We start from the raw sequence: 56,288 nt of genomic DNA, 5'->3' as shown, positions 1-56,288 counted from the left end.
TCTGCCGGGAGCGGATTTGAACGTTGCGAAGCAACGGCCCGCAGGGTGGCGGGCAGGACGCCCGCCATAAACTGCCAGGCATCAAACAAGTGAAGAAGCCCATCCTGACGGATGGGCTTTTTTGCGTCTGTGTTTTTGGGAAGTGCTTGCTCGCTGCCGGAATGGTAGGCCTGATAAGCGCAAAGTCATCAGGCACAATTTTGCAGATTACCGGTTGGTTAACGTCCCAGCCACTGTGCAACAAACCCTGCAATTTGTTGTACGTCGTTGATATCTAAAAGTGGGACATCCACTTCGAGTGGAACATCACTGGCAACCGCAACAACATACTCATCAATCGTCAATTCTTGTGCACTATGCCCGCAATTTTCACGAAAAAGTAGGATCTTGGCGACAGGTTCGTGTTTAAAACCCTCAACCAGTACCAAATCCAGTGTTGTAGCATCCATTCGGCTCACCAGATAGGCTAAATCTAACTCAGGTTCTGCCGGCGTTTCCGTCATTAACGCCCAGCGTTGTTGGCTGGCAACCAGTGTTTGCGCTGCGCCAGCTTTACGTAACTCATAGCTATCCTTGCCGGGTTTATCGACGTCCATGTTGTGGTGGGTATGCTTAATTAATCCTGGACGAATGCCTTTGGCGCACAGTTCCGGGATCAGTTTTTTGAGCAGTGTGGTTTTTCCTGTGCCGCTCCATGCGGCAATACCGAGCAATGGGATCATGATTTATCCTGCCATCTGGCCAATTCTTCAGGTGTGTTCACATTCACAAACGCATCTTTATGATCGCTAAAATCGATGGCGTGTCCGCCGGCCTGGCGCATAAAGACCATCACCCGTCGTTCACCTGCCTGAAGATACTCCTGCAGTAACGGCTGCATTGCTCTGTGCATCAGTGCAATTGTCGGGTGATCCCGCTCCCCATCATGTACCCACACCACTGGCGCATTTTGGCGCTGTTCTGCCAGTCTTGCGACCAGGTTGTGGGGAATATAGGGCATATCGCAGGGGCAGAATAAAAACCAGTCACCTGCCAGTTGTAAAAATACCGACAGCATTCCGGCCAGCGGGCCAGGGAAATCAGGTAATGAATCAGGGATAACTTTCAGACCACTTTGCTGATAAATATCCTGATGGCGATTGGCATTAACCACGACGGTCTCGACCTGTAAGGCGAGCGCATCGGCGACGTGCCGCCATAAAGGTTTGCCGTCTAGCTCAAGCAGTCCTTTATCTGCCCCCCCCATCCGCCTGGCCTTACCGCCCGCCAGGACAACCCCTGTAATTGCACTATCCAGAATCACTGATATCGCCTCTTTTAATGTGGGATTGACCCTGCTAACGTATCTGTATTAAGCGTAAGGAGCACAACCATGAAATGTAAACGTCTGAATGAAGTTATTGAACTCCTCCAGCCAGCCTGGCAGAAAGAACCCGATCTTAACCTGATGCAATTTTTACAGAAACTGGCGAAAGAGTCAGGTTTTGACGGAGAACTGGCGGATTTAACTGATGACATTCTGATCTATCACCTGAAAATGCGTGACTCAGCGAAGGATGCGGTGATCCCAGGTATTCAGAAAGATTATGAAGAAGACTTTAAAACCGCATTGCTGCGCGCTCGTGGCGTAATTAAAGAGTAAAAGCTTGTAATCGCCGCCACCGAAAGTGCTGCGAAATGATATCCTGAATCATTCGTAGTAATTTCCGGATGATGGGATGAATAACAACGCTTTTACTTTCCAAACGCTACACCCGGATACCATCATGGATGCGCTGTTTGAGCAGGGGATCCGGGTGGATTCCGGGCTTACCCCGCTCAACAGCTATGAAAACCGTGTCTACCAATTCCAGGACGAAGACCGTCGACGCTTTGTCGTAAAGTTTTACCGCCCTGAGCGTTGGTCCGTCGATCAAATACAGGAAGAACATCAGTTTGCACTGGAACTGGTGCGTGATGACGTGCCGGTTGCGGCGCCGATGGTGTTTGATGGCCAGACGTTACTGGGGCATCAAGGGTTCCACTATGCGATATTCCCCAGCGTAGGAGGTCGGCAGTTTGAAGCCGACAATATCGATCAAATGGAGTCGGTTGGCCGCTATCTCGGGCGTCTGCATCAAACCGGGCGAAAACAGCCCTTTGCTTTTCGACCGACCATTGGCCTCGACGAGTATCTGATTGAACCGCGTAAACTTTTCGACAGTGCACCGATTATTCCATCAGGGCAAAAAGCGGCATTTCTGAAAGCAACGGATGCACTTATCACCGTGGTTACCGAAAGCTGGCATACGCGTTTTGACACTCTGCGCCTGCACGGTGACTGTCATGCCGGAAATATTCTGTGGCGCGATGGTCCGATGTTTGTCGATTTAGATGATGCCCGCAATGGCCCGGCCATTCAGGATTTATGGATGCTGCTTAATGGTGATAAAGCCGAGCAGCGCATGCAGCTTGAAACCATTATCGAAGCTTATGAAGAGTTTACTGAGTTCGACGTCGCTGAATTAGGACTCATAGAACCTTTACGCGCCATGCGTTTAGTTTATTATCTAGCCTGGCTGATTCGACGTTGGGATGATCCTGCGTTTCCAAAAAACTTCCCGTGGTTAACCGGAGAAGATTACTGGCACCGTCAGACGGCGACCTTTATTGAGCAGGCAAAAATTCTGCAACAACCCCCCTTACAATTAACGCCAATGTATTAATCGGAGAGACATGGACATGAAAAAAATATGGCTGGCGCTGGCTGGTATGGTTTTAGCTTTTAGCGCATCGGCAGCGCAGTTCCAGGATGGTAAGCAGTACATCACACTGGAAAAGCCTATTGCGGGTGAACCGCAGGTGTTGGAGTTCTTCTCCTTCTACTGCCCGCATTGCTACCAGTTTGAAGAAGTGCTTCACGTGTCTGATAACGTGAAGAAAAAACTGCCTGAAGGCACCAAGATGACCAAATACCACGTTGAGTTTTTGGGACCTCTGGGCAAAGATCTGACTCAGGCGTGGGCGGTTGCGCTGGCGCTGGGCGTAGAAGATAAGGTCACAGTACCGTTGTTTGAAGCGGTGCAGAAAACTCAGACCGTCCAGTCTACCGCTGATATCCGTAAAGTATTTGTTGATGCGGGTATTAAAGGTGAAGACTATGATGCGGCATGGAACAGCTTCGTGGTGAAATCACTGGTCGCGCAGCAGGAAAAAGCGGCTGCCGATCTGCAACTGCAGGGGGTTCCGGCGATGTTTGTGAATGGCAAATATCAGGTGAATCCGCAAGGCATGGATACCAGCAGCATGGATATCTTTGTACAGCAGTACGCCGATACCGTGAAATATCTGGTAGGCCAGAAGTAAACGAAAAAGCCGGTCAGAGACCGGCTTTTTTAGTTGAGGCTTTAATCGCATCTATTTGCGCATCTTTCTCGGCCCAGAGCGTATTCAGCCACAGCTGGAACCGACGCTTAAACCCTTTATCGTTGACGTAATCACCGTGTAATTCCTCTTTCACCGGCTCCAGATTCACCCGTACTACAATGCGCGTTAACGTACCGCTCAGCATGTCGTAGAAAGGATGGCTGCTGTTTTGCGGATAACACAGCGTGACGTTCAGCAACTTATCGAATTGCGATCCTAAGACATTCAGCGCCATCGCAATACCGGCAGCCTTAGGTGGCAGCAGGTTTTTATAGGGAGATCGGGTCTGCTGGCATTTCTCGTGGGTGAACCGTGAGCCTTCGACAAAATTCACGATCGTTGTTGGATGCACACGAAACTTCTCACAAGAAAGACGTGTTGTTTCCACATCTTTACCACGTCGTTCAGGGTGACGGAGCAAATAACCGCGCGAATAGCGTTTCATAAATGGCATATCCAGCGCCCAACATGCCAGACCAATAAAAGGCACCCAGGCTAACTGCTGCTTAAGAAAGTATTTATTCATCGGGATATGCTTACGAAACAAAACGCAAAGCACAACGATGTCGGCCCAGCTGTAGTGATTACAGATGAGCAGATACCAATTTTTCTTGCTCAGACCTTCCAGCCCCTCAACATCCCACTCCAGTCGTGGATTAAGGTGTAGCAATAGCGCCAGACCTTCACACCAGCAGTACATCATGAAATTACAAAAGAGGGATACCTTGCGCCAGACGAAAGGAATAGGCAAAAGCAGTTTTACAACTCCGGCCAAGATGATTGGCACGGAACATAAAATCGTGACCAATATGGTCAATGCGATACTCAGCAGCAGCGTTATCGCGGCGAGTATTCTCGCCATAATTAAATTATTCAAAAGGTTAGCCATAAATAGTGCGCTAAAAGGGCGCAAGGGGCTAATTTTATCAGAAAACGAACCAAATGATGGATCTTCGCTGAATAGAAAAAAATGGAATATCTATCCACATCCAGCTATAAGCTGAAAAGATGATATAAAATTCTGTGTCATGAAATAACATAATGAAAAATATGCAGAATTATTATGATTCATAAATTATCTTGCTGTATTTAAAGGGCTGAAAATTATTTATTCACAAACTTATCCACAGATCACATTGCGAACAACGCAGAAGATCTGCAAAAGTTTTTCGACAAATGCGGCGAAAAACTCATGTTTTCATCCTGTCTGTGGCATCCTTTACCCATAATCTGATAAACAGGCATGGACATTATGGTTCAGATCCCAGAAAACCCACTTATCCTTGTAGATGGCTCATCTTACCTGTATCGCGCATACCATGCGTTCCCACCGCTGACCAACAGCGCAGGAGAGCCTACGGGCGCGATGTACGGTGTCCTCAACATGCTGCGTAGCTTGATTTTGCAATATAAGCCGACGCATGCGGCGGTGGTATTCGACGCCAAGGGTAAAACCTTCCGTGATGAATTATTCGAGCACTACAAATCGCATCGTCCGCCGATGCCAGACGATCTACGCGCGCAGATTGAACCGCTGCACGCGATGGTAAAAGCCATGGGGTTACCCCTGCTGGCTGTTTCAGGCGTAGAAGCGGACGACGTTATCGGTACGCTGGCGCGTGAAGCAGAGCAAATTGGCCGTCCGGTGCTGATCAGTACCGGTGATAAAGACATGGCTCAGCTGGTGACGCCGAATATCACCCTCATCAACACCATGACCAATACGATCCTCGGCCCGGATGAGGTGGTAAATAAGTATGGCGTGCCGCCGGAACTGATTATCGACTTCCTGGCGCTGATGGGCGACTCTTCTGATAACATTCCTGGCGTGCCGGGCGTGGGTGAAAAGACGGCTCAGGCGTTACTCCAGGGGCTGGGCGGGCTGGATACGCTCTATGCTGAATCAGAAAAAATAGCGGGCCTGACGTTCCGTGGCGCAAAAACCATGGCTGGCAAGCTCGAGCAGAATAAAGAGGTGGCTTACCTCTCTTATAAGCTGGCAACCATCAAAACGGATGTCGAGCTGGAATTAACCTGCGAGCAGCTGGAAGTACGACAACCTGCAGCGGACGAGCTGTTAAATCTGTTCAAACAATATGAGTTCAAACGTTGGGTCACCGACGTTGAAGCCGGGAAATGGCTGCAGGCAAAAGGCACAAAACCTGCGGCAAAACCACAGGAAACCATCGTTATTGATGAAACGCCTGAGGAGCCCGCCACGGTTCTCTCATACGATAACTATGTGACGATTCTGGACGAGACGACGCTGGAAGCGTGGATTGCGAAGCTGGAAAAAGCGCCGGTCTTTGCTTTTGATACCGAAACCGACAGCCTGGACAATATCTCCGCGAATCTGGTGGGGCTCTCTTTCGCTATTGAACCGGGTGTGGCGGCGTATGTTCCTGTCGCGCATGACTACCTGGATTCCCCTGACCAAATTTCCCGTGATCGGGCACTGACGCTGCTGAAGCCGCTACTGGAAGACGAAAAAGCGCATAAAGTTGGGCAAAACCTGAAGTATGACCGTGGCATCCTGGCGAACTACGGTATCGAACTGCGCGGTATCGTCTTTGATACCATGCTCGAATCCTACATTCTTAACAGCGTTGCTGGGCGACACGATATGGACAGCCTGTCTGACCGCTGGCTGAAACATAAAACGATCACCTTCGAAGAGATCGCCGGGAAAGGTAAAAACCAACTGACCTTTAACCAGATTGCGCTGGAAGAAGCTGGTCGTTATGCCGCGGAGGACGCCGACGTCACGCTACAGCTGCATCTGAAAATGTGGCCAGAGCTGCAAAAACATAAAGGACCGCTAAACGTCTTCGAGAATATCGATATGCCGTTGGTCCCGGTCCTGTCCCGCATCGAGCGCAACGGTGTAAAAATCGACCCTGCCGTGTTGCACAAGCATTCAGCAGAGCTGACGCTGCGTTTGAACGAGCTGGAGCAAAAAGCGCACGAGATTGCCGGGGAAGCCTTTAACCTCTCTTCCACTAAACAGCTGCAAACCATTCTGTTTGAAAAGCAGGGCATCAAGCCGTTGAAGAAAACGCCGGGCGGCGCGCCGTCAACGTCAGAAGAGGTGCTGGAAGAGTTAGCGCTGGATTATCCGCTGCCGAAGGTGATTCTGGAATATCGTGGGCTGGCAAAATTGAAGTCTACTTATACAGATAAACTTCCGCTGATGATCAACCCTAAAACTGGCCGTGTGCATACCTCTTATCATCAGGCCGTTACGGCGACCGGGCGTTTGTCTTCTACCGATCCTAACCTGCAAAATATTCCGGTGCGTAATGAGGAAGGACGTCGTATTCGCCAGGCATTTATTGCACCAGAAGATTATGTCATTGTCTCGGCGGACTACTCGCAGATTGAGCTACGCATTATGGCGCACCTCTCGCGTGATAAGGGGCTGCTTACCGCCTTTGCCGAAGGAAAGGACATTCACCGCGCCACGGCTGCAGAGGTCTTTGGCTTACCTCTTGATTCCGTGACCAGTGAACAGCGCCGCAGCGCGAAGGCCATCAACTTTGGTCTGATCTACGGCATGAGCGCCTTCGGTCTTGCACGCCAGCTCAATATTCCACGCAAAGAAGCGCAGAAGTACATGGATCTCTATTTCGAACGCTACCCGGGCGTACTGGAATATATGGAACGCACGCGTGCACAGGCAAAAGAGCAAGGGTACGTTGAAACGCTGGAAGGACGTCGCCTCTATTTACCGGATATCAAATCCAGTAATGGTGCGCGTCGTGCAGGTGCGGAACGTGCGGCGATTAACGCCCCGATGCAAGGCACCGCTGCGGACATTATTAAGCGCGCTATGATTGCCGTAGACGGCTGGCTGCAAACCGAACAGCCTCGCGTACGTATGATCATGCAGGTACATGATGAACTGGTGTTTGAAGTGCACAAAGATGATCTCGATAGCGTCTCGAAAAAAATCCATCAGCTGATGGAGAACGGAACGCGAATTGATGTGCCGTTGCTGGTGGAAGTCGGAAGCGGTGAAAACTGGGATCAAGCGCACTAAGGGTTTGCTGAATAACACGCTCTTTTCGTAACTAAGCAACATAAGTTAGCGCTTTTTGTGATGACCATTAAAATTTCCTATGCCGGGAGTGAAAAAAAATTACAAAAAGTGCTTTCTGCGCTGCTCAAAAAAGAGTAAAGTTATTCTCGTAGGGTACAGAGGTAAGATGTTCTATCTTTCAGACCTTTTACTTCACGTAATCGGATTTGGCTGAATATTTTAGCCGCCCCAGTCAGTAATGACTGGGGCGTTTTTTATTGTGCGAAAGAAAGGTTTCGCACATGCTGTAGGCCGGATAAGACGCGCAGCGGCGCCATCCGGCATATCGGTAGGTTATTCCCCGTCCTGCATCTCTTCAATAGGCGCCAGTTCGCTAAACCAGGTATCCAGTTTCTGACGCAGTTTATCCACACCCAGCTTTTTCAGCGATGAGAATGCTTCTACCTGTACATCGCCATTAAACGCCAGCACTGCTTCACGCACCATATTCAACTGTGCTTTGCGTGCGCCGCTGGCCAGTTTGTCCGCTTTGGTCAGTAATACCAGCACCTGGACGTTGCTCTCTACGGCCCACAAAATCATCTGCTGATCGAGATCTTTCAGTGGATGGCGAATATCCATCAGTACGACCAAGCCTTGCAGGCTTTGACGTTTCTCCAGATATTCTGCCAGCGCGCGCTGCCATTTGCGCTTCATCTCTTCCGGAACTTCTGCATACCCGTACCCCGGCAAGTCAACCAGACGTTTACCGTCAACCACTTCAAACAAGTTGATGAGCTGAGTACGGCCCGGCGTTTTAGATGTACGTGCCAGACCCTTTTGATTTGTCAGGGTATTTAGTGCGCTGGATTTGCCTGCGTTGGAACGGCCAGCAAAAGCCACTTCAATTCCTGTATCGGAAGGTAAATGGCGAATATCAGGCGCACTCATCACAAAATGCGTCTGTTGATAATTCAAGTTAGTCAACGTGGTCGTCTCCATCAATCAAGGCTTTGCAGCGATTATACCTGAACACCAGCAAAAGGCGGATTTTTCGACGCACGGGTTATGTAAGTTAAAAGCGCGGGCTTTGTGAGACATTGCCGATAGTATTTATGCGAGATGAGAGAGTGCATAACAATATAAATTAAATAAATCATATAATTACCATTAAGAAATATTCTGAAAAACTGAAACTGTTAAGTCGGTTACTTGTGCGTGTTACCCAAAAGAGTAAAGTAGCGTCCATAGCAAGGGAGCTAACAGGATAAACGACTCAGGATGAGGGTCAGGAGCGCCAGGAGGCGAAGACGCAGGATTGTCAGGAAGACAAACGTCCGGAGACGTTAGTAAAAGGAAATGGAAACAACACGGAATGTTTCTGGCTAAGGGAAAAACAGGGTGTGTTGATAGCCGACAGGGATTGTAGGGCCCGTTAAGGGTTGAGAGTCAGGAAAAAAGGCGACAGATTACTCTGTCGCCTTTTTTCTTTATTTCTGCTAGATTCCGGCGCAATTATATACTGAATAAAAACAGCCAAAGACGAATCATGATGAAAACAACTTCTACACCTCGCGGGAAAGGTCCTGCAAAGGCGCGTCGTAAGACACGCGAAGAAATTAACCTGGAAGCTCGCGACCGTAAGCGTCAGAAAAAACACCGTGGTCTTGCGGCGGGCAGCCGTGCGACTGGCAGCGACGGTGCATCAGGTGGCGGAAACCAAAACAAACACAAAGATCCTCGTATTGGCAGTAAAACTCCCATTGCATTGGGTGTGACTGAAAAAGTCACCAAACAGCACAAACCGAAGAGTGAGAAACCTATGCTTTCACCACAGGCTGAGTTGGATTTACTGGAAACGGATGAGCGCCTGGATGCGCTGCTGGAACGTCTTGAAGCGGGAGAGATCCTGAGTGCTGAAGATCAGTCCTGGGTGGATGCCAAGCTGGATCGCATCGATGAGCTGATGCAGAAACTGGGGCTCTCTTACGATGATGACGAAGAAATTGACGAAGAAGAAGAAAAGCAGGAAGACATGATGCGCCTGCTGAAGGGCGGTAACTAACGGTTTTGTACCGTGGGTCTTCCCGTCCTGCTTATAACCCTTCCGGTTATATGTTATCTGGTGTGGTTATTCGTTAAACTACAGCGATTGTCGCGGCGCCAAAATTGGCTGCGCAACCGGCTTATCACTCGCAGTGGGGGTAAGCCGGTACGCCGTACCCGCCAGAAACGCCATCGGAAGGAGTGAGCATGTCTGAGCAGCTAATCGACTGGGACCTGGCCCTGATCCAGAAATATAACTATTCCGGGCCACGATACACCTCGTATCCGACCGCGCTGGAGTTTTCTGCAGACTACGGTGCTGAAGCATTTCTGCAAGCCGTAGCGCGTTACCCTGAACGTCCACTCTCTTTGTACGTCCATATCCCGTTCTGCCATAAATTGTGCTATTTCTGCGGCTGCAACAAAATTGTGACCCGCCAGCAGCATAAGGCCGATCAATATCTGGACGTTTTAGAACAAGAGATTATTCATCGCGCGCCGCTGTTTGCTGGCCGTCATGTTAGCCAGTTGCATTGGGGCGGCGGCACGCCAACCTATCTGAATAAAGCGCAGATTAGCCGCTTAATGACGCTGCTGCGTGATAACTTCGATTTTAACGCGGATGCAGAAATCTCGATCGAAGTTGATCCGCGTGAAATCGAACTCGATGTGCTCGATCATTTACGTGCTGAAGGCTTTAACCGCCTGAGCATGGGGGTGCAGGACTTCAATAAAGAAGTTCAGCGCCTGGTAAACCGTGAGCAGGACGAGGAGTTTATCTTTGCACTGATTAATCGTGCGCGTGAGATTGGCTTTACCTCGACCAACATTGACCTCATCTATGGTCTGCCAAAACAGACGCCGGAAAGCTTTGCCTTTACCCTGAAGCGGGTGGCTGAGCTCAATCCCGACCGCCTGAGTGTCTTTAACTATGCGCACCTGCCAACGTTGTTTGCCGCGCAGCGTAAAATCAAAGATGCTGACCTGCCTAGCCCACAACAGAAGCTGGATATTTTGCAGGAGACCATCTCCTCGCTGACCGAAACAGGTTATCAGTTCATTGGGATGGATCACTTTGCCCGTCCGGATGACGAGCTGGCGATTGCCCAGCGCGAGGGTGTTCTGCACCGTAATTTCCAGGGTTATACCACCCAGGGCGATACCGACCTGCTGGGCATGGGCGTTTCCGCCATCAGTATGATTGGCGACAACTACGCGCAGAACCAAAAAGAGCTGAAGCACTATTATCAGCAGGTGGATGAGCAGGGGAATGCGCTGTGGCGCGGTATTGCACTGACCCAAGATGACTGTATTCGCCGGGATGTGATTAAACTACTGATCTGCAACTTCCGCCTCGACTACGCCGTCGTAGAACAGCAATGGGATCTGAACTTTGCTGACTATTTTGCTGAAGACTTGAAGCTGTTGGCTCCGCTGGCGAAAGATGGGCTGGTGGATGTGAATGAGAAGGGGATTCAGGTGACGCCAAAAGGTCGTCTGCTGATCCGCAATATTTGCATGTGCTTTGATGCGTACCTGCGCCAGAAAGCACGGATGCAGCAGTTCTCGCGGGTCATCTAATGACGTTGCCCGGTGGCACTTCGCTTACCGGGCCTACGACATCTCAATATGTAGGTCGGGTAAGCGAAGCGCCACCCGACAAACCCGCTAGCTAAACAGCCCAACCAGCGCCGCACACAGCACCGCGGCAACCGCAGTTTGCGGCGTATGGCTTTCAACCGAGCCGCTCGACAGCAGATTAATAATTGATTCCAGCATGATGACTTCCCCCGTTTTCCGGGCACGATCATACTTAACTCATCGGAACAGTAAAGCGCAAAATAGCAGCGCTTTGCGCTCAATTATCAATCTTTACACAGCGAAAATCCCTTACTCCATGCCAAGCTCTTTTAACTTACGCGTCAGGGTATTACGCCCCCATCCGAGTAAGCGCGCCGCTTCCTGTTTATGGCCCTGAGTATGGCGCAGCGCGGTGGTTAACAGCGTGCGTTCCATTTCAGGCTGCGCTTCAGAGAGTAAGTTTTGATGACCGGAACGTAGCGCCCGGTCAGCCCATTGTGCCAGCAGTGTTGCCCAGCTGTCAGGCTGCATATGTGAGGGCGCGTCCGGAACGCTTGCTTCAAATAGCTCAGCCGGCAGGTCCTGAATCAGCACTTCCTGCCCGGCGGCCATCACGGTTAACCAGCGGCAAGTGTTCTCTAGTTGACGAACGTTACCCGGCCAGGCCAGACGCGTCAGTGCGGCCTCGGTTTCAGGGTGTAACTGCTTGGCTTCCACACCCAGCTCGTGAGCGGCTTCCTGCAGGAAATGACGCGCCAGGCGAGGGATGTCTTCCCGTCGCTCGCGCAGCGGTGGTAAATGAACGCGAATGACGTTCAGTCGGTGGAACAAGTCCTCGCGGAACTTGCCTTCCTGTACCCGCAGTTCCAGATTCTGGTGCGTAGCAGCGATAATGCGCACGTCCACCTTCACCGGCGCATAGCCGCCGACGCGGTAAAACTGTCCGTCGGCCAATACACGCAGCAATCGCGTTTGCACGTCCAGCGGCATATCGCCAATCTCATCGAGAAACAGCGTGCCGCCATCCGCCTGCTCGAAGCGTCCCTGACGAATGGTATTGGCGCCGGTAAAGGCGCCTTTTTCGTGGCCAAACAGTTCAGATTCGATTAAATCCTTCGGAATTGCCGCCATGTTAAGGGCGATAAATGGCGATTTGGCACGCGGGCTGTGACGGTGGAGAGCATGAGCGACCAACTCTTTACCGGTCCCGGACTCACCGTTGATCAAGACGCTAATTGAAGAGCGGGAAAGCCGGCCAATTATGCGAAAGACATCCTGCATTGCTGGGGCTTCACCGATGATGTCGGTGGTGGGACCGTTGATCTGAACATTACGCGGCTGCTGCTGTTCCTGATAATGGCTTATGGCGCGTTCGACCAGCGCCACAGCTTCGTCAATATCAAACGGCTTGGGCAGGTAATCGAACGCCCCTTGCTGGTAGGCGCTGACGGCGGCGTCCAGATCGGAGTGCGCGGTCATGATGATGACCGGAAGCATCGGATGACGCTGTTTAATTTGTTTTAACAGCGTCAGGCCGTCCATCCCCGGCATGCGGATATCCGACAACAGCACGTCCGGCGTTTTACTGGCGAGCGCGTCCAGTACCTCTTTACCGCTTTCAAATGTGGTGCAGTTGAGTCCTGCCCCTGCGAGCGCACGTTCAAGCACCCAACGGATGGAACTATCGTCATCAACGACCCAGACTATTCCTCGTTGCATAAACGTCACCTCTATTTCCTGATAGGCAGGTAAACCGAGAACTCGGTATGACCCGGCCAACTGGTAAATTCAATTTTGCCGGAATGTTGATCAATCAAATTACGGGCGATAGATAATCCCAGCCCGGTTCCCCCCTCGCGACCGCTGACCATTGGGTAGAACAGCGTATCCTGTAAATGTGGAGGAATACCCGGACCGTTGTCCTCAACGTCAATACGCGCCGCCAGGCGGTAACGCATGCCGTGCAATGTGAGCTGAAACGCGGTGCGGGTACGCAGAATAATCTCGCCACCTTCCGGTCCCAGCGCTTGTAACGCATTACGCACGATATTCAGCAGAACCTGTTCTATCTGGTCAGGATCGTGCAGTATTTCTGGCAGACTCGGGTCGTAATCGCGGATCAACGTGACGTTCTCCGGGAGTTCCATCGACACCAGTGCCACAACGCGTTCTGCCACCTTGTGAATACTTTCCGTGATGTGCATACCGGGTTGCTGCGGCCCCAGCAGGCGGTCGACCAGGTTACGCAGGCGGTCTGCCTGCTCAATAATGACTTGGGTATATTCCTTGAGGGCTGGATCCGGTAGCGCTTTACTGAGCAGTTGTGCTGCACCGCGTAATCCACCCAACGGGTTTTTAATTTCATGCGCCAGACCACGTACCAGATCGCGGGCGGCTATTTGCTGGGCATGCTGGAGCTGCTCCTGACTCAGACGGCGCTGGTTATCCATGGGCGCCATCTCCAGCAGAATAAGGCCATCAGGCAGCCTCTGGGCGGTCACAGAGAGGATATGCGAGTGGCTATCTATCACCAGCGTCACTTCGTTGTCCGTAAAGCCCTGACCCGCTTCCAGGCTCTCTCGCATCAGCCCGATGTTTAATGAGAAATAACTCAGCAGTTCAGAAAGCGGCGTGCCAAACAGTTTGCGGGAACTTTGGGCAAGCAGCTGCTGTGCCGCGGGGTTGGCGTAATGCACCGCCAGCTCATCGTCGACAAGTAAAATGCTGTTAATTAACGAATTGAGGATCTGCCCAGCATCGGGCAGCGTGCCGGTTGCCATTCAGCAGTCTCCTGAAAAAGGTTGCACCAATTTAGTGCATTATAGCTTTCACGTAGAAAAAGCGCGAAGGATCAGTTCGTTGGCGGAGAAAAAAGCCCATCGTGTGATGGGCTGAAAGTTTCCACGGCAACTCAATTCCAGGTTATCGCGCCAGCGCGTGACGCGACCTTATCTGGAAAGTACAACTCAAACGATTAAACGCTGTAGTACAACTCAAACTCTACCGGGTGCGGGGTCATGCGCACGCGGTCATCTTCTTCGCGACGCAGCGTAATGTACGCATCGATCGCTTCATTGGTGAACACGCCGCCTGCAGTCAGGAACTCGCGGTCCAGATCCAGTTCGTTCAGTGCTTCTTCCAGAGAGCCAGCAACCTGTGGGATCTCTTTTGCTTCTTCCGGTGGCAGGTCGTACAGGTTTTTGTCCATTGCTTCGCCCGGGTGGATCTTGTTCTTGATACCATCAAGACCAGCCATCAGCAGTGCTGCAAAGCACAGGTACGGGTTAGCCGCCGGGTCCGGGAAGCGTACTTCAATACGGCGTGCTTTCGGAGAGGCAACGACTGGGATACGGATAGAGGCAGAACGGTTACGGGCAGAGTACGCCAGCATAACCGGTGCTTCGTAACCCGGGACCAGACGCTTGTAGGAGTTGGTGGTCGGGTTCGCCAGGGCGTTGATCGCTTTAGCGTGTTTGATTACACCACCGATGTAGAACAGCGCCTGCTCGGACAGACCTGCATACTTGTCACCGGAGAACAGGTTTACGCCGTTCTTGGACAGAGACATGTGGCAGTGCATACCGGAACCGTTATCGCCGAACATCGGTTTTGGCATAAAGGTCGCCGTTTTACCGAAGCGGTGCGCGACGTTGTGAACGACGTATTTGTAGATCTGAATTTCGTCCGCTTTTTTGGTCATAGTGTTAAAGCGGGTAGCGATTTCGTTCTGGCCCGCAGTCGCCACTTCGTGGTGATGCGCTTCAACGACAAGGCCCATCTCTTCCATGACCAGACACATGGTAGAACGGATGTCCTGGGAAGAATCGACCGGAGGAACCGGGAAGTAACCGCCTTTCACGCCAGGGCGATGACCTTTGTTACCACCTTCATATTTGGTGGAGGAGTTCCATGCGCCTTCGATATCATCGATAGCGACGTGGGAACCGGAAATAGAGCTGCCGAAACGGATGTCGTCGAACAGGAAGAATTCTGGCTCTGGCCCGAACAGCACGGTGTCTGCGATGCCGGTAGCACGCAGATATTCTTCAGCGCGTTTTGCGATGGAGCGCGGGTCGCGGTCGTAACCCTGCAGTGTGCCTGGTTCCAGGATATCGCAACGGATGATCAGAGTAGACTCTTCAAAGAACGGGTCAATGAGTGCAGTAGAAGCATCTGGCATCAGAACCATGTCTGATTCGTTAATGCCTTTCCAGCCACCGATTGAGGAGCCGTCAAACATTTTGCCTTCTTCAAAGAATTCGGCATTTACCTGATGAGCAGGAATCGTGACGTGCTGTTCTTTACCTTTAGTGTCAGTGAAGCGCAAATCAACAAACTTCACTTCGTGTTCGTTCAGCATCGTCAAAACGTGTTCAGCGGACATACTTACTCTCCCGGATTGGTCATTGTCGTCGTGGTAACGAGGTCTTCAATTCTGCAAAAATTGGCCGTGTCGCCGTAAAAAATATAAAGCGAAATCTGTGCCAACTTTTAAATTGCCCCCAAAAGGCGTTATCATGCGCATCATCGTGCAAAGGGGTTGCACCATGAAGGTTGTATTGCACCATTATAGTGCCTCTTTGTGAACATTAAGCACTATAATGGTGCAATTGACATGAGATTACCCCTTTTAACGCTCCGTGAATGTGATCACAAAGAAACTCTGCAATACTTGTTTGCGGAGGATGTTTGTGATCCTGTTTTGTACTGCGATTAATCCGTGTACAATAACGCGCTATTTCTAAAATGCCTGAGGCAAAGTTGTGATCGAAAATTTGCGTAACATCGCCATCATCGCGCACGTAGACCATGGTAAAACCACCCTGGTAGACAAGCTGCTCCAACAATCCGGTACATTCGACTCTCGTGCCGAAACCCAAGAGCGCGTGATGGACTCCAACGATTTGGAGAAAGAGCGTGGGATTACCATCCTCGCTAAAAACACCGCTATCAAGTGGAATGACTACCGTATCAACATCGTTGATACCCCGGGACACGCCGACTTCGGTGGTGAAGTTGAACGTGTAATGTCCATGGTAGACTCCGTGCTGCTGGTGGTTGATGCAATGGACGGTCCGATGCCGCAGACGCGCTTCGTGACCAAAAAAGCCTTTGCTCATGGCCTGAAGCCAATTGTTGTTATCAACAAAGTTGACCGTCCTGGCGCGCGTCCTGACTGGGTTGTTGACCAGGTATTCGACCTGTTCGTTAACCTCGACGCGACCGACGAACAGCTGGACTTCCCGATCGTTTACGCTTCAGCGCTGAACGGTATCGCAGGTCTGGATCACGAAGATATGGCGGAAGACATGACCCCGCTGTATCAGACCATCGTTGACCGTGTACCGGCTCCGAACGTTGACCTTGATGGCCCGCTGCAGATGCAAATCTCTCAGCTGGACTACAACAACTACGTGGGTGTTATCGGCATCGGTCGCATCAAGCGCGGTAAAGTTAAACCGAACCAGCAGATCACTATCATTGATAGCGAAGGCAAAACTCGCAACGGTAAAGTCGGTAAAGTTCTGACCCATCTGGGTCTTGAGCGTATCGAGAGCGACGTTGCAGAAGCGGGCGACATCATCGCGATCACTGGTCTGGGCGAACTGAACATCTCCGACACCATCTGCGATCCGCAGAATGTTGAAGCGCTGCCGGCGCTGTCTGTTGATGAGCCGACCGTGACCATGTTCTTCAACGTAAACACCTCTCCGTTCTGCGGTAAAGAAGGTAAGTACGTTACTTCTCGTCAGATCCTTGACCGCCTGAAAAAAGAACTGGTACACAACGTTGCACTGCGTGTTGAAGAGACTCCGGATGCAGACGCATTCCGCGTGTCTGGTCGTGGTGAACTGCACCTGTCCGTTCTGATTGAAAACATGCGTCGTGAAGGTTTCGAGATGGCGGTTTCCCGTCCGAAAGTTATCTTCCGCGAAATCGATGGCCGTAAACAAGAGCCATTCGAAAACGTAACGCTGGACGTCGAAGAGCAGCACCAGGGTTCTGTTATGCAGGCACTGGGCGAGCGTAAAGGCGACCTGAAAAACATGAATCCAGATGGTAAAGGCCGCGTACGTCTCGACTACGTGATCCCAAGCCGTGGTCTGATCGGCTTCCGTTCAGAATTCATGACCATGACCTCCGGTACCGGTCTGCTGTACTCCACCTTCAGCCATTACGACGATGTTCGTCCGGGCGAAGTGGGTCAGCGTCAGAACGGCGTGCTGATCTCTAATGGTCAGGGTAAAGCTGTTGCGTTTGCACTGTACAGCCTGCAGGACCGCGGTAAGCTGTTCCTGGGTCACGGCGCAGAAGTTTATGAAGGCCAGATCATCGGTATTCACAGTCGTTCTAACGACCTGACTGTAAACTGCCTGACCGGTAAGAAACTGACCAACATGCGTGCTTCCGGTACTGATGAAGCCACCACGCTGGTTCCAGCTCAGAAAATGACTCTGGAACAGGCTCTGGAATTCATCGATGACGACGAACTGGTAGAAGTAACACCAACGTCTATCCGTATTCGTAAACGTCACCTGACTGAAAACGATCGTAAACGTGCGATGCGTGGTCCGAAAGAAGACTAATTAACGCACTTTAATGACAAGACCCTGCCTTAAGAGGTGGGGTTTTTTTTTGCCCGCAATCCCTGGTTCCCGGCGGGATTACGTTGATTCCCTGCCTCAAGAAATACTCTCCCCTCAAGATGTCTGGCTTAAGAGAGCTTGGTCACAAATTTTTCTAAAGCTCAACGCGGGTGTTTGCTTTCTTTTTCATCGTCAGCGTATGATTAAACCATCTGGTTTAAACCAAGCGAATTAAACAATGACGAGTAATCAGTCGACCGTTGAGAATGCGAAAGAGAAGTTAGATCGTTGGTTAAAAGATGGGATCACCACTCCGGGCGGAAAACTGCCCTCGGAAAGGGAGTTGGGAGAGTTGCTGGGGATCAAGCGCATGACGTTACGTCAGGCGCTATTAAACCTGGAGTCTGAATCCAAAATCTTTCGTAAGGATCGCAAAGGGTGGTTCGTTACCCAGGCACGCTTTAACTACAGCCCGGAATTGTCAGCAAGCTTTCAGCGCGCCGCGCTCGAGCAGGGTAGAGAGCCTTCCTGGGGATTTATCGAGAAAAGCCGGGTTTCTCAGTACCCGGACGTTGCCGCGCCGTTGGTGTCAGCAACACCGTCTGATGAACTGTATCGGATAACGGGCTGGGGAGCGCTGGAAGGGCATAAAGTTTTCTATCATGAAACGTTTATCAACCCGAAGGTCGCACCGGGATTTATTGAGCAGCTTGAAAGTCAGTCATTTTCTTCGGTATGGGAAAATGAATATAAAAAAGAAACGGTAATCAAAAAACTGGCTTTTAAACCTGTCAGAATGGCCGGCGACATTAGCAAGTTTATTGGCGGTTCGACTGGAATGCCCGCCATTCTTATTGAAAAACACCGGGCTGACAGCGATGGCAATATCGTACAAATAGATATTGAGTATTGGCGATTTGAAGCAGTTGATCTCTTCATTAACTTGTAGGTACGTTTATGGTCACTAAAGACAATGCACATAAAATTCTGGCGCGGGTAGATAATCTTCCTCTTTATCTTCACGCTTATGCTTATCATTTGAATATGCGCGTTGAACGCATATTACCGAATGATTTATTAGATATTGCCAGTGAAAATAATCTGCGTGGGGTGAAAATCCACGTCCTTGATGGTGAACGCTATTCTCTTGAAAATATGAATGATGAAGCACTGTCAGCATTTGGCGACAAAGCGCGTCAGCTACAGCTTGATCTGCATATCGAGACCAGTTCTTCTGATAAAAAAGCTATTGACCAGGCTGTCGCTATCGCATTAAAAACAGGCGCCTCTTCGGTGAGGTTTTACCCGCGCTACGAAGGTAATCTTCAAGAGGTGCTTGCAATCATTACGCAGGATATCAAATATTTGCGCGATTGCTATCAGGATAGCGGACTGACCTTTACCTTAGAGCAGCATGAGGATTTAAAGAGTCATGAATTGGTATCGTTAGTTCAGAACAGTGATATGGAGTCGCTCTCTTTACTGTTTGATTTTGCTAATATGATCAATGCCAATGAGCATCCGTTGACGGCGTTAGACACAATGTCTCCGCATATTACCCAGGTGCATATTAAAGATGCATTAATTGTAAATGAGAATGCGGGACTGGGCCATAAAGCCTGTACTTCGGGTCAAGGGGATATGCCGTTTAAAGATCTGCTGACCAAACTTATTTGCTTAGGTGATGAGAAGCCGCAGGTAACGGCTTACGGGCTGGAAGAAGAAGTGGATTATTACGCCCCGGCATTTCGTTTCGACAATGAAGGAGATAACCCCTGGATCCCATGGCGCCAGATGAGCGAAACACCGCTACCGGAGCCAGAACTTCTCGAAGAACGTTTGATTAAAGAAAAAAATGATGCCATCCAACAAATACAATTTGTGCGTAGCGTGCTACAACAAATTAAAAATGAGGCGCATCACATTCTAACTCATTATTAATATCTAACGCCTTTATTTAGAATTCATAGTCCATTCCTGATGAATGGGCGTATTTTTATATTTAAAACAAATGATTAAATAAATCATTTAGGGGATGCTATGCTCACAAAAAAGAAATGGGCGCTTTTTAGCCTGTTAACGCTGTGTGGCGGTACAATTTACAAATTACCCTCACTGAAAGATGCGTTCTATATTCCGATGCAGGAATACTTCCATTTGACTAACGGTCAGATTGGTAACGCGATGTCAGTGAACTCATTTGTAACTACCATAGGTTTTTTCTTATCTATTTATTTTGCAGACAAACTTCCACGTAAATACACTATGTCTCTTTCCCTTATTGCTACGGGGCTGCTGGGGGTTTATTTGACCACCATGCCTGGCTATTGGGGGATCCTCTTTGTCTGGGCGTTATTTGGTGTTACCTGCGACATGATGAACTGGCCGGTGTTATTAAAATCCGTTAGCCGACTCGGCAACAGCGAACAACAAGGGCGTCTGTTCGGCTTTTTTGAAACGGGCCGCGGTATTGTGGATACGGTTGTCGCATTTTCTGCACTGGCCGTCTTTGCCTGGTTTGGCAGTGGTCTGTTGGGGTTCAAGGCCGGTATCTGGTTTTACTCTGCAATTGTCATTATGGTCGGGATCATCATCTTCTTTGTTCTGAACGATAAAGAGGAAATCCCCGCCGCAAAAATCCATGATGCTGAAGATGCGCCGAAAAATCCAAGCATGTCGTCAGTTCTGAAAGATAAGACTATTTGGTTAATCGCGTTTAACGTCTTCTTTGTTTATGCCGTGTATTGTGGATTGACGTTCTTTATCCCATTCCTGAAAAACATTTATATGCTGCCCGTCGCGCTGGTGGGGGCTTATGGGATTATTAACCAATATTGCCTGAAAATGGTTGGTGGCCCGATTGGTGGACTGATCTCAGATAAAATCCTGAAATCACCGAGTAAATATTTATGCTACACATTTATGCTCAGCACAGTGGCACTGTTGCTGCTGATCGTTCTGCCGCATGAAAGTATGCCCGTTTATTTAGGTATGGTGTGTACGCTGGGCTTCGGCGCCATCGTATTTACTCAGCGCGCTGTATTCTTTGCCCCGATTGGTGAGGCCAAAATCGCAGAGAATCAAACGGGTGCGGCAATGGCGCTGGGTAGCTTTATCGGTTATGCCCCGGCGATGTTCTGCTTCAGTATGTACGGATATATTCTGGATTTGAACCCAGGGCTCATCGGCTACAAAATTGTGTTTGGTATTATGGCCTGCTTCGCTTTCTGTGGGGCGATTGCATCTGTTCTGCTGGTTAAGCGAATCAGTGAAAGAAAGAAAATGCTGCAAGCGGAACAGGCGTGATGCGCGTTTACGTCAGGTAGTATGAAAAAGCCGCTGATTGTCAGCGGCTTTTTTATCAATACGATCAGGATGCTTCCTGATCGGCAATGACCAATTCAATGTTCTCTACATCAAGCAATTGCTTGAAAGCATTGGGCGGCGGGGCATCGGTAAAAAATGCCCTGATTTTACGCATATTACCGATGGACACCGCGGCCGATGCGGTAAATTTGGTGTGATCGGCAACCAGTAGTGTATTACGCGTATGCTTGATCATTGTCTTGGCGACAAGTGCCTCGTTAACATCAAATTCTAGCAGTGTACCGTCTTCTTCAATGGCGCCAATACTGGTGATCAAATAGTCAGCCCGGAACCCTTCAATAAAGTTCACCGCCCCTGGTCCAACGATTCCGCCATTATGTGCGCGTAGCGTTCCACCAGGTACCATGACTTCAATATCTTGATTCTTATACAGGATCTGCGCGACGCGAAGACTGTTTGTGATAATGCGTAAGTCCCGACGATTTAACAAAGCGCGGGCGACGGCTTCCACTGTTGTACCGATGGTAATAAAAACAGTACACCGTTCCGGGAGATAATCGGCAACCGCCTCCGCTATTGCTTCTTTTTCCTGGGTAAGTGACAACTCTCGCTGCTCGAAGGCGGTATTCATGACGCTGGATACGCGTCCGGCCCCCCCATGATGGCGGGTGATCAGACCTTGCTCACTAAGCTTACGAATATCCCTGCGCACCGTTTGCGTGGAAACGTCCAGCAATTGCGCCAGTTCTTCGATATTCATATAGCCGCGTTCTGTAATGTAATGAACAAGTTGATCGTGTCGCGGATTACCGGTGACTTCAATGATGCTCATGAATACTCCTGGACTTCTTCCCCGTAAATACTGGCTATTTTACGCATAAAGTGACAAAAATGATTCGGTTTGCGCACGATTAGGAATTCCGGCACGCCCACCTGGCTGTGTACATTTCATCGCGGCCACTGCGCTTGCGAAGCGAATCGCTTTCTCGGTTGGCATTTTCTCCGCCAGGGCAACTGCCATGGCACCATGGAAAACGTCACCGGCCCCAGTTGTATCGACCACATTGACAGAAAATGCGCCCTGTTGACACAAATCTCCTTCGTCAATCCATTGTGATCCCTCACCACCCAACGTAACGTAGACTTTACCGTCAGTTTGTTCGGCGGCTAGTTTCAGAGCCTGCTCTGCATCATCCAGGCCGGTCATCCGCTTAAGCCCTGGAGTCGAAAAAACCGCATGATCGGCAAGCGCCACTAATGGCGTAATGTCCTGAGGTGTCATATCGGCATCCAGCAGCGTCATGACACCGGCGGCACGTGCCAGTTGGAAGGATTTGAATGTTCCTTCATGCCAGCGTACATCGGCCAAAACCATGTCATAGCGAGTAAAATCAATCGACTCCAGCCACTGTGCATCCGTATCCAGGTCAGGGCTCGGGTAGTTGACGATGATTCGCTCCCCGTGCTGATCGACCAGAATGGCAGACTGCGATGAACGCGCGTTGGGATATTGACGGCAGAATTCAGTATTCACTCCCCAACTGCGAAGTTCATTCAGTAATGTGTTACCACAGCTATCGTCACCCACGCGGCCGATAAAATCGACGTCGATACCGAGTCGGGCAATTGCCACTGCCGCCGTTGCCGCTGGGCCACCCCCTGTCTCCATATACTGATTTGACTGATATTTCCCCCCGCCATCAGGCAGGCTGTTCAGAGAGTAGATTCGGTCCTGAACGGTGATTCCAACGCATGCAATTTTGGTCATATTTGTTTTGTCCTGTGTGATCTTGTCTTCTTTTGTTCATTTTAATGACATAAATGATCAAATTAGTGACGCGTGTCTTGTTTTTAGTCATAAATTACAAATATGCTCAAAAACAGACGAAAATGAGTTTTTAATTGTAATTATTTTGTCAACCTGAGACAGGAGACCGTTCATGACAACCGTTGCATTTTTGGGATTGGGCCAGATGGGTAGCCCAATGGCTAACAACCTGTTGCAACACGGATATGTATTACGCGTGTTTGACGTAAACCCGAAGGCCGTTACGGAGTTAGTACAAAAAGGTGCGATTGCCGCCCAAACTCCCGCAGAAGCCGCAAAAGACGCCGAATTTATTATCACCATGCTGCCAAATGGCGACATCGTTCGGCAAGTGCTGCTGGGCAAAGATGGTGTGAGCGAAACCCTGTCCCCTGATGCGCTGGTGATTGATATGTCCACCATTCATCCATTGCAAACTGATGCCTTGCTCAATGAGATGCAAGAAAAGGGTATCAGCATGATGGATGCGCCAGTGGGTAGGACCTCCGTTAATGCCATTGATGGAACTCTGCTGATTCTCGCAGGGGGGACACCTGAGCAAGTTGAGCGTGCGCGTCCTGTTTTGATGTGTATGGGCAATGAATTAGTGGAAGCCGGTGGTCCTGGAATGGGGATCCGCGTGAAGCTCATCAACAACTACATGAGTATTGCGCTGAATGCCTTATCTGCGGAGGCCGCTGTGCTTTGTGAGTCCCTGGGGCTAAGCCTGGATGTGGCCATTAAGGTCATGAGCGGTACTGCCGCAGGCAAGGGACACTTTACGACAACCTGGCCAGGAAAAGTGCTGAAGGGCGATTTGTCCCCGGCCTTTATGGTGGACCTGGCGTTGAAAGACCTGCGCATCGCCGTTGATGTCGCGAATCAGACCGGTGCCCCGCTCAATATGGGAGTGGCGGCAGAAACGTATTACACCCGTGCTAGTGAAAACGGCCGAGGTCGCCAGGACTGGAGCGCGTTGTTATCTCAGGTTCGTCAGTTGGCTGGCCGACCAGATTCTCTTTAAATTATAAATGTTCACAGGAGTTACTATGTCTTCCCACAATACCCCCTACACGCTGAAAGATATTTCTCGCCCAGGCGGTGGATTTGCCATGCTAGCCGTCGATCAGCGTGAGGCGATGCGCCTGATGTTCGTGGCTTCTGGGCATCCAAAACCGGTTGCTGACAGCGTATTAACGGACTTTAAAGTCGCAGCAACCCAGATTCTTTCACCTTATGCTTCCGCTGTGCTTGCGGATAAACAATTTTGCCTCGACCAGATTGTGGCACAAGGTGCGGTTGCTGAATCTTGTGGTCTGATTGTGGCGGCTGATCATTTTGTCCCAGGCAACGGCATCCCGGTTGATAGTGTGGAAATCGATAGGGCAATTGACCCGCATAAAGCCCGTGAGATGGGTGCAAAAGCAATGAAGCTGCTGGTCCTTTGGCGTGAAGATGAACCAGCAGAAGCACGTCTGGCTATGGTGGAGGAGTTTGTCCAACGTTGTCGTAGCGTCGGGTTGGTGAGCATCATCGAGCCGGTTGTTCGTCCTCCTCGCCGTGGTTGGGAGTTTGATCGTGAAAGTGCCATTCTCGCTGCTGCTGCTGAACTTGGCGGTACTGATGCCGATCTCTATAAAGTCGAAATGCCATTAGGTGGTAAGGGTGATGAACAGACCCTGCTTACCGCATGTCAAAAGCTTCATGAACACATGAAAATGCCATGGGTCATTCTTTCCTCTGGGGTTGATGCCGATATCTTTGGCCGTGCTGTCCGCATCGCCATGAAAGGTGGTGCTTCCGGGTTCCTGGCTGGCCGTGCTGTGTGGGCGTCGGTCGTGGGGGCTCAGGATCCGCAAACGATGCTGCGTGATGTGTCTGTTCCGCGTCTACAACGCCTCGCTGAAATTGTTGATGAAGGTATTTCTCAGCGTTAATCACCTATTGTTAGCGAATCTGGAGCAGAACCATGGAAAAAATTACCCAAGTTCTCTTTTCTGATATTGGGAAAGTGACGACCCAGTATATTGAGCTGCCGCACCAGGAACTAAAACCGCAGGAAGTCCGCATCGCACCGGTATTCTACGGAATTTGCGGCTCTGACCTGCATGTACTGAAAGGGGGTCATCCATTTGCCAAACCTCCGGTTGTGCCAGGGCATGAAATTGCGGCACGCGTAACGGAAGTGGGCAGTGAGGTGACGAATGTCAAAGCGGGCGATCATGTCGTTGTCGATCCGATCATGGCCTGCATGGAATGCCGTGCCTGTAAGGCCGGTCGCTTCAATCTGTGTGAGCCACCCCAAGTAGCTGGTTTCCGCGCGCCAGGATTTGCCCGCTCGCAGCATATTGTCCCGGCGCGAAACTGCCATGTTGCACCTGCCTCGCTACCGCTGAAAGCACTGGCTTTTGCCGAGCCGGCAGCCTGCGCGCGTCACTGTGTAAGCAGAATGCCGAAAGCCTCACTGGAGAGCGTGTTAGTGATTGGTGCAGGAACCATTGGCTTATCCATTGTTCAGGCTTTGCGCATTATGGGTGCGGGAAAAATCACCGTTATCGAACCTGATGCCGCCAAGCGTGCATTGTCATTAAAGCTTGGCGCGGCTGACGTTTTGGCTCCGGGTGAACTGGATCCGCAGGCTCGCTTTACGGGCGCGATAGATGTTGTTGCTGCTCAAGCCACGCTGAATGATGCCTTTACCCACGTCTATGCCGGGGGAACGGTGATGTGCATGGGTGTTCCGAGTGGTCCTCGTGAAATTCCACTGCCTATGATGCAGCGTTTTGAACGCGATCTGCTGAATTCAGGCATGTATATCCCTGAGGATTTTGATGCGGTAATTGAGTGGCTGGCAGATGGGCGGTTTGACACCAGTGAACTGGTGACCGATCTCTTCCCGGTTGAGGATGCAGCAAAAGCATTTGAACGTGCGCAGCAAAATGACTCGATAAAAGTCATGCTGCAATTTGCTGAGGCTTGATGGCATTACCCTCTGTCTGGCGCTGCTTCACGGCAGCGCCACCCTACAACAATGAAAAAAGGATACTGCGATGAGTCACATCACCAGTCCTGCACCTTATTCAATCGGTCGTCCCCAGGACGTGATTGATATTGTTAATAAACATTCAGCAGTAAACACCAGCGTTGGCATCATTTTTATCGCGCTGGGCGGAATCCTTATCGATGCTTATCAGGCGGCAATGGTTGGGTTTGGTAATAAATATATCGCCATGCAATTCGGTATCTCACCGGGGCTTGCGGCAACGGTTAATGCCTCTGTTTTAGTGGCGGCTTTGATTGGTGGGCTGCTGGCGAACCGCGTGATTAATCGCTTTGGTCAAAAGCGCGCATTTATCATCGGGATGGGTTTGTGCACGATTGGTGCTGCAGCCGTTGCGATAGCGCCCAACATCTGGTGGGTGCTGGTTTGTCGGGTGATTATGGGATTCGGTCTGGGCATTGATTTCCCGTTGGCAACGAATGCTGTTGCCGAACTGCGTGGTTCAACGTCCAAGAAAACCGGTTCGTCAGTCAACCTCTGGCAAATGGCCTGGTATGTATCAACTACTGTTGTTTATCTTGTGCTGCTCCCGCTACTGCTGTCGGGCATCGCTGAAGAGCAATTATGGCGTTACGGGATATTCGTAGGTGCGATTTTCGCGGTCATTATCATGATCCTGCGATACTTTTTTATTGGTGAGTCCGCCATGTGGGCGGCGCGAGTCGGACGTTATGATGAGGCGTGCGGCATCCTGGCCAAGCGCTATGGTGTTCACGCTCGCGTTGCGGCGCCTTCACAACGTGGAGATGGCTCTGCGGAAAAAACAGAGAGTAAGTTTCATGGCGGGTACGGCATCTTATTTAATTCCCGTTATCGCAAACGGACCATCCTCGGCTGCGTCGTGGCCACTATGCAGGCCTGGCAATACAACGCCGTGGGCGTTTATTTGCCGCTGACGCTGGCGGGGATTCTTAGCGGAGGATTAACCGGAGCGCTCACTGGTTCAGCGGTCGTGAATGCGCTGTGTGGTATCACCGGTGGGTTAATCGGCTCGCTTATCCTCCAGCGTTTAGGTACCCGCCTCCAGTCGATGTATGGCTTTGCTATTGTGACGATTGCGCTACTGGCATTAGGTGCTTTGGCAACGACAAACCCATGGCTTTCATTAGGTCTGTTAGGTGCCATTATTTTCTTCCATTCGGCAGGCCCTGGTGGCTTAGGGATGACCATCGCCACGTTGTCTTACCCACCTACGATTCGCCCTACAGGGGTTGGATTCGCCCGCGCCATTATGCGTACCGGCGCGATAGCTGGGCTTATTTTCTGGCCGATGTTGTGGGGTGCGTTAAAGACGGAAGCATTCTATTGGTTAGCGATCGTTCCTTTCCTCGGATTCCTGACGTGCGTATTGATTAAGTGGGAACCCCTTGGTGCCAATGTTGACGCTGAAGATGCTGAGGTTCTGGCTGAACTGGAGAAATAGTCAGTAAGCGCGTCGGTATAGATCGGCGCGCTTTATTTATTCATCAATGGTTTTATTCTGCGGATTTCTCACCGACCCGGAGAGGAAAGTTATGGCTGAAAGTGAACAGGTACCAAAAGAAGGACTATCCGGCAAAGCCATGAGACGCGTTGTCATGGGGAGTTTCGCCGGTGCGTTAATGGAATGGTACGATTTTTTTATTTTTGGAACAGCTGCAGGGTTGGTCTTTGCCCCGCTATTTTTCCCTGACAGCGATCCGTTTATTGGTTTAATCGCCGCCTTCGCGACCTTCGGTGTCGGCTTTTTATCGCGTCCGCTGGGGGGCATTGTGTTTGGCCACTTTGGCGATAAAGTTGGCCGCAAGATAACGTTGATTTGGACATTAGGTATTGTCGGTACCTCAACGTTCTTAATTGGTTTTATACCTACCTACCAGGACATTGGGATCTGGGCACCGATTATATTGATGGTTCTGCGCCTGATTCAGGGATTCGGTCTGGGTGGGGAATATGGTGGGGCGGCGTTGATGACTATTGAATCTGCGCCCGAAGCGAAGCGCGGATTTTTAGGATCGCTCCCGCAAACGGCGGCTTCGGTTGGGATTATGCTGGCGACAGGCGTGTTCGCGCTGTGTAATCACTTCCTGACTCAGGAGGAATTTCTTTCCTGGGGATGGCGCATTCCCTTTTGGCTCTCTGCTGTCATGTTGATTGTTGGATTATTCATTCGACTTCATACCGAAGAGACGTTGGATTTCCAACAACAGCAACCGGCCAGACCACATGAAAAATCAACGCCCCCGCTGATTGAACTCTTCCGTAAACATCCACGTAATATTTTGCTGGCGCTAGGTGCCAGGCTGGCGGAGAGCGTTTCGTCCAATATTATTAATGCCTTTGGGATTGTCTATATTTCCAGTCAGCTTGCGTTATCAAGGGACATTCCGCTAACCGGTATGCTTATCGCATCGGCGATTGGCATTGTTTGTTGTCCCCTGATTGGCTGGATTTCCGACCGCGTAGGGCAGCGGAAAATGTACTTGTTTGGGGCCGGTTTTTGCATCCTGTTTGCCTTTCCTTTCTTCATGTTGCTGGACACAAAAAGCACGCTCATTATCTGGTGCAGTATGATCCTGGGTTATAACCTCGGCCCAACGATGATGTTTGCCGTACAGCCCACGTTGTTTACTCGCATGTTTGGTACTCGGGTCCGCTACACGGGCCTTTCATTTGCCTACCAGTTCTCTGCGATTTTGGGTGGGTTAAGCCCGCTTATTGCTTCCAGCCTGTTGGCCTTAGGCGGTGGTAAGCCGTGGTATGTCGCACTGTTCCTGTTTGTTATCTCAATACTTTCATTTATTTGCGTCTGGCTTATCGAGCCCCATTCAGACAATAAAAATGACGCTAACGCGAATTAACTTCTTACCGAAATATCAGAGAACCATTACATGAACACTGAATTTAATACTGAACATCGACAAGCATTACAGCGTGCGTTTGATGCCCCTTGGCCGGGTCCTGTTGGTCAATCTGTTCTGCTTGAAAAAGGAAATATTCGTCTGCAGCTTTTCCCGCAAGACGGTGCCAGAATCACGTCATTACAGGCGTTTGGTTTTGAAGTATTGCGACAATGGGAACCGCAGCGAAGAGCATTTCAATACGGCTGCTTCCCCATGGTGCCTTGGGCGGGACGCCTTGGGTATGCGACGCTGAACGTGGGGGAGAATCAGTATGCTTTGCCTGCTAATAAGCCGCCTCATGCTCTGCACGGCATGGCTTGTTACTCATCGTGGGAGATCGTTGAGCAAAAGGCGGATGCCTTGACGCTGCGTATGCCGTTGGAATCCCCATGGCCCTGGCAGGGCGAAGTGCTGCAAACGCTGACCCTTGAAGAGGATACGCTCATTCTACGCCTTGAAATTCATTCAGGTGCAGGTTCATTCCCGGCATCAGCGGGCTGGCATCCTTGGTTTGCTAAACGCCTCGGCTTGCAGCATGAGGATGCAGAACTGCAGGTGTTATTCAATGCTGACTGGCAGGAGGAGGCTGGGAGCAATGAACTTCCGACAGGCAACAAAATTCCTCCACAATCGGGTCCGTGGGATGACTGCTTCGGTTTTTCTTCCGGTCTGAATGTCAGATTACAATGGCCAGGTAAGCTGAGTATGGTGATGACATCGGCGGCACAAAGCCTGGTCGTCTTTGATAAACAACCTGACGCGACATGTGTTAATCCACTCACTCAGGCACCTAATGCCATTAACCTGACGCCGCAGTTTGTCAGCGCTGGTTTACCGCTGGTGATTGAGTCTCGCTGGCAATTTAACGATGAAGGCGAATAATCGCGACTGGCACGCATAGTCAAACTTCTCCTTTCCCGCTACAGTTATTCATCCATGGCGAGTAAGGAGAAGGACATGCTCTATATCTTTGATTTGGGTAATGTGATTGTCGATATCGACTTCAATCGCGTGTTAGGCACATGGAGCGATCTGAGCCGTGTCCCGCTGGCTTCGCTAAAGCAAAGTTTCACCATGGGGGAGGCTTTTCGCCAACATGAGCGGGGTGAAATAACCGATGAGGCGTTTGCCGAGGCGCTGTGTCACGACATGGCGCTGCCGTTGAGTTACGAACAGTTTTCCCATGGCTGGCAGGCCGTTTTTGTTGCGCTACGCCCCGACGTCATCGACATCATGCATAAACTGCGTGAGCAGGGGCATCGTGTCGTGGTGCTGTCGAATACCAACCGCCTGCATACGACATTTTGGCCGGATGAGTACCCAGAAGTTCGCCAGGCTGCGGACCATATCTATCTTTCCCAGGAACTCGGCATGCGTAAACCCGAAGCGCGGATTTACCAGCATGTTCTGCAGTCCGAAGGTTTTTCTGCCGCAGATACGGTCTTTTTTGATGATAACGCCGATAATATTGAAGGGGCTAACCAGTTAGGGATCACCAGCATCCTGGTCGTTGATAAAACGACCATACCTGACTATTTCGCGACGGTGTTATGCTAAAAAACGTGCATCAAAAAGCCAGGCACCATACGCGTCCTGTACGGGCCTGGCTGAAGTTATTATGGCAACGCATTGATGAGGACAACATGACGACACTGGCGGGCAACCTGGCTTACGTCTCGTTGCTTTCGTTAGTGCCGCTTATCGCCGTTGTTTTTGCGCTTTTCGCCGCATTTCCCATGTTTTCCGACGTCAGCATTCAGCTGCGACATTTTATATTCGCTAATTTTATTCCGGCCACCGGCGATGTTATTCAGCGCTATATCGAACAGTTTGTCGCGAACTCGAACAAAATGACCGCCGTCGGCGCATGTGGGCTGATTGTGACGGCTCTGTTGCTGATGTATGCCATCGACAGCGCACTGAATACCATTTGGCGCAGCAAACGCACCCGGCCCAAAGTGTATTCGTTTGCGGTGTACTGGATGATTTTAACGCTGGGCCCGTTGTTGGCGGGTGCTAGTCTGGCGATCAGCTCTTATCTTTTGTCCCTGCGCTGGGCCAGCGATCTCAATACCGTTATTGATAACGTCCTGAGGGTATTGCCGCTGGTGCTCTCCTGGCTCTCATTCTGGCTGCTGTACAGCATTGTACCTACCACACGCGTACCCAATCGTGATGCGGTGATCGGCGCTTTTGTCGCCGCGGTGCTGTTCGAAGCTGGGAAGAAAGGATTTGCACTCTATATCACGATGTTTCCGTCTTATCAGTTGATCTACGGCGTGCTGGCGGTGATCCCCATTTTATTCGTCTGGGTATACTGGACGTGGTGTATCGTCTTGCTAGGCGCGGAAATAACTGTCACTCTCGGTGAATACCGCAAACTCAAACAAGCCGCAGAACAAGAAGAAGCAGAATAAATATGATTGCATTGATTCAGCGCGTAACCCGTGCCAGCGTCACCGTGGAGGATGAGGTGACGGGTGAAATTGGCCCAGGACTTTTAGTTTTATTAGGTGTCGAAAGGGATGATGACGAACAGAAAGCGAACCGCCTTTGCGAGCGCGTGCTCGGCTATCGAATTTTTAGCGATGCCGAAGGTAAGATGAACCTGAATGTACAACAGGCGGGTGGCAGCGTGCTGGTGGTCTCACAGTTTACGCTGGCGGCAGATACCGAACGGGGCATGCGCCCGGGCTTCTCAAAGGGCGCTGCGCCCGATCGTGCAGAAGCGTTATATGAATACTTTGTTGAGCGCTGTCGCCAACAGGAGATGAATACGCAAACCGGACGATTCGCTGCGGATATGCAGGTTTCACTGGTTAATGATGGCCCCGTGACGTTCTGGTTACAGGTATGAACCAGCTTCCGGCGTGGTCGCGGGTAACAAGAGAGAATACAACTATGTATCACCTTCGAGTGCCGCAAACAGAAGAAGAATTGGCGCGTTACTACCAGTTTCGCTGGGAGATGTTGCGTAAACCGCTGCATCAGCCAAAAGGCTCCGAGCGGGATGCCTGGGATGCGATGGCGCACCACCAGATGGTGGTGGATGAAGAGGGCAATCTGGTCGCGGTAGGGCGTTTGTATATCAATGCGGATAACGAAGCCTCCATACGCTTTATGGCTGTAGACCCGTCCGTGCAGGAGAAGGGCTTAGGCACGCTGATGGCGATGACCCTGGAATCTGTGGCGCGTCAGGAAGGGGTCAAGCGCGTAACCTGTAGCGCCCGTGAAGATGCGGTCGAATTTTTTGCCAAGCTGGGTTTTGTGAGCCAGGGTGAAATCACCACGCCGCAAACCACGCCGGTACGCCACTTTTTGATGATCAAGCCCATTGCCACGCTGGATGATATTCTTCATCGCGGTGACTGGTGTGGACAGCTTCAGCAAGCCTGGTACGAACATATTCCGCTGAGCGAGAAAATGGGCGTGCGTATTCAGCAGTATACCGGGCAAAAATTCATTACCACGATGCCCGAAACCGGCAATCAAAACCCGCACCATACCCTGTTTGCCGGGAGCCTGTTTTCTCTGGCTACGTTAACCGGTTGGGGGCTGATCTGGCTAATGCTGCGCGAGCGCCATTTGGGCGGAACGATTATCCTCGCCGATGCACATATCCGCTACAGCAGACCGATCACCGGCAAGCCGACGGCCATTGCCGATCTGGGTTCGCTGAGTGGCGATCTTGACCGTCTGGCGAGAGGCCGTAAGGCGCGTGTCCAGATGCAGGTAGAGGTCTTTGGCGATGATGCGGCAGGTGTGGTGTTTGAAGGCACCTACATTGTGCTACCCGCAAAACCATTTGGTGCCTACGAAGAAGGTGGAAACGAAGAGGAGTAGGGGCAAATCCCTGTTTTTCATTCTACCCCGTTCGCTATTGCTAACGATTCCAGACGAGTTATTCAGGCATTAAGCGTCTAAAGGACAACCCGGCAGCGTGAAATGCTCACCGGGTTGTGAGTCGACTTACTCCCCTTCACCCGGGAACAGGAACGGGTTGATGGAGCTGCGGGCAAAGCCCTCTTGCTCCATGTGCGCGTCCAGCATCAGTGAGGCGAGGTCGTCGGCAACGGCTTCGACATTGGGGTCTTTTTCCTGATACAGAATCTTCAGGTAAGTCCCGCAGTCGCCGCAGCTTTCAGCTTTAATCGCAGACTGTTCGTTATCCAGTGACCAGTAGTTCAAATCACGGCTTTGCTCGCAGTTGCTGCACTTCACGCGCACCACGTGCCACTCGGTTTCACACAGGTTGCAGTGCAGATAGCGCAGCCCCTGAGTGGTACCGATTTGCACCATGCTGGAGACCGGCATCGAACCGCACACCGGGCAGAACTGGCGCTGTTCACCGTATTCCGCTCGTGCTTTGCCGGGGATCAGGCTGGCCATTTGTGCCCAGTAGAGCGACAGCGCGGCCCAGATGAACGGCGCTTTATCACTGCTGACCGACACAAAATCAGAAGCAAACAGCGCGCTGGCCATCAGTTCCAGCTCTTGCTCGGAGGCTTTTTCCAGATTCTCGATCACCGCTAACGCAGGGCCGCTCATTTCTGGTTTCAGCTCAGCAATTAACGATTGCAGCAGTTTTTGCCAGTGCTTATCGCGTGGCAGAACGTGGATATCCAGCGGCGGTTTGCCCTGATCGTTCGCTTCTTTGATGCGCGCGGTCAGGTCCATCTGCAGCGGATGGTCGTACAGCACCACTTCCTGCGCATGAGCGATCAGCGCAGCAAAGCGCAGATAATCACCCAACGGGTTGTTTTCGGCCAGCTCGCGCAGACGCTCAGCACGGCGGTTATACAAATTTTTGAGTCTGGGGAACAATAACGGCGGAATCATATCCGCCGTGCGTTTCTCGCTCGAACCCAGCTCATCTTGCGGGATTATGCGAATACTCATTCAGATGACTTTTCCTGTTTCTGGCGGACTTCACGGTACCAGCGTGGGTGATGTTTCTTCGCCCATGAGCTGGTGACCCATCCTTCCACCATCGCGGTAATGGTGCCTTTCACCCAAAGGGCGGCGTAAATGTGCACCATGATAACCACAATTAACGCTACTGCGGCAAATGAATGCAGCATTAACGCGAATCGGATCACCGGGATTGAGAAAGCAGGCGCAAAATACGGGCGCCAGATGATCACTCCGCTCACCAGCAACAGGACCAGGAAGATAATCGCCGCCCAGAATACGCATTTCTGGCCGAAGTTATAACGTCCCGTGTCACCTACTTCCTCGTTGACGACGATCTTACGAATATTCTTCGCCCAAAAGATATCATCCCGATTGATTAGATTGTGGTGCCAGTAACGGAAAAACATGATGATAAACGAGGCAAACATAATCACGCCGACAAACGGGTGCAGAATTCGCGCCAGCTGCGGGGTGCCCATGATTTGCATCAGCCAGTTGAAGGATGGGAAGAAAAAGCCCAGCCCGCTTATCGCCGCCAACATGAAGCAGAAGGCGGTGACCCAGTGGTTGATGCGTTCCGGCGCTGTATAGCGCACGATGGTGTCACGTCGTTTCATTTGCGCACCTCGTCTTTTTCTTCATGCAGATTGTCTTCTTCCTCTTCCGCACGGTTCGGACCTACGCCGACGTAGTGGAAGATGCTGGCCGCAAATGTCGCTGCAAAGCCGACCGCTGCGAGGGGTTTCCAGATGCCTTTCCAGAACTTCACGGTGGCGCTGATTTCCGGGTTTTCCGGCAGGCCATGGTACAGATTCGGCTTGTCGGCATGATGCAGTACGTACATAACGTGCGTACCGCCAACGCCTATCGGATCGTACAGTCCGGCGTTATCGTAGCCACGGGTCTTCAGCTCTGCCACGCGCTCGCCTGCCAGCGTTTTCATCGACTCTTTGGTGCCGAAATGAATCGCGCCGGTTGGGCAGGTTTTCACGCAGGCCGGTTCTTGTCCTACCACAACACGGTCAACGCACAGCGTACATTTATAGACGCGATTGTCTTCCGGGTTGAGGCGCGGCACGTCGAACGGACAGCCTGCAATGCAGTAGCCGCAGCCAATGCACTGCTCGGACTGGAAGTCGACAATGCCGTTGGCATACTGAATGATTGCCCCTTCCGCCGGACACGCCTTCAGGCAGCCCGGATCGGCACAGTGCATGCAGCCATCCTTGCGGATCAGCCACTCCAGTTTGTCGTCTTGTTCCACTTCCGAGAAGCGCATCACCGTCCAGGATTTGGCGGTCAAATCGGCGGGGTTGTCGTACACCCCAACGTTGCTGCCGATTTCATCGCGGATATCGTTCCACTCTGAGCAGGCCACCTGACAGGCTTTACAACCGATGCAGGTGGTGACGTCGATGAGCTTGGCCACTTCCTCCTGGTGATCCCGCGCCTGAGGCGCGGGGGTGAAACCGTTAGTGGCGGATCGACGAATGATGTCTTGCGATTGATAAGCCATAGGTCGTCTCCGTTACACCTTTTCCACGTTCACGAGGAAGGACTTAAATTCCGGCGTCTGCGTGTTCGCATCACCGACGAATGGCGTTAACGTGTTAGCGATAAAGCCTTTTTTCGCCACACCTTCGTAGCCCCAGTGGATCGGAATACCGATGGTGTCGATATCCTGACCGTTGGCCTTCAGCGTGCGAATACGTTTGGTCACCACCGCTTTGGCTTTGATGTAGCCGCGGTTAGAAGAGACCTTAACGGTATCGCCGTGGGAGATGCCGAGCTTGTTCGCCAGCTTCTCGCCAATTTCCACAAACTGTTCCGGCTGAGCGATGGCGTTTAGCAGCGCGTGCTTGGTCCAGTAGTGGAAGTGCTCGGTCAGACGGTAGGTCGTCCCGACGTACGGGAACTTATCCGCTTTGCCCAGTGCTTCTTCATCGCCTTTAAAGATACGGGCAGCCGGGTTAGAGATAACGTTCGGGTGCAGCGGGTTGGTGCCCAGCGGTGTTTCAAACGGCTCGTAGTGTTCCGGGAACGGCCCTTCCGCCATCTTATCGATAGCAAACAGGCGTCCCATCCCTTCGGGCTGCATGATAAACGGCCCGACGTTGCTGCCCGGTGCGGCGGCGCTGTAGTCCGGAATATCCATCCCGCTCCATTTCGCCCCATCCCATTTCAGGATCTGACGTTTTGGATCCCACGGATTCCCCTGCGGGTCAGCGGAGGCGCGGTTATACAGAATACGGCGGTTGAGCGGCCATGCCCATGCCCAGCCCAGCGTATTGCCCAGGCCCGACGGGTCGGCGTTATCACGACGCGCCATCTGGTTGCCTTCCGGTGTCCAGCTACCGGCAAATATCCAGCAGCCGCTGGAGGTAGTGCCGTCATCGCGCAGTTGGGCAAATGAACTAAGCTGTTGGCCTTTCTTGACGATCACCGCACCGGTGGCCGGGTCGGTGATATCAGCCAGGGCTTTACCGTTGCTCTCCATCGCTACTTCTTCTGAAGCAGGTTCATGCGGCGTGGAGTAGTTCCAGGTCATGCTCAGCACCTGTTCCGGGTTCGCTCCCCCCTGTTCGGCGTACATCTTGCGCATGCGCAGGAAGATACCTGCGAGGATTTCACCGTCGGTGGCGGCAATCCCTGGGGCATCCGCGCCTTTCCAGTGCCACTGCAGCCAGCGTCCGGAGTTAACGATTGAGCCGTTTTCTTCGGCGAAGCAGGTGGACGGCAGACGGAACACTTCGGTCTGGATTTTTGACGGATCCACATCGTTCGACTCACCGTGGTTTTGCCAGAAGGTGGACGTTTCGGTGTTGAGTGGGTCGATAGTCACCAGGAACTTCAGTTTTGACAGTGAAGCCACGACCTTGTTTTTGTTCGGGAATGAGGCGACCGGGTTGAAGCCCTGGCAGATGTAGCCATTCACTTTGCCCTGGTTCATCATCTCGAAGTACTGCAGCACGTCGTACCCTTTATCCCACTTCGGCAGCCAGTCGAAGCCCCAGCTATTTTCCGCTGTCGCTTTATCACCAAAGAAGGCCTTCATCATCGAGACGAAGAATTTCGGGTAGTTGCCCCAGTAGTTTACCTGACCTTCCAGCAACGGTTTTGGCGTGTTGGCCGCAAGGTAAGTTTGCAGGTCGGTTTGCTTTTCGCTTGGCAGCGTCATGTAACCAGGCAGGCTCTGCGACAGCAGGCCTAAGTCAGTCAGACCCTGAATATTGGAGTGACCGCGCAGGGCGTTAACGCCACCGCCTGCCATCCCCATATTGCCGAGCAGCAGCTGGATCATCGCCATGGTGCGAATGTTCTGCGCGCCCACGGAGTGCTGCGTCCAGCCCAGCGCGTACAGGAACGACGCGGTTTTGTCTTTGGCGCTGGTTTCAGCGATGTATTCGCAGACTTTCAGGAAATCAGCCTTCGGCGTACCGCAAATGTTTTCGACAACATCCGGCGTGTAGCGGGAAACGTGCTGTTTCAGCAGATTCCACACGCAGCGCGGGTGTTGCAGCGTAACATCGCGTTTGGCGAAGCCTTTTTCATCCAGCTCGTAGTTCCAACTGGTTTTATCGTACTTGCGTTTGTCCGCGTCATAGCCGGTGAACAGGCCATCTTCAAAGCCATAATCTTCACGCACAATCAGGCTGGCGTTGGTGTAGGCTTCGGTATATTCGCGGTTGAATTTTTCGTTATTCAGCAGGTACAGCAAGACGCCTGACAAGAAGGCAATGTCAGTACCGGAACGAATGGGTGCATAGAAATCTGCCACCGCTGCGGTTCGCGTAAAGCGAGGATCGACCACAATCAGCTTCGCGCCGTTGTGAATTTTGGCTTCCATCGCCCAGCGGAATCCGACCGGGTGAGCTTCAGCGGCGTTACCGCCCATCACCACAACGAGGTTGGCATTTTTAATGTCGACCCAGTGGTTGGTCATCGCACCGCGACCAAATGTTGGAGCAAGACTTGCTACCGTTGGTCCGTGTCAGACGCGCGCCTGGTTGTCGACCGCGAGCATACCCAGCGCGCGGGAGAATTTTTGCGTTAAATAGCCGGTTTCATTACTGGAGGCGGAAGCACACAGCATCCCGGTGGAAAGCCAGCGGTTAACGGTGACGCCTTCGGCGTTCTGCGCAACGTAGTTAGCGTCGCGGTCTTCTTTCATCAGCTTCGCGATGCGGTCAAATGCCTCATCCCAGCTAATTTGTTGCCACTTATCGGAGCCTGGTGCACGATATTCCGGGAATTTCAGCCGGCTTTCGGAGTGGATGAAATCCACCAGACCAGCCCCTTTCGGGCACAGTGCGCCACGGTTCACCGGATGGTCCGGATCGCCCTCGATATGGAAGATGGATGCTTTGGCGTTTTTCGCACCGTCACCGAGACTGTACATTAACAGTCCACAGCCAACGGAACAGTAAGTGCAGGTGTTACGGGTTTCGCGGGTACGCAGCAGTTTATATTGCCGTGTTTCCGCTAGCGCTACGCCGGGTGCAAAACCCAGTGCCGCTGCCGTGGTGCCTGCCATACCGCCAGCGCAGATCTTAAAGAACTGCCTTCTGCTGACCTGCATGGTTCGCTCCTTGTTTCGACATTGTCACGTTCCCTTCGCGTAGGTGTATCGCGATCGCGAGGGAAGTGGTTGTTATTTTTCTTTGCGGACGGGACCGCAAAGGTCCAGAATTGGGTGAATTTCCCTCCGTCCAGGAGGGATTTGTAAAGAATACCACAATGTTGGTATGTGTGTTCCAATATGGTTAAAAGAAAGTGAATAAGATTATTCAAGAAAACATCGAAAATGTGACGGCTTTGACGGGATCGCGCCAGTTGACCCTCTGGAAACGCGAGGATTTGCAACATCCTCAGCCGGATGTCGTCGCTGAAGAAGTGCCCGTTGCGTTGGTGTACAACGGGATTTCGCACGTGGTGATGATGGCGTCACCGAAAGATCTTGAGCATTTTGCGATGGGCTTTTCACTTTCTGAAGGCATTATTGAGTCCCCGCAGGATATCTACGGCATGGAAGTGGTGCCTTCTTGTAACGGATTAGAAGTTCAGGTTGAGCTGTCCAGCCGTCGTTTTATGGGATTGAAAGAGCGCCGTCGAGCTTTGGCCGGTCGTACCGGTTGTGGCGTTTGCGGCGTGGAACAGCTCAATGACATTGGCAAGCCGGTTCAGCCTTTGGCGTTTACCCAGACGTTTAACCTGGCGGACCTCGATCGCGCGTTAAAGCATCTGCACGACTTCCAGCCCGTGGGGCAACTGACGGGCTGTACGCACGCAGCGGCCTGGGTCCAGCCGTCGGGGAACCTGGCGGGAGGGCATGAAGATGTGGGCCGTCACGTGGCGCTGGATAAACTGCTCGGGCGGCGTGCAATTGAAGGCGAAACATGGCGGCAGGGAGCCGTTTTAGTCTCCAGTCGCGCCAGCTATGAGATGGTGCAAAAGTCGGCGATGTGCGGCGTGGAGATTCTGTTTGCTGTCTCTGCCGCGACGACACTGGCCGTAGAAGTAGCCGAACGCTGTAACCTGACGCTGGTGGGTTTTTGTAAACCGGGCAGGGCAACGATTTATACGCATCCGGAACGTCTGGTGGCGGAGTAACGCCACCAGGCTGCCACAATGCTGCCTGAGAATGCCAGCTCCATCATGACAGCAACGGGCGAGCCGACGATGGCATTGTTCAGTAGCCAGCACAGGCTGCCGCACAATGTGTATCCACGTAATTTTCCACCCTGTGTCTGAAACGACGCATAGGTCATCAGCAGGCTTCCTGCGAGCGGCAGCAGGCCCCACATTCCCTGCCAGAGATAAGCACTACACAGCAGTGACCCCATCATAAATCCCCACATGGCCCAGCGGCGTTGCGTCACGATGGCTATCGCATAACGACAGGCGGCGATGAGCATTAATCCTGCGGCGGCGGGTTGATGCAAAAGATAAAAATGAATGGCCAGCAGGCTGGTTGAGCTGGTCAACAGCACTAACGTCATCGCCCGACGCCGGAAATGAAAGGCTGAAATATCCAGCACAAAGCTGATGCAGGCCAGCAGCTGAGAGAGAAAAAATGCGTTCATCATGCGCGCCATCTTGTGAAGAGTGGCGGGACAATAATCTATGCGAAAAGCGAATGCGTTAACCTTTGTTAAGGCGCTGGCGAATGCGGGACAGGCTAACGGGCGTAATGCCAATGTAGTGGGCGAGGTCCCGCTGAGTGAGCTGCAATTCCCAACTGGGAAAGTGTGTCTGAACATACTGGTAGCGTTGTTCTGGCGTATTAAGCAGCAGCATTTGTTCTTTTTTCTCTTTGTAGATCAACTGCTGGACCAGGAGCTGTGTCTTGATGTCCTGATATTCCGGCGCATCCAGCAATGCAAGCGAGATTTCACTGATTTCGCCCGGGGTGATCATTTGCAGGCTGTAATCTGCCGAGGTGTGGGTTAGCCAGTTCAGGTACAGAAAACAATATTCACCCGGGAAGTAAAACTCTTTCACCCGTTCTGAACCGTTGGGTGAGTGATACACCGCACGGGCAACGCCATGATGTAAATAATAAATTTTGCTTTGCCTTTCACCCTGACGCAGTAACCAACTGCCCGCAGAGAGTGGTTTTTTTCGCGAGCCTGACAGCAATTTTTGATCGTATTCGGCTGACATGTTATCTCTCAAATAATTTGAATAAGACAGGCAAATCCTTCCGCTTTTAGTTGTGCGGTGTGAGGGCTATTATTTATCACATCAAGGCACGGTGCCTTACTCAAACAACTAAATTAAAGGGTTTACATCATGAAAAACATCAAAACTTTTGTCGCAGTTATCGCTCTTGCTACCTCTTTCGGTTCTTTCGCTGCTCAGTCTGTTACCGCTACCGGGTCAACTCTGGAAAGCACTGAAGCAAAAATTGCCGCTCAGGCGGAACGTGCTGGCGCAAGCGATTATAAAATCACTCAGGCCTACAGCGGTAACCGTGTGCATATGACCGCTGAATTGCTGAAATAAAATACCTCAGTACTGTCGAAAGAGCGCCCTTGAGGCGCTTTTTTAGTTTATTCCCGCCATCCTTAACAACGCCGTCACCACAGCAGCGGCGATAATCACCATAATCAACGGCACTTTGCGCCAGGCGAGGAACACTGCAAACCCCACGCCGAGAACGCGCGCCATACCAGCAAAGTGCTCACCTTCGTAAAAGGTGGTCGCCAGGGCGACGGAGAACAGTAATACCGTCGCGGCATCGGAAAGCAGCGCCTGCGAGCGCGTGGAAAATGCCAGACGGCTCCCCAACTTTGCTCCACCTAAACGCATCAAATAGGTTCCCAGAGAGAGTACGGCGATACCGACGATAAACAGCGTCATGTTGCCCATTATTTTTTCCTCGCCAGTAAGCCAAACAGTGAAAGCAGTACCGGCAGGCCCACCGGCGCAAACGGGACGGCGGCGAGCGACAGCGCAGCACCGCTGCAGGCGCGAACCAGCGTGGTACGGTTTTTAAATGCCGGGACCACTAAGGCCAGCAGAATGGCAGGGAAAACGGCATCCAGGCCGATGGTTTCTGGGGCGGGCAGTAGCTTGCCAACCATCGCCCCAAGCAGCGTGCCCAGCGGCCAGACAATGGCTACGCCCAGTCCGCACAGCCAGTAGGCGGCTTTGCGCTGCTCCGGCATTTTTTGCGACAGGCCAAACACCACGCTTTCATCGTTCATGATATGGCAGCCGAGGAAACTGGCGGCCCGCGTTCCCACCAGATCGCGTACCGTCACGCCAAACGGCACGTGGCGTGCGTTGACCAGTAAACCGGCAGCAGCAGCGGCAAGCGGATTACCACCGCTGGCAACAATCCCGATAAACATAAACTCAGACGCACCCGCCAGCACTGTAATCGAGAGCACAAACGGCACCCACAGCGGGAAGCCGTAAGCCATCGCCAGCGAGCCGTATGACATGCCGACTACGCCGACAGCCAGACAGACTAAAAATATTGCTTTTATCGTGTCGCCTTTGAGACTGGAAAAATAATGTTTCATCCTGCTTTAGCCATATCGAACGAATTTCCATTATAATGAACGCAACAAGATTGCTTTACAAGTCGAACGATTCGTTCGATATAAAGAACATGGAGTCATGTATGACCCAACCCATCAGTATGATTGCGAAAAGCCTGGTGCGTGAACGTCAGCGTACCGGTCTGTCGCTGGCAGAAATCGCCCGCCGCGCGGGCATTGCAAAATCGACGCTCTCGCAGTTGGAGGCGGGCAATGGCAATCCTAGCCTGGAAACGCTGTGGTCGCTGTGTGTGGCGCTGGATATTCCCTTTGCGCGATTGCTGGAGCCTGTGGTGCAAAAAACCCAGGTGATACGCCGGGGTGAAGGGACCAAAGTGGTGGCGGAGCAGGCCCATTATCAGGCTATTTTACTGGCGGCCTGTCCACCGGGCGCACGGCGAGATATCTATCTGTTGTTGACGCAACCGGGTGCTGACCGCATCTCACACCCGCATCCGCCGGGGTCTGTTGAGCATATTATTGTGACGCAGGGGAAGGCGCTGGTGGGACTGACCGACGCGCCGGAAGAGTTAGGCGAAGGGGATTACATTTGTTATCCCGCGGACCAGGCACATATCTTTAAAGCGCTGGAGCCGGATACCCAGGCGATTCTGGTTTCTGAGCAGAACTAACTGTTATGTTGCGTTGTGCCGGATGCGGCGCGTTAGCGCCTTATCCGGCCAACAATACTACTGCAGATAAAACACTTCTTTTAGCTCCGCACTCACCGGGCTGTTGTCCGGATTAGTGGGCATCACGTCACGCATATGCTTCCACCAACGCTGACACACGTCGGTGCTGGCGACGGCATTCCAGCGTTCTTCGGATTCAATCTCAACGGTGGCAAACAACAGGCTGCGCTCCTGGTCGAGATAAATCGCGTAGTGATGCGCGCCGTGGGCTTTCAGTACGGCTTCCAGCTCCGGCCAGATGGGATTATGCCGACGCTGATACTCAACGTGCGCGTCGGCATTCACCTGCATCACAAAGGCTTTGCGGATCATAACGCCTCCAGATACAGCGCGCGGACGTCTTCGCGGCTGGCGGTGCGCGGATTGCATGGTGCGCACGGATCGGCGAGTGCTTTGTCCAGCCACCCCTCAATGTCCTCTTTGGTCACGCCTAGCTGGCTGAAGCCTGCCGGAATGCCCACGCGCTTGCTCAGGGCACGGATCGCGTTGATGGCTTCCATGCTTGCTACTTCATCGCTCATCCCACGGGTATCAACCCCCATGGCCTGTGCTATGCGGGCAAAGCGTGCCACGGCGTTTGGACGGTTAAAGTTTTCGATAATCGGCAGCAGGATAGCGTTGCAGACGCCGTGCGGCAGATTGTGCGTCGCGCCCGGCTGGTGTGCCAGCGCATGCACCAGACCCAGACCTGCACTGTTGAACGCCATCCCCGCCAGATACTGACCAAATGCCATTTGCTCACGGGCTTCGAGGTTGTGACCCTCGTCGACGGCTTTAGGCAGCCACTGGTTGATCAGGCGAATAGCTTCCAGGGCATTGGCGTCGGTTAACGGGTGCGCGCCAACAGAAACATAGGCTTCCACCGCGTGGGTCAGGGCGTCCATACCGGTAGCGGCGGTGACTGAGGCAGGAATTTCCAGCATCACGCTGGCGTCATCGACGGCGATATCCGGAATAATGTTCGGATCGATGATGACTTCTTTCACCTTGCGTGCGGAATCAATGATCACCGCATTGCTGGTCATTTCTGCGGCCGTACCCGCGGTGGTGTTAATGGCAACCAGCGGTACGCCGGCATTTTTAACTTTGCCCACGCCGGAATAGGCGGTAGACGGGCCAGGGTTGGCGGTCAGGATTTTCACCGCTTTAGCGGTATCGATCGGGCTGCCGCCGCCGAAAGCGATGATGTAATCACATTCAGCGTCCTGGTATGCGGCAAAACCTTGCTGGACCAGTTCTTCCGTTGGGTTCGGGAATACGTCGTCGAACAGATGATACGACATTTTATGCGCATCAAGGGCGGTAAACAGGCTGTCCAGCAGGCCCAGTTTGACCAGTTGACCGTCGGTTACGATCAGCGCCTTACCCCATTGCTTGTTCGCCACGAGGTTGACCATATCACCAATCGCACCAGCGCCGTGCAGACTGATTTTTGGCAGTGCCAACATAAAGCTCATAAGTATTCTCCTGAATAATAAATCCCTGGTGCCCGATGGCGCTTCGCTTATCGGGCCTACGGTTAAATAGGGACCGTCATGTAGGCCGGATAAGGCAAAGCCGCATCCGGCGTTGAATGAGGGAGGTATCAGTACAGCTCTAATGCGCTGGCCAGTGGGGTCACGCCAAAACGTTTGCCGAGAGCAATGAGCTCTTCACGCGTGATGGTTTGCTTCATACCGCCCATCGAATAGATTTTGACCAAAACTTCGGCCGATTTCTCTGCGGTATCTATCAAACCGAACGCTTCGTCGAGCGTCGGGCCGCTGCCAAATACGCCGTGGAACGGCCACAACACCAGAGAATGCTGCTGCATTGAAACTGCCGTCGCTTCACCGATTTCGTCGGTACCCGGCACCATCCACGGCAGAATGCCTACGCCGTCCGGGAACACCACCAGACATTCGGTGCTGCCTTCCCACAGTTTGCGGGTGATCAGCGCAGTGCTGTTTTCCAGCACATAGGTCAGAGCAATCAGATTGGTGGCATGGCAGTGCATGATCACGCGGTCTTTGCCATCGGTGGCTTTAATGCGCTCGCAGTGGGAAAGGAAGTGTGCGGGCAGTTCGGAGGTCGGTACGGCTTCGTGGGTCAGCCCCCAAAGAATGTGGTAGCCAGCGCCGTCGCTGTCGATTTTTACCACACCTAAATTGGCTGCCGGATCGAGCTGGACGTTGCGGAAGAATTTGCCGGAACCGGTAACGATAAACGGCGTGTTAGCCAGCAGCGGCATCGGCTGGCTCAGCGCGATGTAGCGCGGTTCTTCGTGGAAATCAGCGGTAAAAGGGGCGATATCAGCCTCATCCAGGCGCAGCGTCAGGTTGCCGCCGTTACGCTCATCCCAACCTTTCAGCCAGGCATCAGAAGTGGCTTTGATCATCCCCTGGACGAACCAGGAGGTAGTAATATTTTGCATGGTCGGTGTTCCTGTTTATTGCCCGAACGGGTGTCGGGTCTTACGTAGGCCGGATAAGCGCAGCGCCATCCGGCGTAGTGTTTTGTACGTTGCCGGATGGCGGCGCTAACGCACCTTATCCGGCCTACAAGGCAGACAGCGCCTTTAGCTACGCTTGCTCAGTACGTCTTTTTCATACGTGCGGACGTTGTCCAGCCACTGGCTGCCGGCTGGGGTGTCGTGACGCTGGCAATACATCTCCCAGACGGCCTGCCATGGCAGCGATTTCTGTTCTTCCAGCAGGGCCAGGCGGGCGGTGTAGTCGCCGCTAGCTTCGAGTTGGCGCAGTTGCTCAGTGGGTTCTAACAGCGCACGCAGCAGGGCTTTCTTCATATTGCGGGTGCCGATCACCCATGCGGCAATGCGGTTGATGGAGGCGTCGAAGAAGTCGAGGCCAATGTGTACGCGGTCGAACAGATTATGGCGTACGATCTCGCTGGCAATCGCCTGAGTTTCATCATCCAGCAATACCACGTGGTCGCTGTCCCAGCGCACCGGACGGCTGACGTGCAGCAGCAGGCGCGGCACGTACAGCATGGCGGCAGAGATCTTGTCGGAAATCACTTCAGTCGGATGGAAGTGACCTGCATCCAGGCACAGTGCGGTCTGGCGGCTGGTGGCGTAGCCCATGTAAAACTCGTTGGAGCCAACGGTGTAGCTTTCTGCGCCGATACCAAACAGTTTGCTCTCGACGGCATCAATATGATGCGCCGGGTCGAACTTCTCGCTGATGACGTCGTCCAGTGCTTCCAGCAGGCGCTGGCGTGGTGCCAGGCGGTCAATGGTGATGTCTTTCATGCCATCCGGGATCCAGATGTTCATCACCGACGGCGTACCCAGCTGTTCGCCAAAGTACGCGGAGACGCGACGGCTGGCTTTGCAGTGGTCAATCCAGAACTGGCGGATGCTGTCGTCAGCGTGTGCCAGCGTGAAACCGTCGGCACTCAACGGATGCGAGAAGCATGACGGGTTGAAATCCAGCCCTAACTGGTTCGCTTTCGCCCATTCCACCCAGTTTTTAAAGTGTTCAGGTTTGATTTGGTCACGGGATACCGGGGTATCGGATTCCAGGTAGATAGCGTGCAGGTTCAGACGCTTAGGACCCGGGATCAGGCTTAGTGCCTGCTCCAGATCGGCGCGCAGTTCAACGGCGTTACGCGCTTTTCCTGGATAGTTACCGGTGGCCTGAATGCCGCCGGTGAGCGAACCTTCCGGGTTTTCGAATCCGGCGACATCATCGCCCTGCCAGCAGTGCATGGAGACCGGCAGACGATCGAGCTGGCGTAATGCCTCCTCGACATCGATACCTACCGCGGCGAAACGCAGTTTTGCCAGTTCCCAGGCTTGTTCAAGTTGAGTGGTCATGCGCAAAGCTCCTTTGTCTGTCGTGTTGATTGAAACTGCGCCTGGTAGCGGGCAATTTCACTGTCAGTATTTGGGATGAAGGTTGTCAGGTCGTAGTTAGCGGTCACCACCTGGCGGAAATCATCGACGTTGTTAAGTTCGTCCAGCGTCATCAGCTGAACGCCAATATTGCCGAGCGTAGAGGCCTCAACAGGCCCGGACATGACGCGGATACCGCATGCATCCGCGCACAGTTGGTTGAGCAGGGCGTTCTGGCAGCCGCCGCCAACAATGTGCAGTTGGTTGAAGGCGTGACCACGAAGGTGTGCTAGTTCCTGCAGGACGTCGGCATACAGCAGAGCCAGACTGTCGAAAATACAGCGCGCCAACTCAGCATCCTGAACCGGAACGGGTTGACCGGATTCGCGGCATGCGGCCTGAATTTCTGCGCTCATATCAACTGGGTTGATAAAGCGATCGTCGTTCGGGTTGACCAGGAATTGGCAGGCCGGTAGCGCTTCGGTTTTCGCGATCAGCGCGGGCAGGTCGGTAATCTGCCGCTCTTTTAATACGCGTTGCAGCAGCCACAGCCCCATAATATTTTTCAGCACGCGGTAACGTCCTTCCGCGCCGCCTTCGTTGGTGATATTTGCCGCCAGCGCGGCCTCGTTGGCATACGGTGTTTTGCTCTCAAACCCCATCAGGGACCAGGTACCGGAAGAGAGATAAGCGCTGTTGTTATCGGCCAGCGGTGAAGCGATGACCGCGCTGGCGGTGTCGTGGCTGGCGACGGCAACCACCGGGATCTGATTTTTCTGCGGGCAGATCCAGTGACCAATCACGTTCCCCGGATGCGTTGGGCGACCAAACCAGGCTTTGTCTGCGCCGGTCCATGCCAGCAGGGTGTCATCCCAGTCGTCGGTGTTGATATTGACCAACTGCGTAGTGGTGGCGTTGGTATATTCCCAGTTCATTTCGCCGGTCAGGCGGTAGCCGAAGTAGTCGGGGATCATCAGGGCATGCGCCACCTGCGGGACCAGCTCTGGCTGCTGTTCGACCAGTGCGCGGAGCTGATACAGGGTGTTAAAGGGCAGAAACTGAATGCCGCTCCGACGATAGATCTCGCTGTTACCCAGTTGCGCTAAAGCTTGCGACATCACGCCGGTAGTGCGGCTGTCGCGGTAAGAGACCGGCAGACCGACGCGCTGACCGTCTTTACCGATCAGGACGTAATCCACGCCCCAGGTATCAATCCCGATGCTGTCAATCAGGATGCCTTGATCGCAGACCTTCTTCAGCCCCAGGCGAATGTCGTTTTCCAGGCTGTCGATATCCCAGGTGTCAAAACCGTCTGTTTTTTGCAGACAGTTCGCGAAACGGTGGATTTCACGCAGCGTCAGGGTGCGGTGGTCACTGTCGTAACGTGCCAGCATTACGCGTCCGCTGGATGCGCCGAGATCGACAGCGACACAATGGCGAAGAGTCATAGCGAGGTCCTTCTGAGTTTTATTGCACTCAGTCTAAGAACCCCTGGAACGGCGTACCTTCTTGTTAGTGACAGTCACAATAAGCCGCTGGCAGCATGGCAAAGGTGAACGTGATGCTGTTCACAGTTTCGTGTAATGGGCGGGATTTTGTCTGATGTGACCCCTTCCGCATTTCCCGATCTTTCCTGTCGTTTCTTGAAGAATTAACCGTGTTTACGCACTTTGGCGTCAAAAATTTAAGGTGAGGGTCATAACCCTTAATTACTATGCAGCCATGTTCATTTGATCTGGAAGGAAGTCATCATGACCGTACTGCATTGCGTGGATTTTTTTCCGACAGGTAAAGCGCCTGTGGCGATCGAACCGCGACTGCCCCAGACTGCTTTTCCCGAGCATCATCATGATTTTCATGAAATTGTGATAGTTGAGCATGGAACAGGTATTCATGTTTTCAATGGACAGCCCTACACCATTAGCGGCGGGACGGTCTGTTTTGTCCGCGATCATGACAGACACTTATATGAACATACTGACAACCTGTGCCTGACAAATGTACTGTATCGTTCCCCGGATGCGTTTCAGTTTCTGGCTGGGTTAAACCAGTTGTTACCTCAGGAGCAGAACGGTCAGTATCCGTCCCACTGGCGCGTGAATCAGGGCGTACTGCAGCAGGTCCGTCACTTGGTGGGGCAAATAGAGCATCTTGGTGAGGAGATGGATACGCCGACGGCGGCCAATCGCGAGATCCTGTTTATGCAACTGCTGGTGCTGCTACGCAAAAGTAGTCTGATGGAAGCGGCAGCGGATAACGATGCGCGACTAAACCGGCTGATGGCGTGGTTGGAAGATAATTTTGCCGACGAAGTCTGCTGGGATGCGGTGGCTGAGCAGTTTTCGCTCTCTTTACGCACCTTGCACCGTCAGCTCAAACAGCAAACCGGGCTGACGCCGCAGCGCTATCTCAATCGCCTGCGGCTAATCAAAGCACGGCACTTATTGCGCCATAGCGATGACAGCGTTACGGACATCGCTTATCGCTGCGGTTTTGGCGACAGTAACCACTTTTCGACGCTATTTCGCCGGGAGTTTAACTGGTCACCGCGCGATATTCGCCAGGGCCGCGACGTCATGGCCGGAAGCAGCCTCCAGTAACGCGAAAGCTATCAACGTTTTTTACCGTCCGTTTGCTGATAATCATACCCTTTAATGCCGGATGGCGGCTGCGCCTTGTCCGGCCTACATGAATGCCCTGTAGGCCGAATAAGCGCAGCGCATCCGGCAAGCGTTCAGGTTGAGGTGATGTGGTGGCGAATCAGCTAGTCCTTCTGAAATCAGACTTTTTTGCGAGCGAACAGCAGGCCGTCGCCGTCGCCGATCGCTATCCGCAGGATGTGTTTGCCGAACATACTCATGAGTTTTGTGAGCTGGTGATGGTCTGGCGTGGCAATGGTCTGCATGTTCTCAACGATCGGCCGTATCGAATAACCCGTGGCGATCTGTTTTACATTCGCGCCGCAGACAAACACTCGTACACCTCTGTTAACGACCTCGTCCTGCAGAATATTATCTACTGCCCTGAGCGGTTGACGCTGAATCTGGGATGGGAAGATGTGATCCCCGGTTTTAACAACGGCACGCCGTGCCAGCCCCACTGGCGGCTGGGCAGTGCCGGTATGGCTCAGGCTCGACAGGTGATTAGCCAACTGGAACACGAAAGCCAGCAGCGCGATCCGTTATGTAATGATATGGCGGAGCTGTTGTTCGGACAGTTGGTGACGCTTCTCAAGCGCCATCGTTATGCCACGGATAGGCTCCCGGCCACCACCAGTGAAACACTGCTGGATAAGCTGATCACCGCGCTGGCCGGCAGCCATGAGCATACCTTTGAACTGGATAAATTCTGTCAACGGGAGCAGTGCAGCGAGCGCGTGCTGCGTCAGCAGTTTCGCAGCCAGACTGGAATGACCATCAACCAGTATCTTCGACAGGTGCGGGTCTGCCACGCTCAGTATTTGCTGCAACATAGCAAGTTGATGATTGGTGAGATTTCTATGCGTTGTGGCTTTGAGGACAGTAACTACTTTTCGGTGGTGTTTACGCGAGAAACCGGGATGACGCCGAGCCAGTGGCGTCATCTCAGTAATCCGCAGGACTAGCTGGCCATTCCCAGACCGACAATGTTTGCGGCAAGGATAATCACCACGCAGCCGAGGCTCAGCACGCTGACAGGGCGTTTTCCCGCATTGCTCCACTCTTTCATGATCAGGCCGACGATACCGCCGCACAGGACGTAGAAACTCATGTGCAGCATCCAGCTCATGTAGTCATACTGCGCCGGAATTTTGGCATGGCCCCAGGCGTAAAAGAAGAACTGGAGATACCACATCAGACCGGCAAGGGCCGAGAACAGGATGTTGCTGATAATAAGTGGTTTTGCTAACGAGAAGTCGGCTTTTACCGACAGGTTCTTCATTTTTGCCAGACGAATGAAGCAGAATCCCAGGTTGATCACCGCACCGCCGCCCATAATGACTACGTAGCTTGGCAGAGCGACATACAAAGGATCGATACCGAGCGCAGCGGCGGCTTCGTGCATCGGTTTAGCCGCATCCATGGCAAAGGACATCCCTGCGGAGAAAAAGCCGCACATCACCGCCAGTATTAGACCTTTTTTCAGGTTGAACTCTTCGGCTTTGATACCCATCTTGCGTTCTTTTAACTGTCCTGCTCGAGTGACTATCGCCACGCCGATCAGCGCGACCAGCACACCAAGCAGGGTCATACGCCCACCCGGCGTGCCGATGAGCACGTCAAATTTACCGGCAATGATTGGTGTCATTAAGGTGCCAACAATCAGCGTAATGCCGATAGCGATGCCGATCCCCATCGACATGCCGAGATAGCGCATGGTCAGACCATAGTTGATATTACCGATCCCCCACATTGCGCCGAATAAAAATACCGGCAGTAGTGTGGATGCGCTGAATGAACTGTAATAGGCCCAGAAGTCTGGCAGCAGGATTGCGCTGACGAGCCAGGGCAGGATCAACCATGAAACAAAACCGCCTATGGACCACATGGTCTCCCAGGACCAGTGTTGTACCTTTTTAAAAGGGGCATAAAAACAAGCGGCACTAGCGGCACCGATAAGATGCCATAATATCCCCATCGTAATTGCGTTACCCATTCTGGTTCCTTTTAAATTGTCGTTCTGGCTGGATGAAAATCACCCGTTTTGATATTCAAAAAGTCTAAAGAGTGAGCAATGAATTAACCTTCAGCATGCTGCCGTAGGATGGGCAATGCTGGCAAAATTCAGGGGATGAAAAGGATGTTGATCACAAATGCTGATCCGCCCCTCTTTTTTGAGAAGGGCGATAATATTAAGGGTTAGCAGATTTTTACCGTCTGAATACCCAGTAGCCAGGCGAGTTTTTCCAGTACCTCACCATGATGACCAAGGCCAATGCTGCAATGATGGGCTGGACCGCCCATGCACCATTGTGTGGTGAAATCGCGAGCCGATAACGGGAAGCGATAGCGGCTGTTGGTATTGCCGATATCCAGGACTTCACCTGCCACTGCTTCCCCTTCGGCATACTGCAAACGCACCCCGTTTTCGGCATCTTCAATGACCGAAAGAAAGGTTACCGGGCCCGGTTTCACGGTCATCTGGATAGACACACCTTTACCCGGTTTACCATGATAAACCGGCAGCGGAACCAGACGCACCGGACCATCGGCCATCAGCGGGTGCGCCGGGCCATCATGTCCCCACAATACAACATCATCAATAAATTCAATTCCATATGGCTCAGAGAATGAACCACCCGCCCCCAGAAGCTGCTGAATTTTCATCGCCAGTACATTTTTGATTTCATATTCACCTGCCACGGGAATACCACGGTGGGTGAGTAGTGTGTTGCCAAGAATGATTGAGGTGATGATGTTCTCGTAAGCATTGCCGTTTCTACCTTCGTAGTAGTAGGCCAGTGCACCGAGTGTGTTCTGGGCAATCAGTTTATCCATGGCGCAGGCGGTGGTGAGTGCGCGATCAAGCTCTGCCGGTTCGCATGTCGGATCCAGCTGAAGCACACGGTACATTTCCTGTTGTTTGACGCTGAGATCTGTCTCGCTGACCTGCTCGCGGTATTCCGCCAGCTCACACATTTCCAGTGGCTTAAAGCGTACGCCCAATTTGGCGGACAGGTTCGTCATATTGCTGTAAACGTCCACCATGCCGTCATAATAGTGTCCGAGTACGCCGACCTGACAGTTTGCCAGCATTTGGCGGGCATTAAGGGCCTGTAACCACTGTGCCATTTGTTGCCAGACGTACTCATCGCCCTGTAACGCACCAACAATCAACTGAAAGCGGATATTCGCACGATTAAATACATTTGCCAGTTCGGGCGCGCTGCAGGCCTGGCAGTGCGCCAGCCACTCTCCAGTACGTCCGCCCCGATCGGGAATTTGGCGGATTGCCGAATAGGGCAGACCAGGCTCCGGCTGTAGGGCCATAATAATAACTGGCTTATTGACACTCTGTACAAGGGGCAGAACCGTTGCGCTGAGTGCGTAGGTGCTAATGTAAAGACAGACCGCATCGACCGGCTGCTGTTGTAATCGCCTGATAAGATCATCGGCTTTATCGACGTTATCAATCAGGCCGCCATTAATGACGGTGGCCTGTTGCGCCGTCAGACGCTCATCAATCGTTTGCAGGTAACCCTGCAAGCGTGACTCCAGGCCAGCAAACTGGGGCCAGTATGTGTCGAGGCCGATTCCGAAAAGGGCGATGTTGACAGACATAGCAATATTTCCTTGTGAGATAATCCGCAGACTATCTCGTGCTTTGTCTCCCATGTCCTTTATGTCGCTGCCTGTTTCCTACGCAGGTTGGCAAAATTCGCCTGATTTTCCCGGTGGCGCTCACATTTTCATCTTGCAATAGCCCTGTAAAAAGTACGGCATTGATAATCATTTTCAATATCATTTAATTAACTATAATGACTCAACTGCTTACGCGGCGTTAACACTGGCCGCCCGACAATACTGGAGATGATTATGAGTTATACACTGCCATCCCTGCCGTACGCTTATGATGCCCTTGAACCGCACTTTGATAAGCAGACGATGGAAATCCACCATACCAAGCACCACCAGGCCTATGTAAACAACGCGAACGCTGCGCTGGAAAGCCTGCCTGAATTCGCTAGCCTGCCTGTTGAAGAGCTGATCACTAAACTGGATCAGCTGCCAGCGGATAAGAAAACCGTACTGCGTAACAACGCAGGCGGCCACGCTAACCACAGCCTGTTCTGGAAAGGTCTGAAAACCGGTACTACGCTGCAGGGTGACCTGAAAGCGGCTATCGAACGCGACTTTGGCTCTGTTGATAACTTCAAAGCTGAATTTGAAAAAGCAGCGGCAACCCGTTTCGGTTCTGGCTGGGCATGGCTGGTACTGAAAGGTGACAAACTGGCTGTGGTTTCTACTGCCAACCAGGATTCCCCGCTGATGGGTGAGGCTATCTCTGGCGCTTCCGGCTTCCCGATCGTGGGCCTGGACGTTTGGGAACACGCTTACTACCTGAAATTCCAGAACCGTCGCCCGGACTACATCAAAGCGTTCTGGGACGTGGTGAACTGGGACGAAGCTGCGGCGCGTTTCGCGGCGAAAAAATAAGCTCCATACAGCCTGATGGCGTAGAGCGGTAACGCTGTATTGCCTGATGCACTTACCCGGCCCACATCATGATGCGGGCCGGGTAATATTAACGCCCAAACACCTCATCAATTATTCGGCATTGGTCCTCGTTTAACTCCCCACCTGCATTACGCGAAACGCCGGTGCAATAGCCAAACTTACGCGACACCACGGTTTTAATGGTGGTGACAAAATCCTCGCCAATAGCGTAGATGGACATGTACGTGCCAATCTTATCCTGAATATCACGCAACGCCGCCAGGTCGCCCTGTTTAAACGCCTCGCGTGCGTGGACAAACAGCTCAGGCATCACGTTATTTAGGCCAGAAATAATCCCTGCGCCGCCTGCCAGCAGGTTGGGGATGTAATATTCGTCGTAGCCGGAGAGTACGGCAAAATCTTTGCGTACAGCGCGGGTGGTCTGAATCATACTGCGGGTATGGGACTGGCAGTCCACGGTGTCTTTGATACCGGCGAAGTTCGGGAATTCCCCGGCCAGGGTAGCAACCAGCTCAGGTGTTAAATCACAGCCGGTACGGGCCGGGAAGTTATAGGCAAACCATTGACCGCTGAGTTGTTGCCCTAACTGGCGGAAGTAGCTCAGCAGCTGCGTTGCCGTTTGTCCGTAATAGTAAGGTGGCAGGATCATGACGGCATCGTATCCCGCGTGATACGCTTCCTGCGCCATCAGTAGCACATCATTCTGGCAGGTGGATGAGACGTTGGCGACCATCTTCAGCGAGCTCATAGCTCGGGCTTCACGGATCAACTGCAGCCTTTCGTCGAGCGTAAAGGAGGCAAATTCCCCAATGCTTCCCATCAGCAAAATAACGTCGATCTGTGCCTCGGTAAGGCGTTTGAGATGCTGGCTCAGACCGTTGAAATCGATCTTGCCGTCATTGTCCATTGGCGTAATGGAAGGACACCAGACGCCAGCAAATTGCGATTGACCCGTCACGTTGTCGACTCCTTAATTGAAATGTTGTTTCAAAACCAACTTACATTGATAGCATGTGTCCCTACGTTTCACACCAACCGTGCTCTCATTTTGAGCGAATAGGGTAGAATAAATAGGGTGTAATGGGGAAAAGTTATCGGGAGAGGGAACAGATGCGATATCCGGTTGATGTATTTGCAGGCAAGATTCGGGATTACACGGGAAGCCGCCCCAGTGCGATTGCGAAAGTTCAGGTCGATGGCGAGCTGATGCTGACCGAATTAGGGTTGGCAGGGGATGAACAGGCAGAAACGAAAATTCACGGTGGGCCGGACCGCGCGCTGTGCCATTATCCGCGTGAACACTACCTACACTGGCGACAGGCTTTTCCTGAACAGGCAGAGTTGTTTGTCGCGCCCGCTTTTGGCGAGAACCTGTCAACGCAGGGCATGACGGAAGAGAATGTTTTTATTGGTGATATCTTCCAGTGGGGTGAGGCGCTGATTCAGGTCACACAGCCACGCTCGCCGTGTTTTAAGCTGAATTTTCATTTTGCTATTAGCGATATGGCAAGCCAGATGCAGGATGCGGGCAAGACCGGCTGGTTGTGCAGCGTTATCGCACCCGGCATGGTATCGGCGGATGCGCCGCTGGTACTGGCGTCTCGTGTGAGTGACGTTAGCGTGCAAGAGGCCATCGCCATTGCCTGGCATATGCCGTTTGATGACGACCAGTATCACCGTTTGCTGTCGGCGGCGGGGCTGTCAAAGAGCTGGACCAGAACCATGCAGAAACGCCGCTTAAGCGGCAAGATCGAAGATAATTCGCGGAGATTGTGGGGAAAATAAGGCGATTATTGAACCTGTAGGCCGGATAAGATGCGTTAGCATCGTCATCCGGCGCAACAGGCACAATTACGCACGTTTATACAGCGGCAGCCACAGCACCAGGCGCAGACCACCCAATGGGCTGTCTTCGGCCTTGACCCAGCCACGATGCTGCTGAATAGCGGTTTCAACAATTGCCAGACCCAGACCAGTACCGCCAGATTCGCGATCGCGCGCTTCATCGGTACGATAGAACGGACGGAAAATCTGTTCTCTGTCCTCGGGGCTCACGCCCGGACCATCATCGTCCACGGTGATGGTAATCCCGTCTTTATCCACCGCGAAGCCCACTTCAATCCTGGTGTGTGAGTAGCGCAGGGCGTTGCGAACAATGTTCTCCAGCGCACTTTCCAGCGTATTCGGGTTACCGTACAGCGGCCACGGCCCTGGCGGGAAGTTAACTGTGAACGATTTGCCCATCTGCTCGGCTTCAAAGGCGGCGTTATCCAGCACGTCACCCCACAGGTGATTCGCCTTCACGGTTTCACTGACCAGCGCGTTTTTCTGCTGATTGCGCGACATGACCAGCAGATCGTTGATCATGCTGTCCAGTCGATGCGCTTCCATTTCAATACGCTCCAGCTCTTTGCTCTCGCCGCTACGACGGCGCAGCAGCGCGGTCCCCAATTGCAGACGCGTTAACGGCGTTCTCAACTCGTGAGAGATGTCCGACAGCAGGCGTTGCTGTGAGGTCATCATGCGTTCCAGCGCCGTCACCATCTGGTTAAAGCTGGCACCTGCCGCCAGGAATTCTTGCGGACCTGCTTCCAGTTCAGGATGCTGACGCAGGTTGCCCTGTGCCACTTCATCCGCCGCATTTTTCAGCTTACGTGCCGGTTTTGCCAGACTCCAGGCCAGCCAAAGCAGCAACGGAGAGCTGACTAACATGGTCACGATCAGCAGTAACAGCGGTCGGTCAAACAGCAGGTTGATGAAGTCAGATTGTGAACTGCTGGCAGGCCGAATGAGGTACAGTTGGTAGTTATCTTCGCCATCTCTGACGGAGAAAGGCCCAACCATTTCAACACGACCGTATTTTTTCTTTTGCGGATGATCGGCGTTATCGGCCTGACCAATAAAGTTACGAATGATCTGCATTTCGTT

General features: G+C 52.4%; 53 protein-coding genes and 2 pseudogenes (1 of these 55 only partly in view). 28 read left to right on the top strand and 27 right to left on the bottom strand.

The window, feature by feature from the left end:
• Positions 1-218: 218 nt before the first annotated feature.
• Positions 219-722: a molybdopterin-guanine dinucleotide biosynthesis protein MobB gene (gene mobB, locus FDX22_RS14950; RefSeq protein ID WP_135912789.1), complete on the bottom strand. Its 504-nt coding sequence runs from the start codon at positions 720-722 to the stop codon at positions 219-221.
• Positions 719-1,303: a molybdenum cofactor guanylyltransferase MobA gene (gene mobA, locus FDX22_RS14945; RefSeq protein ID WP_135912788.1), complete on the bottom strand. Its 585-nt coding sequence runs from the start codon at positions 1,301-1,303 to the stop codon at positions 719-721. The genes mobB and mobA overlap by 4 nt, the downstream gene beginning before the upstream one ends.
• A 69-nt stretch (positions 1,304-1,372) precedes the next feature.
• Here mobA and FDX22_RS14940 point away from each other — a divergent pair, with 69 nt between their 5' ends.
• From FDX22_RS14940 to dsbA, 3 genes are all read left to right on the top strand, one after another.
• On the top strand, positions 1,373-1,642 hold the full coding sequence (locus FDX22_RS14940) for a YihD family protein (protein ID WP_042325406.1): 270 nt from the start codon (positions 1,373-1,375) through the stop codon (positions 1,640-1,642).
• Positions 1,643-1,718: 76 nt separating this feature from the next.
• A complete protein-coding gene (locus tag FDX22_RS14935; RefSeq protein WP_146717412.1) occupies positions 1,719-2,705 on the top strand; it encodes a serine/threonine protein kinase in 987 nt (328 codons plus the stop codon).
• 16 nt (positions 2,706-2,721) lie between these two features.
• Positions 2,722-3,345 carry a thiol:disulfide interchange protein DsbA gene (dsbA, locus tag FDX22_RS14930; protein WP_096758891.1) on the top strand — a complete coding sequence of 208 codons (624 nt, stop codon included), beginning with the start codon at positions 2,722-2,724 and terminating at the stop codon, positions 3,343-3,345.
• Positions 3,346-3,358: 13 nt separating this feature from the next.
• Here the strand turns inward: dsbA and FDX22_RS14925 are convergent, their stop codons facing one another.
• A complete protein-coding gene (locus FDX22_RS14925) occupies positions 3,359-4,294 on the bottom strand; it encodes an acyltransferase (protein ID WP_146717411.1) in 936 nt (311 codons plus the stop codon).
• 363 nt (positions 4,295-4,657) lie between these two features.
• On the opposite strand from FDX22_RS14925, the gene polA reads away from it, so the two are divergent.
• The gene (gene polA / locus FDX22_RS14920) at positions 4,658-7,444 is read left to right on the top strand and encodes a DNA polymerase I (RefSeq protein WP_146717410.1); all 2,787 of its coding nucleotides are present in this window, start codon (positions 4,658-4,660) and stop codon (positions 7,442-7,444) included.
• Positions 7,445-7,777: 333 nt separating this feature from the next.
• On the opposite strand, the gene yihA is transcribed toward polA, so the two are convergent.
• The gene (yihA, locus tag FDX22_RS14915; RefSeq protein ID WP_096759489.1) at positions 7,778-8,410 is read right to left on the bottom strand and encodes a ribosome biogenesis GTP-binding protein YihA/YsxC; all 633 of its coding nucleotides are present in this window, start codon (positions 8,408-8,410) and stop codon (positions 7,778-7,780) included.
• A 227-nt stretch (positions 8,411-8,637) separates the two neighbouring features.
• Here yihA and FDX22_RS14910 point away from each other — a divergent pair.
• The 3 genes and pseudogenes from FDX22_RS14910 to hemN all read left to right on the top strand — a co-directional run bounded on the left by FDX22_RS14910 (position 8,638) and on the right by hemN (position 11,050).
• A pseudogene (locus FDX22_RS14910) lies at positions 8,638-8,862 on the top strand (hypothetical protein).
• A 110-nt stretch (positions 8,863-8,972) separates the two neighbouring features.
• Positions 8,973-9,488, top strand: a complete 516-nt coding sequence (gene yihI / locus FDX22_RS14905) for a Der GTPase-activating protein YihI (RefSeq protein ID WP_096758888.1) — start codon at positions 8,973-8,975, stop codon at positions 9,486-9,488.
• Positions 9,489-9,676: 188 nt separating this feature from the next.
• Positions 9,677-11,050: an oxygen-independent coproporphyrinogen III oxidase gene (gene hemN, locus FDX22_RS14900; protein WP_096758887.1), complete on the top strand. Its 1,374-nt coding sequence runs from the start codon at positions 9,677-9,679 to the stop codon at positions 11,048-11,050.
• Positions 11,051-11,137: 87 nt separating this feature from the next.
• Here hemN and FDX22_RS14895 read toward each other — a convergent pair whose 3' ends face one another.
• The 4 genes from FDX22_RS14895 to glnA form a co-directional block, all read right to left on the bottom strand.
• On the bottom strand, positions 11,138-11,248 hold the full coding sequence (locus FDX22_RS14895) for a YshB family small membrane protein (protein WP_096758886.1): 111 nt from the start codon (positions 11,246-11,248) through the stop codon (positions 11,138-11,140).
• Positions 11,249-11,359: 111 nt separating this feature from the next.
• Entirely contained in the window at positions 11,360-12,769 is a 1,410-nt protein-coding gene (glnG, locus tag FDX22_RS14890) for a nitrogen regulation protein NR(I) (protein ID WP_115260010.1), read from the bottom strand.
• Between the two features lie 11 nt (positions 12,770-12,780).
• The gene (gene glnL / locus FDX22_RS14885) at positions 12,781-13,830 is read right to left on the bottom strand and encodes a nitrogen regulation protein NR(II) (protein ID WP_115259821.1); all 1,050 of its coding nucleotides are present in this window, start codon (positions 13,828-13,830) and stop codon (positions 12,781-12,783) included.
• A 194-nt stretch (positions 13,831-14,024) separates the two neighbouring features.
• Entirely contained in the window at positions 14,025-15,434 is a 1,410-nt protein-coding gene (gene glnA / locus FDX22_RS14880) for a glutamate--ammonia ligase (RefSeq protein WP_096758883.1), read from the bottom strand.
• Between the two features lie 379 nt (positions 15,435-15,813).
• On the opposite strand from glnA, the gene typA reads away from it, so the two are divergent.
• The 4 genes from typA (at position 15,814) to FDX22_RS14860 (ending at position 20,943) form a co-directional block, all read left to right on the top strand.
• The gene (typA, locus tag FDX22_RS14875) at positions 15,814-17,637 is read left to right on the top strand and encodes a ribosome-dependent GTPase TypA (protein WP_115259820.1); all 1,824 of its coding nucleotides are present in this window, start codon (positions 15,814-15,816) and stop codon (positions 17,635-17,637) included.
• Between the two features lie 238 nt (positions 17,638-17,875).
• Positions 17,876-18,586, top strand: coding sequence for a GntR family transcriptional regulator (locus tag FDX22_RS14870; protein WP_096758881.1), 711 nt, complete (start codon positions 17,876-17,878; stop codon positions 18,584-18,586).
• Between the two features lie 8 nt (positions 18,587-18,594).
• Positions 18,595-19,578: a sugar phosphate isomerase/epimerase gene (locus FDX22_RS14865; protein WP_096758880.1), complete on the top strand. Its 984-nt coding sequence runs from the start codon at positions 18,595-18,597 to the stop codon at positions 19,576-19,578.
• Between the two features lie 99 nt (positions 19,579-19,677).
• On the top strand, positions 19,678-20,943 hold the full coding sequence (locus FDX22_RS14860; protein ID WP_096758879.1) for an MFS transporter: 1,266 nt from the start codon (positions 19,678-19,680) through the stop codon (positions 20,941-20,943).
• A 64-nt stretch (positions 20,944-21,007) separates the two neighbouring features.
• Here the strand turns inward: FDX22_RS14860 and FDX22_RS14855 are convergent, their stop codons facing one another.
• Entirely contained in the window at positions 21,008-21,796 is a 789-nt protein-coding gene (locus tag FDX22_RS14855) for a DeoR/GlpR family DNA-binding transcription regulator (protein WP_115259818.1), read from the bottom strand.
• 39 nt (positions 21,797-21,835) lie between these two features.
• A complete protein-coding gene (locus FDX22_RS14850; protein ID WP_135912782.1) occupies positions 21,836-22,732 on the bottom strand; it encodes a sugar kinase in 897 nt (298 codons plus the stop codon).
• A gap of 172 nt (positions 22,733-22,904) precedes the next feature.
• Here FDX22_RS14850 and yihU point away from each other — a divergent pair, with 172 nt between their 5' ends.
• From yihU to fabY, 10 genes and pseudogenes are all read left to right on the top strand, one after another.
• The gene (gene yihU / locus FDX22_RS14845) at positions 22,905-23,795 is read left to right on the top strand and encodes a sulfolactaldehyde 3-reductase (RefSeq protein ID WP_115259816.1); all 891 of its coding nucleotides are present in this window, start codon (positions 22,905-22,907) and stop codon (positions 23,793-23,795) included.
• Between the two features lie 25 nt (positions 23,796-23,820).
• On the top strand, positions 23,821-24,708 hold the full coding sequence (locus FDX22_RS14840) for an aldolase (protein WP_146717409.1): 888 nt from the start codon (positions 23,821-23,823) through the stop codon (positions 24,706-24,708).
• 32 nt (positions 24,709-24,740) lie between these two features.
• Positions 24,741-25,751 carry a zinc-binding dehydrogenase gene (locus tag FDX22_RS14835; RefSeq protein WP_135912780.1) on the top strand — a complete coding sequence of 337 codons (1,011 nt, stop codon included), beginning with the start codon at positions 24,741-24,743 and terminating at the stop codon, positions 25,749-25,751.
• Positions 25,752-25,821: 70 nt separating this feature from the next.
• A complete protein-coding gene (locus FDX22_RS14830; RefSeq protein WP_115259813.1) occupies positions 25,822-27,255 on the top strand; it encodes an MFS transporter in 1,434 nt (477 codons plus the stop codon).
• Between the two features lie 91 nt (positions 27,256-27,346).
• Positions 27,347-28,713 (top strand): annotated as a pseudogene (locus FDX22_RS14825) (MFS transporter).
• Positions 28,703-29,596, top strand: a complete 894-nt coding sequence (locus tag FDX22_RS14820; protein ID WP_135912777.1) for an aldose 1-epimerase — start codon at positions 28,703-28,705, stop codon at positions 29,594-29,596. Before FDX22_RS14825 ends, FDX22_RS14820 begins: the two are co-directional and overlap by 11 nt.
• Before the next feature lie 75 nt (positions 29,597-29,671).
• Complete coding sequence (gene yihX / locus FDX22_RS14815; RefSeq protein ID WP_096758866.1) at positions 29,672-30,271, top strand: glucose-1-phosphatase; 600 nt, start codon at positions 29,672-29,674, stop codon at positions 30,269-30,271.
• Entirely contained in the window at positions 30,265-31,131 is an 867-nt protein-coding gene (locus FDX22_RS14810) for a virulence factor BrkB family protein (RefSeq protein WP_115259810.1), read from the top strand. Before yihX ends, FDX22_RS14810 begins: the two co-directional genes overlap by 7 nt.
• A gap of 2 nt (positions 31,132-31,133) precedes the next feature.
• Entirely contained in the window at positions 31,134-31,571 is a 438-nt protein-coding gene (gene dtd, locus FDX22_RS14805) for a D-aminoacyl-tRNA deacylase (protein WP_096758864.1), read from the top strand.
• Positions 31,572-31,615: 44 nt separating this feature from the next.
• Positions 31,616-32,557 (top strand): fatty acid biosynthesis protein FabY, encoded by a 942-nt coding sequence (gene fabY, locus FDX22_RS14800; protein ID WP_153064726.1) that lies wholly within the window; start codon positions 31,616-31,618, stop codon positions 32,555-32,557.
• Positions 32,558-32,683: 126 nt separating this feature from the next.
• Here the strand turns inward: fabY and fdhE are convergent, their stop codons facing one another.
• Genes fdhE through fdnG form a run of 4 tightly spaced genes read right to left on the bottom strand, consistent with a single transcriptional unit; the run spans position 32,684 to position 38,207 of the window.
• Entirely contained in the window at positions 32,684-33,613 is a 930-nt protein-coding gene (fdhE, locus tag FDX22_RS14795; protein WP_146717408.1) for a formate dehydrogenase accessory protein FdhE, read from the bottom strand.
• A complete protein-coding gene (fdoI, locus tag FDX22_RS14790) occupies positions 33,610-34,245 on the bottom strand; it encodes a formate dehydrogenase cytochrome b556 subunit (protein ID WP_096758858.1) in 636 nt (211 codons plus the stop codon). The genes fdhE and fdoI overlap by 4 nt, the downstream gene beginning before the upstream one ends.
• Complete coding sequence (fdoH, locus tag FDX22_RS14785; RefSeq protein ID WP_115259809.1) at positions 34,242-35,144, bottom strand: formate dehydrogenase O subunit beta; 903 nt, start codon at positions 35,142-35,144, stop codon at positions 34,242-34,244. The genes fdoI and fdoH overlap by 4 nt, the downstream gene beginning before the upstream one ends.
• A gap of 12 nt (positions 35,145-35,156) precedes the next feature.
• Positions 35,157-38,207: a formate dehydrogenase-N subunit alpha gene (gene fdnG / locus FDX22_RS14780; protein ID WP_117343643.1), complete on the bottom strand. Its 3,051-nt coding sequence runs from the start codon at positions 38,205-38,207 to the stop codon at positions 35,157-35,159.
• 194 nt (positions 38,208-38,401) lie between these two features.
• Between fdnG and fdhD the strand changes: the two genes are divergently transcribed.
• Entirely contained in the window at positions 38,402-39,238 is an 837-nt protein-coding gene (gene fdhD / locus FDX22_RS14775) for a formate dehydrogenase accessory sulfurtransferase FdhD (RefSeq protein ID WP_146717407.1), read from the top strand.
• Here fdhD and FDX22_RS14770 read toward each other — a convergent pair.
• Both FDX22_RS14770 and FDX22_RS14765 read right to left on the bottom strand, forming a co-directional pair.
• Positions 39,205-39,714: a YgjV family protein gene (locus FDX22_RS14770; RefSeq protein ID WP_228758165.1), complete on the bottom strand. Its 510-nt coding sequence runs from the start codon at positions 39,712-39,714 to the stop codon at positions 39,205-39,207. The genes fdhD and FDX22_RS14770 overlap by 34 nt on opposite strands.
• A gap of 55 nt (positions 39,715-39,769) precedes the next feature.
• Positions 39,770-40,291 carry a Crp/Fnr family transcriptional regulator gene (locus FDX22_RS14765; protein ID WP_146717406.1) on the bottom strand — a complete coding sequence of 174 codons (522 nt, stop codon included), beginning with the start codon at positions 40,289-40,291 and terminating at the stop codon, positions 39,770-39,772.
• Positions 40,292-40,420: 129 nt separating this feature from the next.
• Between FDX22_RS14765 and FDX22_RS14760 the strand changes: the two genes are divergently transcribed.
• Positions 40,421-40,633 (top strand): YdgH/BhsA/McbA-like domain containing protein, encoded by a 213-nt coding sequence (locus FDX22_RS14760; RefSeq protein ID WP_115259805.1) that lies wholly within the window; start codon positions 40,421-40,423, stop codon positions 40,631-40,633.
• Positions 40,634-40,675: 42 nt separating this feature from the next.
• Here FDX22_RS14760 and FDX22_RS14755 read toward each other — a convergent pair whose 3' ends face one another.
• Together FDX22_RS14755 and FDX22_RS14750 are read right to left on the bottom strand one after the other, a co-directional pair.
• Positions 40,676-40,999 (bottom strand): AzlD domain-containing protein, encoded by a 324-nt coding sequence (locus tag FDX22_RS14755; RefSeq protein WP_115259804.1) that lies wholly within the window; start codon positions 40,997-40,999, stop codon positions 40,676-40,678.
• Complete coding sequence (locus FDX22_RS14750; protein WP_146717405.1) at positions 40,999-41,658, bottom strand: AzlC family ABC transporter permease; 660 nt, start codon at positions 41,656-41,658, stop codon at positions 40,999-41,001. Before FDX22_RS14750 ends, FDX22_RS14755 begins: the two co-directional genes overlap by 1 nt.
• A gap of 101 nt (positions 41,659-41,759) precedes the next feature.
• Here FDX22_RS14750 and FDX22_RS14745 point away from each other — a divergent pair, with 101 nt between their 5' ends.
• A complete protein-coding gene (locus FDX22_RS14745) occupies positions 41,760-42,308 on the top strand; it encodes a helix-turn-helix domain-containing protein (RefSeq protein WP_135912772.1) in 549 nt (182 codons plus the stop codon).
• A gap of 57 nt (positions 42,309-42,365) precedes the next feature.
• Here FDX22_RS14745 and rhaM read toward each other — a convergent pair whose 3' ends face one another.
• The 5 genes from rhaM to rhaB form a co-directional block, all read right to left on the bottom strand.
• Complete coding sequence (gene rhaM, locus FDX22_RS14740) at positions 42,366-42,680, bottom strand: L-rhamnose mutarotase (protein WP_096758846.1); 315 nt, start codon at positions 42,678-42,680, stop codon at positions 42,366-42,368.
• The gene (fucO, locus tag FDX22_RS14735; RefSeq protein ID WP_146717404.1) at positions 42,677-43,825 is read right to left on the bottom strand and encodes a lactaldehyde reductase; all 1,149 of its coding nucleotides are present in this window, start codon (positions 43,823-43,825) and stop codon (positions 42,677-42,679) included. Before fucO ends, rhaM begins: the two co-directional genes overlap by 4 nt.
• A gap of 128 nt (positions 43,826-43,953) precedes the next feature.
• Positions 43,954-44,781: a rhamnulose-1-phosphate aldolase gene (gene rhaD, locus FDX22_RS14730; protein ID WP_115259799.1), complete on the bottom strand. Its 828-nt coding sequence runs from the start codon at positions 44,779-44,781 to the stop codon at positions 43,954-43,956.
• 144 nt (positions 44,782-44,925) lie between these two features.
• Positions 44,926-46,185, bottom strand: a complete 1,260-nt coding sequence (gene rhaA, locus FDX22_RS14725) for an L-rhamnose isomerase (RefSeq protein ID WP_137362844.1) — start codon at positions 46,183-46,185, stop codon at positions 44,926-44,928.
• Positions 46,182-47,651, bottom strand: coding sequence for a rhamnulokinase (rhaB, locus tag FDX22_RS14720; protein ID WP_117343649.1), 1,470 nt, complete (start codon positions 47,649-47,651; stop codon positions 46,182-46,184). The genes rhaA and rhaB overlap by 4 nt, the downstream gene beginning before the upstream one ends.
• A gap of 303 nt (positions 47,652-47,954) precedes the next feature.
• Here rhaB and rhaS point away from each other — a divergent pair, with 303 nt between their 5' ends.
• Positions 47,955-48,803 (top strand): HTH-type transcriptional activator RhaS, encoded by an 849-nt coding sequence (rhaS, locus tag FDX22_RS14715; RefSeq protein ID WP_096758841.1) that lies wholly within the window; start codon positions 47,955-47,957, stop codon positions 48,801-48,803.
• A 152-nt stretch (positions 48,804-48,955) separates the two neighbouring features.
• The gene (gene rhaR / locus FDX22_RS14710; protein WP_117343676.1) at positions 48,956-49,807 is read left to right on the top strand and encodes an HTH-type transcriptional activator RhaR; all 852 of its coding nucleotides are present in this window, start codon (positions 48,956-48,958) and stop codon (positions 49,805-49,807) included.
• Here rhaR and rhaT read toward each other — a convergent pair.
• Positions 49,804-50,838, bottom strand: coding sequence for an L-rhamnose/proton symporter RhaT (rhaT, locus tag FDX22_RS14705; RefSeq protein WP_117343650.1), 1,035 nt, complete (start codon positions 50,836-50,838; stop codon positions 49,804-49,806). The genes rhaR and rhaT overlap by 4 nt on opposite strands.
• Before the next feature lie 203 nt (positions 50,839-51,041).
• Positions 51,042-52,463, bottom strand: coding sequence for an L-fucose/L-arabinose isomerase family protein (locus FDX22_RS14700; RefSeq protein ID WP_146717403.1), 1,422 nt, complete (start codon positions 52,461-52,463; stop codon positions 51,042-51,044).
• 255 nt (positions 52,464-52,718) lie between these two features.
• Between FDX22_RS14700 and sodA the strand changes: the two genes are divergently transcribed.
• On the top strand, positions 52,719-53,339 hold the full coding sequence (gene sodA / locus FDX22_RS14695; RefSeq protein WP_096758838.1) for a superoxide dismutase [Mn]: 621 nt from the start codon (positions 52,719-52,721) through the stop codon (positions 53,337-53,339).
• A gap of 88 nt (positions 53,340-53,427) precedes the next feature.
• On the opposite strand, the gene FDX22_RS14690 is transcribed toward sodA, so the two are convergent.
• Entirely contained in the window at positions 53,428-54,318 is an 891-nt protein-coding gene (locus FDX22_RS14690) for a dihydrodipicolinate synthase family protein (protein ID WP_115259794.1), read from the bottom strand.
• A 152-nt stretch (positions 54,319-54,470) separates the two neighbouring features.
• Here FDX22_RS14690 and yiiM point away from each other — a divergent pair, with 152 nt between their 5' ends.
• A complete protein-coding gene (yiiM, locus tag FDX22_RS14685) occupies positions 54,471-55,145 on the top strand; it encodes a 6-hydroxyaminopurine reductase (protein ID WP_096758835.1) in 675 nt (224 codons plus the stop codon).
• Between the two features lie 66 nt (positions 55,146-55,211).
• On the opposite strand, the gene cpxA is transcribed toward yiiM, so the two are convergent.
• Positions 55,212-56,288: the 3' portion of an envelope stress sensor histidine kinase CpxA gene (cpxA, locus tag FDX22_RS14680; RefSeq protein ID WP_096758834.1), read on the bottom strand. 297 nt of this gene lie beyond the right edge of the window; only the last 1,077 of its 1,374 coding nucleotides appear in the window; its start codon lies off the right edge, out of view; its stop codon occupies positions 55,212-55,214.

Origin of the sequence: Citrobacter sp. TBCS-14 (assembly GCF_005280805.1) — a bacterium.
Taxonomy (GTDB): Bacteria; Pseudomonadota; Gammaproteobacteria; order Enterobacterales; family Enterobacteriaceae; genus Citrobacter; species Citrobacter gillenii.
The sequence above is the reverse complement of the archived record's forward strand: the minus strand, read 5'-3'. Positions and strand labels throughout refer to the sequence as shown.

Excerpts from the sequence above, each read along its gene's own strand:
- mobB (WP_135912789.1), bottom strand. The coding sequence starts at position 722 with ATGATCCCATTGCTCGGTATTGCCGCATGGAGCGGCACAGGAAAAACC.
- FDX22_RS14940 (WP_042325406.1), top strand. The coding sequence starts at position 1,373 with ATGAAATGTAAACGTCTGAATGAAGTTATTGAACTCCTCCAGCCAGCC.
- FDX22_RS14935 (WP_146717412.1), top strand. The coding sequence starts at position 1,719 with ATGAATAACAACGCTTTTACTTTCCAAACGCTACACCCGGATACCATC.
- dsbA (WP_096758891.1), top strand. The coding sequence starts at position 2,722 with ATGAAAAAAATATGGCTGGCGCTGGCTGGTATGGTTTTAGCTTTTAGC.
- FDX22_RS14925 (WP_146717411.1), bottom strand. The coding sequence starts at position 4,294 with ATGGCTAACCTTTTGAATAATTTAATTATGGCGAGAATACTCGCCGCG.
- polA (WP_146717410.1), top strand. The coding sequence starts at position 4,658 with ATGGTTCAGATCCCAGAAAACCCACTTATCCTTGTAGATGGCTCATCT.
- yihI (WP_096758888.1), top strand. The coding sequence starts at position 8,973 with ATGATGAAAACAACTTCTACACCTCGCGGGAAAGGTCCTGCAAAGGCG.
- hemN (WP_096758887.1), top strand. The coding sequence starts at position 9,677 with ATGTCTGAGCAGCTAATCGACTGGGACCTGGCCCTGATCCAGAAATAT.
- FDX22_RS14895 (WP_096758886.1), bottom strand. The coding sequence starts at position 11,248 with ATGCTGGAATCAATTATTAATCTGCTGTCGAGCGGCTCGGTTGAAAGC.
- glnG (WP_115260010.1), bottom strand. The coding sequence starts at position 12,769 with ATGCAACGAGGAATAGTCTGGGTCGTTGATGACGATAGTTCCATCCGT.
- glnL (WP_115259821.1), bottom strand. The coding sequence starts at position 13,830 with ATGGCAACCGGCACGCTGCCCGATGCTGGGCAGATCCTCAATTCGTTA.
- glnA (WP_096758883.1), bottom strand. The coding sequence starts at position 15,434 with ATGTCCGCTGAACACGTTTTGACGATGCTGAACGAACACGAAGTGAAG.
- FDX22_RS14870 (WP_096758881.1), top strand. The coding sequence starts at position 17,876 with ATGACGAGTAATCAGTCGACCGTTGAGAATGCGAAAGAGAAGTTAGAT.
- FDX22_RS14865 (WP_096758880.1), top strand. The coding sequence starts at position 18,595 with ATGGTCACTAAAGACAATGCACATAAAATTCTGGCGCGGGTAGATAAT.
- FDX22_RS14860 (WP_096758879.1), top strand. The coding sequence starts at position 19,678 with ATGCTCACAAAAAAGAAATGGGCGCTTTTTAGCCTGTTAACGCTGTGT.
- FDX22_RS14855 (WP_115259818.1), bottom strand. The coding sequence starts at position 21,796 with ATGAGCATCATTGAAGTCACCGGTAATCCGCGACACGATCAACTTGTT.
- FDX22_RS14850 (WP_135912782.1), bottom strand. The coding sequence starts at position 22,732 with ATGACCAAAATTGCATGCGTTGGAATCACCGTTCAGGACCGAATCTAC.
- yihU (WP_115259816.1), top strand. The coding sequence starts at position 22,905 with ATGACAACCGTTGCATTTTTGGGATTGGGCCAGATGGGTAGCCCAATG.
- FDX22_RS14840 (WP_146717409.1), top strand. The coding sequence starts at position 23,821 with ATGTCTTCCCACAATACCCCCTACACGCTGAAAGATATTTCTCGCCCA.
- FDX22_RS14835 (WP_135912780.1), top strand. The coding sequence starts at position 24,741 with ATGGAAAAAATTACCCAAGTTCTCTTTTCTGATATTGGGAAAGTGACG.
- FDX22_RS14830 (WP_115259813.1), top strand. The coding sequence starts at position 25,822 with ATGAGTCACATCACCAGTCCTGCACCTTATTCAATCGGTCGTCCCCAG.
- FDX22_RS14820 (WP_135912777.1), top strand. The coding sequence starts at position 28,703 with ATGAACACTGAATTTAATACTGAACATCGACAAGCATTACAGCGTGCG.
- yihX (WP_096758866.1), top strand. The coding sequence starts at position 29,672 with ATGCTCTATATCTTTGATTTGGGTAATGTGATTGTCGATATCGACTTC.
- FDX22_RS14810 (WP_115259810.1), top strand. The coding sequence starts at position 30,265 with ATGCTAAAAAACGTGCATCAAAAAGCCAGGCACCATACGCGTCCTGTA.
- dtd (WP_096758864.1), top strand. The coding sequence starts at position 31,134 with ATGATTGCATTGATTCAGCGCGTAACCCGTGCCAGCGTCACCGTGGAG.
- fabY (WP_153064726.1), top strand. The coding sequence starts at position 31,616 with ATGTATCACCTTCGAGTGCCGCAAACAGAAGAAGAATTGGCGCGTTAC.
- fdhE (WP_146717408.1), bottom strand. The coding sequence starts at position 33,613 with ATGAGTATTCGCATAATCCCGCAAGATGAGCTGGGTTCGAGCGAGAAA.
- fdoI (WP_096758858.1), bottom strand. The coding sequence starts at position 34,245 with ATGAAACGACGTGACACCATCGTGCGCTATACAGCGCCGGAACGCATC.
- fdoH (WP_115259809.1), bottom strand. The coding sequence starts at position 35,144 with ATGGCTTATCAATCGCAAGACATCATTCGTCGATCCGCCACTAACGGT.
- FDX22_RS14770 (WP_228758165.1), bottom strand. The coding sequence starts at position 39,714 with ATGATGAACGCATTTTTTCTCTCTCAGCTGCTGGCCTGCATCAGCTTT.
- FDX22_RS14765 (WP_146717406.1), bottom strand. The coding sequence starts at position 40,291 with ATGTCAGCCGAATACGATCAAAAATTGCTGTCAGGCTCGCGAAAAAAA.
- FDX22_RS14760 (WP_115259805.1), top strand. The coding sequence starts at position 40,421 with ATGAAAAACATCAAAACTTTTGTCGCAGTTATCGCTCTTGCTACCTCT.
- FDX22_RS14755 (WP_115259804.1), bottom strand. The coding sequence starts at position 40,999 with ATGGGCAACATGACGCTGTTTATCGTCGGTATCGCCGTACTCTCTCTG.
- FDX22_RS14750 (WP_146717405.1), bottom strand. The coding sequence starts at position 41,658 with ATGAAACATTATTTTTCCAGTCTCAAAGGCGACACGATAAAAGCAATA.
- FDX22_RS14745 (WP_135912772.1), top strand. The coding sequence starts at position 41,760 with ATGACCCAACCCATCAGTATGATTGCGAAAAGCCTGGTGCGTGAACGT.
- rhaM (WP_096758846.1), bottom strand. The coding sequence starts at position 42,680 with ATGATCCGCAAAGCCTTTGTGATGCAGGTGAATGCCGACGCGCACGTT.
- fucO (WP_146717404.1), bottom strand. The coding sequence starts at position 43,825 with ATGAGCTTTATGTTGGCACTGCCAAAAATCAGTCTGCACGGCGCTGGT.
- rhaD (WP_115259799.1), bottom strand. The coding sequence starts at position 44,781 with ATGCAAAATATTACTACCTCCTGGTTCGTCCAGGGGATGATCAAAGCC.
- rhaA (WP_137362844.1), bottom strand. The coding sequence starts at position 46,185 with ATGACCACTCAACTTGAACAAGCCTGGGAACTGGCAAAACTGCGTTTC.
- rhaB (WP_117343649.1), bottom strand. The coding sequence starts at position 47,651 with ATGACTCTTCGCCATTGTGTCGCTGTCGATCTCGGCGCATCCAGCGGA.
- rhaS (WP_096758841.1), top strand. The coding sequence starts at position 47,955 with ATGACCGTACTGCATTGCGTGGATTTTTTTCCGACAGGTAAAGCGCCT.
- rhaT (WP_117343650.1), bottom strand. The coding sequence starts at position 50,838 with ATGGGTAACGCAATTACGATGGGGATATTATGGCATCTTATCGGTGCC.
- FDX22_RS14700 (WP_146717403.1), bottom strand. The coding sequence starts at position 52,463 with ATGTCTGTCAACATCGCCCTTTTCGGAATCGGCCTCGACACATACTGG.
- sodA (WP_096758838.1), top strand. The coding sequence starts at position 52,719 with ATGAGTTATACACTGCCATCCCTGCCGTACGCTTATGATGCCCTTGAA.
- yiiM (WP_096758835.1), top strand. The coding sequence starts at position 54,471 with ATGCGATATCCGGTTGATGTATTTGCAGGCAAGATTCGGGATTACACG.